Annotated in this window: 47 protein-coding genes, 1 tRNA gene and 1 riboswitch (1 of these 49 running past the window's edge); of the genes, 14 read left to right on the forward strand and 34 right to left on the reverse strand. The window is 62.1% G+C overall.

The window, feature by feature from the left end:
• Nucleotides 1–502: 502 nt before the first annotated feature.
• Together ACUN9V_RS17745 and ACUN9V_RS17750 are read right to left on the reverse strand one after the other, a co-directional pair.
• Nucleotides 503–1,036, reverse strand: a complete 534-nt coding sequence (locus ACUN9V_RS17745; protein WP_075560760.1) for a gamma carbonic anhydrase family protein — start codon at nt 1,034–1,036, stop codon at nt 503–505.
• Nucleotides 1,037–1,115: 79 nt separating this feature from the next.
• Nucleotides 1,116–2,456 carry a sodium-dependent transporter gene (locus ACUN9V_RS17750; protein WP_445512335.1) on the reverse strand — a complete coding sequence of 447 codons (1,341 nt, stop codon included), beginning with the start codon at nt 2,454–2,456 and terminating at the stop codon, nt 1,116–1,118.
• Nucleotides 2,457–2,679: 223 nt separating this feature from the next.
• Here ACUN9V_RS17750 and prlC point away from each other — a divergent pair, with 223 nt between their 5' ends.
• Nucleotides 2,680–4,731 carry an oligopeptidase A gene (gene prlC, locus ACUN9V_RS17755; RefSeq protein ID WP_445512336.1) on the forward strand — a complete coding sequence of 684 codons (2,052 nt, stop codon included), beginning with the start codon at nt 2,680–2,682 and terminating at the stop codon, nt 4,729–4,731.
• A 59-nt stretch (nt 4,732–4,790) separates the two neighbouring features.
• Nucleotides 4,791–5,048, forward strand: a complete 258-nt coding sequence (locus ACUN9V_RS17760; RefSeq protein ID WP_075560731.1) for a YheV family putative zinc ribbon protein — start codon at nt 4,791–4,793, stop codon at nt 5,046–5,048.
• 31 nt (nt 5,049–5,079) lie between these two features.
• Here the strand turns inward: ACUN9V_RS17760 and ACUN9V_RS17765 are convergent, their stop codons facing one another.
• The 5 genes from ACUN9V_RS17765 to ACUN9V_RS17785 all read right to left on the reverse strand — a co-directional run bounded on the left by ACUN9V_RS17765 (nt 5,080) and on the right by ACUN9V_RS17785 (nt 9,529).
• Complete coding sequence (locus ACUN9V_RS17765) at nt 5,080–5,742, reverse strand: haloacid dehalogenase type II (protein ID WP_445512337.1); 663 nt, start codon at nt 5,740–5,742, stop codon at nt 5,080–5,082.
• Between the two features lie 84 nt (nt 5,743–5,826).
• The gene (locus tag ACUN9V_RS17770) at nt 5,827–6,498 is read right to left on the reverse strand and encodes a metal-dependent hydrolase (protein WP_445512338.1); all 672 of its coding nucleotides are present in this window, start codon (nt 6,496–6,498) and stop codon (nt 5,827–5,829) included.
• 169 nt (nt 6,499–6,667) lie between these two features.
• The gene (gene sodC / locus ACUN9V_RS17775) at nt 6,668–7,201 is read right to left on the reverse strand and encodes a superoxide dismutase [Cu-Zn] SodC (RefSeq protein WP_445512339.1); all 534 of its coding nucleotides are present in this window, start codon (nt 7,199–7,201) and stop codon (nt 6,668–6,670) included.
• 183 nt (nt 7,202–7,384) lie between these two features.
• Nucleotides 7,385–8,221, reverse strand: coding sequence for a methylenetetrahydrofolate reductase [NAD(P)H] (metF, locus tag ACUN9V_RS17780; RefSeq protein WP_445512340.1), 837 nt, complete (start codon nt 8,219–8,221; stop codon nt 7,385–7,387).
• A gap of 324 nt (nt 8,222–8,545) precedes the next feature.
• Entirely contained in the window at nt 8,546–9,529 is a 984-nt protein-coding gene (locus ACUN9V_RS17785; RefSeq protein WP_445512341.1) for a cation diffusion facilitator family transporter, read from the reverse strand.
• A 221-nt stretch (nt 9,530–9,750) separates the two neighbouring features.
• Between ACUN9V_RS17785 and ACUN9V_RS17790 the strand changes: the two genes are divergently transcribed.
• Nucleotides 9,751–10,296: a ferritin-like domain-containing protein gene (locus ACUN9V_RS17790; RefSeq protein ID WP_445512342.1), complete on the forward strand. Its 546-nt coding sequence runs from the start codon at nt 9,751–9,753 to the stop codon at nt 10,294–10,296.
• 824 nt (nt 10,297–11,120) lie between these two features.
• Here the strand turns inward: ACUN9V_RS17790 and ACUN9V_RS17795 are convergent.
• The 15 genes from ACUN9V_RS17795 to ACUN9V_RS17865 all read right to left on the reverse strand — a co-directional run bounded on the left by ACUN9V_RS17795 (nt 11,121) and on the right by ACUN9V_RS17865 (nt 32,126).
• A tRNA-Sec gene (locus tag ACUN9V_RS17795) sits at nt 11,121–11,216 on the reverse strand.
• A gap of 30 nt (nt 11,217–11,246) precedes the next feature.
• Nucleotides 11,247–13,217, reverse strand: coding sequence for a selenocysteine-specific translation elongation factor (selB, locus tag ACUN9V_RS17800; RefSeq protein ID WP_445512343.1), 1,971 nt, complete (start codon nt 13,215–13,217; stop codon nt 11,247–11,249).
• Nucleotides 13,214–14,680, reverse strand: coding sequence for an L-seryl-tRNA(Sec) selenium transferase (selA, locus tag ACUN9V_RS17805; protein WP_445512344.1), 1,467 nt, complete (start codon nt 14,678–14,680; stop codon nt 13,214–13,216). Before selA ends, selB begins: the two co-directional genes overlap by 4 nt.
• A 125-nt stretch (nt 14,681–14,805) precedes the next feature.
• Nucleotides 14,806–15,819, reverse strand: a complete 1,014-nt coding sequence (gene fdhE, locus ACUN9V_RS17810) for a formate dehydrogenase accessory protein FdhE (RefSeq protein WP_445512345.1) — start codon at nt 15,817–15,819, stop codon at nt 14,806–14,808.
• Nucleotides 15,803–16,450, reverse strand: coding sequence for a formate dehydrogenase subunit gamma (locus ACUN9V_RS17815; protein WP_075560723.1), 648 nt, complete (start codon nt 16,448–16,450; stop codon nt 15,803–15,805). The genes fdhE and ACUN9V_RS17815 overlap by 17 nt, the downstream gene beginning before the upstream one ends.
• Nucleotides 16,447–17,427 carry a formate dehydrogenase subunit beta gene (gene fdxH / locus ACUN9V_RS17820; RefSeq protein ID WP_083627618.1) on the reverse strand — a complete coding sequence of 327 codons (981 nt, stop codon included), beginning with the start codon at nt 17,425–17,427 and terminating at the stop codon, nt 16,447–16,449. Before fdxH ends, ACUN9V_RS17815 begins: the two co-directional genes overlap by 4 nt.
• A gap of 10 nt (nt 17,428–17,437) precedes the next feature.
• A complete protein-coding gene (gene fdnG / locus ACUN9V_RS17825) occupies nt 17,438–20,512 on the reverse strand; it encodes a formate dehydrogenase-N subunit alpha (protein ID WP_280951135.1) in 3,075 nt (1,024 codons plus the stop codon).
• A 253-nt stretch (nt 20,513–20,765) separates the two neighbouring features.
• Nucleotides 20,766–22,955 (reverse strand): TRAP transporter permease, encoded by a 2,190-nt coding sequence (locus ACUN9V_RS17830; RefSeq protein WP_445512346.1) that lies wholly within the window; start codon nt 22,953–22,955, stop codon nt 20,766–20,768.
• A 24-nt stretch (nt 22,956–22,979) separates the two neighbouring features.
• A complete protein-coding gene (locus ACUN9V_RS17835) occupies nt 22,980–23,477 on the reverse strand; it encodes a DUF1850 domain-containing protein (RefSeq protein ID WP_445512347.1) in 498 nt (165 codons plus the stop codon).
• A 63-nt stretch (nt 23,478–23,540) separates the two neighbouring features.
• Nucleotides 23,541–24,902, reverse strand: a complete 1,362-nt coding sequence (locus ACUN9V_RS17840; protein ID WP_445512348.1) for a TAXI family TRAP transporter solute-binding subunit — start codon at nt 24,900–24,902, stop codon at nt 23,541–23,543.
• 125 nt (nt 24,903–25,027) lie between these two features.
• On the reverse strand, nt 25,028–26,275 hold the full coding sequence (locus ACUN9V_RS17845; protein ID WP_075560719.1) for a cation:proton antiporter: 1,248 nt from the start codon (nt 26,273–26,275) through the stop codon (nt 25,028–25,030).
• A gap of 306 nt (nt 26,276–26,581) precedes the next feature.
• A complete protein-coding gene (gene metK, locus ACUN9V_RS17850; RefSeq protein ID WP_075560718.1) occupies nt 26,582–27,802 on the reverse strand; it encodes a methionine adenosyltransferase in 1,221 nt (406 codons plus the stop codon).
• A 207-nt stretch (nt 27,803–28,009) separates the two neighbouring features.
• Nucleotides 28,010–28,813 carry a class I fructose-bisphosphate aldolase gene (locus ACUN9V_RS17855; protein WP_445512349.1) on the reverse strand — a complete coding sequence of 268 codons (804 nt, stop codon included), beginning with the start codon at nt 28,811–28,813 and terminating at the stop codon, nt 28,010–28,012.
• The gene (locus tag ACUN9V_RS17860) at nt 28,810–30,567 is read right to left on the reverse strand and encodes a glycerol-3-phosphate dehydrogenase/oxidase (protein ID WP_445512350.1); all 1,758 of its coding nucleotides are present in this window, start codon (nt 30,565–30,567) and stop codon (nt 28,810–28,812) included. Before ACUN9V_RS17860 ends, ACUN9V_RS17855 begins: the two co-directional genes overlap by 4 nt.
• The gene (locus tag ACUN9V_RS17865) at nt 30,564–32,126 is read right to left on the reverse strand and encodes an FGGY-family carbohydrate kinase (protein WP_445512351.1); all 1,563 of its coding nucleotides are present in this window, start codon (nt 32,124–32,126) and stop codon (nt 30,564–30,566) included. The genes ACUN9V_RS17860 and ACUN9V_RS17865 overlap by 4 nt, the downstream gene beginning before the upstream one ends.
• Nucleotides 32,127–32,390: 264 nt before the next feature.
• Here ACUN9V_RS17865 and ACUN9V_RS17870 point away from each other — a divergent pair, with 264 nt between their 5' ends.
• Together ACUN9V_RS17870 and ACUN9V_RS17875 are read left to right on the forward strand one after the other, a co-directional pair.
• The gene (locus tag ACUN9V_RS17870; RefSeq protein ID WP_445512352.1) at nt 32,391–33,497 is read left to right on the forward strand and encodes an alcohol dehydrogenase catalytic domain-containing protein; all 1,107 of its coding nucleotides are present in this window, start codon (nt 32,391–32,393) and stop codon (nt 33,495–33,497) included.
• On the forward strand, nt 33,494–34,300 hold the full coding sequence (locus tag ACUN9V_RS17875; RefSeq protein WP_445512353.1) for a DeoR/GlpR family DNA-binding transcription regulator: 807 nt from the start codon (nt 33,494–33,496) through the stop codon (nt 34,298–34,300). Before ACUN9V_RS17870 ends, ACUN9V_RS17875 begins: the two co-directional genes overlap by 4 nt.
• 82 nt (nt 34,301–34,382) lie before the next feature.
• Here ACUN9V_RS17875 and ACUN9V_RS17880 read toward each other — a convergent pair whose 3' ends face one another.
• The 6 genes from ACUN9V_RS17880 to rpiB form a co-directional block, all read right to left on the reverse strand.
• The gene (locus ACUN9V_RS17880; protein WP_075560712.1) at nt 34,383–35,339 is read right to left on the reverse strand and encodes a D-ribose ABC transporter substrate-binding protein; all 957 of its coding nucleotides are present in this window, start codon (nt 35,337–35,339) and stop codon (nt 34,383–34,385) included.
• Between the two features lie 77 nt (nt 35,340–35,416).
• On the reverse strand, nt 35,417–36,586 hold the full coding sequence (locus ACUN9V_RS17885) for an ABC transporter permease (RefSeq protein WP_075560711.1): 1,170 nt from the start codon (nt 36,584–36,586) through the stop codon (nt 35,417–35,419).
• Nucleotides 36,587–36,625: 39 nt separating this feature from the next.
• Nucleotides 36,626–38,182 (reverse strand): sugar ABC transporter ATP-binding protein, encoded by a 1,557-nt coding sequence (locus ACUN9V_RS17890; protein ID WP_075560756.1) that lies wholly within the window; start codon nt 38,180–38,182, stop codon nt 36,626–36,628.
• On the reverse strand, nt 38,182–38,832 hold the full coding sequence (locus ACUN9V_RS17895; protein ID WP_445512354.1) for a DUF2291 family protein: 651 nt from the start codon (nt 38,830–38,832) through the stop codon (nt 38,182–38,184). The genes ACUN9V_RS17890 and ACUN9V_RS17895 overlap by 1 nt, the downstream gene beginning before the upstream one ends.
• 31 nt (nt 38,833–38,863) lie before the next feature.
• Nucleotides 38,864–39,976 (reverse strand): MDR/zinc-dependent alcohol dehydrogenase-like family protein, encoded by a 1,113-nt coding sequence (locus ACUN9V_RS17900; RefSeq protein ID WP_439286999.1) that lies wholly within the window; start codon nt 39,974–39,976, stop codon nt 38,864–38,866.
• A 293-nt stretch (nt 39,977–40,269) separates the two neighbouring features.
• A complete protein-coding gene (rpiB, locus tag ACUN9V_RS17905) occupies nt 40,270–40,731 on the reverse strand; it encodes a ribose 5-phosphate isomerase B (protein ID WP_445512355.1) in 462 nt (153 codons plus the stop codon).
• 362 nt (nt 40,732–41,093) lie between these two features.
• On the opposite strand from rpiB, the gene ACUN9V_RS17910 reads away from it, so the two are divergent.
• The 3 genes from ACUN9V_RS17910 (at nt 41,094) to tkt (ending at nt 45,915) form a co-directional block, all read left to right on the forward strand.
• Nucleotides 41,094–42,818 carry a dihydroxyacetone kinase family protein gene (locus ACUN9V_RS17910; protein ID WP_445512356.1) on the forward strand — a complete coding sequence of 575 codons (1,725 nt, stop codon included), beginning with the start codon at nt 41,094–41,096 and terminating at the stop codon, nt 42,816–42,818.
• A 122-nt stretch (nt 42,819–42,940) separates the two neighbouring features.
• Nucleotides 42,941–43,708 carry a triose-phosphate isomerase family protein gene (locus ACUN9V_RS17915; RefSeq protein ID WP_075560706.1) on the forward strand — a complete coding sequence of 256 codons (768 nt, stop codon included), beginning with the start codon at nt 42,941–42,943 and terminating at the stop codon, nt 43,706–43,708.
• Between the two features lie 212 nt (nt 43,709–43,920).
• Nucleotides 43,921–45,915, forward strand: coding sequence for a transketolase (gene tkt, locus ACUN9V_RS17920; RefSeq protein ID WP_110692976.1), 1,995 nt, complete (start codon nt 43,921–43,923; stop codon nt 45,913–45,915).
• Between the two features lie 88 nt (nt 45,916–46,003).
• Here tkt and ACUN9V_RS17925 read toward each other — a convergent pair whose 3' ends face one another.
• Nucleotides 46,004–46,990, reverse strand: a complete 987-nt coding sequence (locus ACUN9V_RS17925) for a sugar-binding transcriptional regulator (RefSeq protein ID WP_439287006.1) — start codon at nt 46,988–46,990, stop codon at nt 46,004–46,006.
• Between the two features lie 153 nt (nt 46,991–47,143).
• Nucleotides 47,144–47,308, forward strand: a riboswitch (FMN riboswitch).
• Nucleotides 47,309–47,461: 153 nt separating this feature from the next.
• Here ACUN9V_RS17925 and ACUN9V_RS17930 point away from each other — a divergent pair.
• Nucleotides 47,462–47,959, forward strand: coding sequence for a 6,7-dimethyl-8-ribityllumazine synthase (locus tag ACUN9V_RS17930; protein WP_445512357.1), 498 nt, complete (start codon nt 47,462–47,464; stop codon nt 47,957–47,959).
• Between the two features lie 71 nt (nt 47,960–48,030).
• On the opposite strand, the gene ACUN9V_RS17935 is transcribed toward ACUN9V_RS17930, so the two are convergent.
• The 4 genes from ACUN9V_RS17935 to ACUN9V_RS17950 all read right to left on the reverse strand — a co-directional run bounded on the left by ACUN9V_RS17935 (nt 48,031) and on the right by ACUN9V_RS17950 (nt 52,539).
• On the reverse strand, nt 48,031–49,533 hold the full coding sequence (locus tag ACUN9V_RS17935; RefSeq protein WP_075560703.1) for a tripartite tricarboxylate transporter permease: 1,503 nt from the start codon (nt 49,531–49,533) through the stop codon (nt 48,031–48,033).
• 32 nt (nt 49,534–49,565) lie between these two features.
• Nucleotides 49,566–50,009, reverse strand: coding sequence for a tripartite tricarboxylate transporter TctB family protein (locus ACUN9V_RS17940; RefSeq protein ID WP_445512358.1), 444 nt, complete (start codon nt 50,007–50,009; stop codon nt 49,566–49,568).
• Between the two features lie 97 nt (nt 50,010–50,106).
• Nucleotides 50,107–51,159, reverse strand: a complete 1,053-nt coding sequence (locus ACUN9V_RS17945; protein WP_445512359.1) for an ABC transporter substrate-binding protein — start codon at nt 51,157–51,159, stop codon at nt 50,107–50,109.
• Nucleotides 51,160–51,486: 327 nt separating this feature from the next.
• Nucleotides 51,487–52,539, reverse strand: coding sequence for a class I fructose-bisphosphate aldolase (locus ACUN9V_RS17950; protein ID WP_445512360.1), 1,053 nt, complete (start codon nt 52,537–52,539; stop codon nt 51,487–51,489).
• A 579-nt stretch (nt 52,540–53,118) separates the two neighbouring features.
• Between ACUN9V_RS17950 and ACUN9V_RS17955 the strand changes: the two genes are divergently transcribed.
• From ACUN9V_RS17955 to ACUN9V_RS17965, 3 genes are all read left to right on the forward strand, one after another.
• The gene (locus tag ACUN9V_RS17955) at nt 53,119–53,499 is read left to right on the forward strand and encodes a CidA/LrgA family protein (protein ID WP_445512361.1); all 381 of its coding nucleotides are present in this window, start codon (nt 53,119–53,121) and stop codon (nt 53,497–53,499) included.
• Nucleotides 53,492–54,220, forward strand: coding sequence for an LrgB family protein (locus ACUN9V_RS17960; RefSeq protein WP_445512362.1), 729 nt, complete (start codon nt 53,492–53,494; stop codon nt 54,218–54,220). Before ACUN9V_RS17955 ends, ACUN9V_RS17960 begins: the two co-directional genes overlap by 8 nt.
• Nucleotides 54,221–54,342: 122 nt before the next feature.
• Nucleotides 54,343–55,101: an alpha/beta fold hydrolase gene (locus ACUN9V_RS17965; RefSeq protein WP_445512363.1), complete on the forward strand. Its 759-nt coding sequence runs from the start codon at nt 54,343–54,345 to the stop codon at nt 55,099–55,101.
• 95 nt (nt 55,102–55,196) lie between these two features.
• Here ACUN9V_RS17965 and ACUN9V_RS17970 read toward each other — a convergent pair whose 3' ends face one another.
• Complete coding sequence (locus ACUN9V_RS17970; RefSeq protein WP_445512364.1) at nt 55,197–56,162, reverse strand: aconitase X; 966 nt, start codon at nt 56,160–56,162, stop codon at nt 55,197–55,199.
• Nucleotides 56,163–56,436: 274 nt separating this feature from the next.
• Here ACUN9V_RS17970 and ACUN9V_RS17975 point away from each other — a divergent pair, with 274 nt between their 5' ends.
• Both ACUN9V_RS17975 and ACUN9V_RS17980 read left to right on the forward strand, forming a co-directional pair.
• Nucleotides 56,437–57,501: a type I glyceraldehyde-3-phosphate dehydrogenase gene (locus ACUN9V_RS17975; RefSeq protein ID WP_445512365.1), complete on the forward strand. Its 1,065-nt coding sequence runs from the start codon at nt 56,437–56,439 to the stop codon at nt 57,499–57,501.
• On the forward strand, nt 57,498–57,671 hold the 5' end (the start) of the coding sequence (locus tag ACUN9V_RS17980) for a phosphoglycerate kinase (RefSeq protein WP_445512366.1). It continues 1,005 nt past the right edge of the window; the window shows 174 of its 1,179 coding nt (coding positions 1–174); it begins with the start codon at nt 57,498–57,500; the stop codon falls past the right edge of the window. The genes ACUN9V_RS17975 and ACUN9V_RS17980 overlap by 4 nt, the downstream gene beginning before the upstream one ends.

Genomic DNA, 57,671 nt, shown 5'->3' on the forward strand with positions numbered 1-57,671 from the left:
AGCGGACCAAACTTGGTTCAAGGTCAAACGAATCTTGACGAGTCGCTTGCCTCGATATGTCGTGACTGGCTGTCACGCGAGAACAAGCGCCCACATCAATTACCTGATCGATTGTTAAAGAGCGTCCTTACTTGAAGCGCTTTGCTTCTGCCGTCAAACCCAAGTGCTTGTCAGCGCTTGTTTTCTGGGCCGCCGTAAGGAGTGGCGTATTTTAAGGATCTGGGTGAGGATGTCAACGTCTTTCTTGTCGAATCCTGCCTGGCACCGTTGCTGCTTAGCGGTGCCGATCCTTGAAGAACTGGGAAGCAATCTTACCGACTTCGCCGCCTTGCGTCAACCGATTTATTCAATCAAATCAAACGCTTGGAATTCTTCTCGCTGTCTCCGAAAACCTCTCTCGGTGGCAGCGGATGCGTACTTTACGGACCCGCCGCCGAGTTGGCAAGCCCCTGAGTCGAAAAAAGTGAAATCGATGGGAGGAGCCTGTCGCGATACATCCCCATCACTCGCCGGACAGGTGTTGATCCTTCAGCTTGACGTAGTTACCCGCGGTATAGCTGAAGAATTCGCGCTCGGCGGCCTTGAGTTCACGCAGCGGCTTGGCGGGATTACCCGCATAGACATAACCGCTTTCCAGCACCTTGCCCGGCGGTACCATGGCGCCAGCGGCAATGATCACTTCTTCCTCGACTACGACACCGTCCAGCACCACGGCGCCCATTCCGATCAGCACTCGGTTGCCGATCCTGCAGCCATGCAGCGTGGCCTGATGGCCAATCGTGACTTCGTCCCCGATCACCAGCGGATGGCCGCCGGGGTTAAAGTCGCTGGCGTGAGTGCAGTGCAGCACGCAGCCATCCTGCACGCTGGTCCGCGCGCCGATACGAATGCGATGAACGTCGCCGCGAATGACCGCCATCGGCCATACCGAGCAATCATCGCCAAGCGCAACGTCTCCCAGCACCACACTGGTGTCATCGATGAACACTCGCTCACCGAGACTGGGCGTGACGCCCTGAAAAGTTCGAACGGCCATCATGGCTACTCCTGTCGCCGGGTTATTCAGTGTGCCGGGAGCTCTCCAGGATTCTGGAAGCCACCCCAAAGCGCGTTGCCTACATCAGGCTCGTCATCAACACGACCACGGTCAGCGGAATCGAGACGTAACGTACCAGCCCTCGCCAGAGACGAAATCCGCCGGGGCTGATACCCATCGCCGCCACGGCAGCTTCCCGGGACATCCGCCACGCCGCGAAGATGGCGATCAGCAAGCCCCCGATCGGCAGAAAGATGTCCGGCGGAATGGTCGACACCAGTGTGAAGAAGTTCATCTCCCCGACCCAATGCACCTCCGACAGCGTCGAGAACGACAATACCGACAACAACCCTACCAGCCATACCAGTGATCCAATCAGAATAGCAGCCCGGCTCCGTCGCCACCCGGCCCCCACCAGCATCGACACCATCGGCTCGGCCAGGTTGATCGACGAGGTCCATGTCGCGACGAGCAGCAGCAGGAAGAATGCCCCCAGCCATATCTGGCCGCCCGGCAGTTCGCTGAAGGCGATCGGCAAGGTGACGAACATCAGCCCCGGCCCCTCGCTGGGATCGAGACCATGAGTGAACACGACCGAAAAGATGGCGATACCGGACAACAGCGCCACGGCGATATCGAGCAGCGCCACGGCGAATACCGCCTTCGGCAGGCTCTGCTCGTCGGGCATATAGGCACCGTAAGCCATCAGCGCACAGGCACCCACCGCCAATGTGAAAAAGGCATGCCCCATGGCACTGAGCACCACGCTCCAGGTGATCGCGGCAACGTTGGGGGTGAACAACCAGTGCAAGGCCGGGCCGAAACCGGGCGTCGTGATGGCGTAACCGCCGAGAACGATCAGGACGCCGTATAACAGCGGCATCATCACGTTGTTGAGCTTCTCGATGCCGTTGGCGACACCGGCTGCCACCACCGACATCGTCAACAGCATGAACAGGGTGTGATTGAAGGTCATACGCAGCGGGTCGGCCAGGAAAGCATCGAAACTCGCGCCGATCTCCTGCGGCGAGCGACCCACGAAGCTGCCGTTAACCGCACTCACCAGATACTCGATCGACCAGCCGGAGACGACCGAATAGAACGACAGGATGAAGAACACGGTGATCGCCCCGAAGAGCCCCAGCCATTTCCAGTGGCGGCTGACATCGGCTTCTTCCGCCAGGAACGCCAGCGCCTGCATCGGGCTGCGGCGGCCGGCGCGCCCGATCATGATCTCCGCCATCATCATCGGCAGCCCCAGCAGCAGCACGAACACGATATAGAGAAGCAGAAACGCCGACCCGCCGTTCTCGCCGGTCATGTACGGAAAACGCCAGATATTGCCCAGACCGACGGCTGCACCGGTAACCGCCAGAATAAAAGCTCGGCGGGACTGCCAGCGCTCCAGAGTTTCACTCATTAGTGAGGACCTTTATCGAACGGGTTGCGGCCGCCGGCGACAAGCGAATTGCCAGGTGCGCGGCTGGCGCGAAAGCGCGGAGAGCCTATCAGGCCGCTGGCGAGGGGCCAATCGAGCGAAGCCTCCCCCGCTGAATCGTTGAAACCGGGATGGCGATCCGGATTGAAACCGGCTTCGGCTCCCCCCATATAGCAAGGCATCGATTTCTTCGTCCGAGGTGACCATGTCGAATAATCCGCTGCTCGAGCATCATACCCTGCCGCCATTCGAAGCGATTCGTGCCGAACACGTCGTTCCGGCCATCGAAAAAATCATTGCCGACAACCGGCAGGCCATCGAGACGCTCGCCCAGCAGCAGGATGTGAGCTGGCAGTCGCTGGCCGCGCCGCTGGAAGCACTCGACGACCGCCTTTCCCAAGCCTGGTCACCGGTTTCCCACCTCAATTCGACGATGAACAGCGATGCGCTGCGCGACGCCTATCAGCATTGTCTCGCCATGCTCTCCGAGTACAGCACCTGGGTCGGTCAGAACACTGCGCTATTCCAGGCTTTCGAGCGACTCCACCAGAGCGACGAATTCAGCGCACTCGATGCGGCGCAGCGCAAGGCAATCGATAATACCCTACGCAACTTCCGTCTGGCGGGCGTCGATCTGCCGGCCGCCGAAAAGAAACGCTATGGGCAGATCCAGGCGCGCCTGTCGGAACTGGGCAACACCTTCTCCAATCAGCTACTCGATGCCACGCAGTCCTGGCACCGCGACTTCGATGATGCCGAACGTCTGACCGGCTTGCCGGAAAGCGCGCTGGAGATGCTGAAGGCCAACGCCGAAGCCAAGGGTGTTTCCGGTTATCGCATCACTCTGGACGTTCCCAGTTTTCTGCCGGTCATGACGTTTGCCGAGGATCGCGAGCTGCGTCGCGAGGTCTACACCGCCTACGTGACGCGCGCCTCCGATCAGGGCCCCAAAGCGGGCGAAAACGACAACGCACCCGTGATCGAGGAGACGCTGGCACTGCGCCAGGAGCTGGCGAAGCTGCTCGGCTTCGACACCTACGCCGACTATTCGCTGGATACCAAGATGGCCGAAAGCCCCGAGCAAGTGCTGGGCTTCCTCGACGATCTCGCCGAACGCGCCCATCCTCAGGCGCAGCAGGAGTTCAACGAACTCGAAGCCTATGCCAAGGAGACGCTCGGTCTCGACGCCCTGAAGCCATGGGACACCGCTTTTGCCAGCGAGAAGCTGCGTCAGGCACGCTACGATATTTCACAGGAACAGCTGCGCCCCTATTTTCCGGCGCCGCGAGCCGTCGAAGGACTGTTCAGCGTCACTGACAAGCTTTACGGGATCCGCATGGCGGAAAACCCGGAAGCGCCAAGCTACCACCCCGATGTCCGCTACTTCGACGTGCTCGACGGCGACCGGCCGATTGCCGGCTTCTACCTCGATCTGTACGCCCGGGAGGGCAAGCGAGGCGGGGCCTGGATGGATGTCTGCCGAACGCGTCTCCAGCGCGAAGACGGCGAACTGCAACTGCCGGTCGCCTATCTGACGTGCAACTTCACCCCACCGGTCGCCGGCAAACCGGCCCTGCTGACTCACGATGAAGTGCTGACACTGTTCCACGAATTCGGCCACGGTCTGCACCACATGCTGACCCGACAGACGGTCGCGGACGTCTCCGGCATCAGCGGTGTCGCCTGGGACGCCGTCGAATTGCCGAGTCAATTCATGGAAAATTTCTGCTGGGAACGCGAGGGTCTCGACCTGATCGCCGGCCATGTCGACACGGGCGAGAAGCTGCCCGACGAACTACTGGACAAACTGCAGGCCGCACGAAATTTCCAGTCGGCGATGCAGATGATGCGCCAGCTGGAGTTCTCGCTGTTCGATTTCCGGCTGCATCACGAATATCGCGAGCCCAGTTCCGCCGACATACAGGCGTTGCTCGACGACGTTCGCGCCAAGGCCTCAGTCGTTCCCACGGTCGATTTCAATCGTTTCCAGAACGGATTTGCCCACATCTTCGCCGGGGGCTATGCCGCCGGCTACTACAGCTACAAATGGGCCGAGGTGCTCTCCGCGGATGCCTACAGCGCCTTCGAGGAAGCCGGGATTTTCGATGCCGAGACGGGTCGTCGTTTCCGCGAAACGGTTCTCGAACAGGGCGGATCGCAGGAAGCGGCAGAGCTGTTCCAGGCCTTCCGAGGCCGCGAGCCGAGCATCGACCCCTTGTTGCGCCATTCCGGCATCGAACCGCGCCGCGTCGCTTAGACACCCGATGCCTCGAGCGGATGCCCACCGGCATCCGCTCATCAATTTTGAGGTAACTCATGCCCCAGACACCCAAGCGTTTCATCGCCGGCGCGATCTGCCCGCGCTGTTCCGCCATGGACCGCATCCGCTCGTGGGAACAGAACGGCATCCGCTATCGCGATTGCGTGAGCTGCGACTTCTTCGAACAGCTGCCGATCGAGGACGATACGATTCCCGAAGTGCCCACCCGGGTCAATCAGCCTCGGGAACGCCAACGACCGGCCAGCGAGGAGATCACGCCGGTACGCATTCTCGATCCCAAGAAGCCGCACTGATCGTGGTATTCATCGTGGCATTCAGCCCGCGTCAGGCAGAGACGACTCGCTCGACCAGTTGAACAAGATGGTCGTCCTGCCAATCCGGCACGCCCTCGATCTTCGGATCCATCGCCTTGCCTGGCCGCGCGATGAAACCGGTGCGCAGGCCGGCGGCATGGGCACCGACGAGATCCCAGCTGTGGGCGGCAATCATCACCATCTCGCGGGAATCCACCGCCCAGTGGTCTGCCGCGTGCTGATAGGGCTCCGGCGACGGTTTGTATCGTTCGACGCTCTCCACGCTGAGAATGGCATCGAAGTAGTCGGTCAATCCGGCATGCGCCAGCTGCTGGTGGGCGGCCTTCAGCGCGCTGTTGGTCAGAGCGGTCAGCGTGTGCCCCTGATCACGTAGTGTCGCCAGCGCCGTCGCGGCATCGCCGTGGGCGGGCATCGTGAGAATACCCTCGATCAACGCCTGCTCGTCGGCGGTCGAGATCGAGACGTCATGTTTGGCCCCGAGCTGGCGCAAGGCGCTCTTTGCCAGCTCGGCGAAGGGCTCGAAACGACCGATCAGGTTGGTCGTCATCCACGCCTCCTGGAGCGTCAGAAACCACTCCGGGCGATGCCCGTCCTGACCGAACCAGCGGCGGAACAGGGGATCGAGTGAACTCGTGTCGAGCAGCGTTTCATTGACGTCGAATACCAGATGCATCAAGACCTCCGGGTCACTGGAGAGAACGTTTCAAAGGCGGAAAGGGCTTCAGTGTAGAGTCCCGTTACGGATCGCGCCCGCCGCTCAGTGCCAGAGTGCCAGGCCCTGAGCAACCACCTGGCGTAGCGCCGTTAACGAGGGCAACCAGCTGAGCAGGTGCGCCGACACCAGCGCCAGCATCAACGCGCTGCCCGGCGCTCGCCAGCTGAAGAGCTTGAGCGCCGTGCCGAACGAGCGTTTGAACCGCGCCCCGGTGAGATCGACGCTGTAGCATTCGTCCAGCGTCAGATGGGTGACGAATCCCAGCGTCAACGCCAGTCCGTGGATCCAGGCCAACCGCTCCGACTGCCCCAGGACGGAAAAGCTGATCGCCGCCGTCGAGAGACCGCTGACGATCGCCGCCAGCAACGAGTGCCAGAGCCCGCGATGGACGGTAAAGCGAGAAAACAGGGCGCCGGCCAGATAGCGCATGCCGAAGTAGGCGCCCCCGCAGGCAGCGAAAAGATAGGCCGGGGTGACCCGATGCTGGAGAATCAGCACCGCCACGATGACGGCGACGACCGCCAGAATATTGAAGATCAGGCGAATGGCCTGGGACTGGTCCGCATCGATGTCCGGCAGAATCCCGCCGAATGCCACGAGCAGGGCCACCGCCAACGCTTGCCAACCGTTCCACTGCCCTGCCTGCCAACCGGCCTGGGCAACCGCTGCTCCCCCGACGCTCGCCACGCCGAAGTGAGTTCGAAAATTGGCCATCGGCCCGAGCGCCCCATAACTGGATAAATAAACAGATTATGGCGCGATAGCCGTTCTTAAAACAATAGCTTACGAATAATGAATCCGAGTGCCGGCTTGGCTCGAGCTAAAAACGGCCCTGCCGATGACAGAGCCGTCCTGGAACACACGAATCTTGCGGGTAGACGTATCAGCTGCCTTCGATAACCCCACAGGCTACGCGGCTGCCGCCGCCGCCAAGCTTGGGTTGGTCGGAGTAGTTATCGCCCCCTTCATGGATCATGAAGGCATGACCGCTCAAGTCAGACTCCTTCAGCCGGGGAGCCAAGACTGGCGTGGTGGCATTGCCGTCCTCGTCGACCATCAGCGCGGGAAGATCGCCGAGGTGGCCTTCATCACTGTAAGGCCCTTGGTGAGTGCCGGTTTCTTCTGGATCGAAATGGCCTCCAGCCGCGCCGGCCGGCGTCACCTCACCGTCACTCTTGCTCGTCTCGCAGCTGGCGTTCTGATGAAGGTGGAATCCGTGAATTCCGGCATTCAGATCGGAGAGATCCGGGGTCAGCAACAAGCCGTGATCGGTATCTTCGGCCATTACGGTGCCAACGCTATCACCGACACCGTCCTTGGAAACCGAATGCATCTCCACGCGGGTCTGCGCCTGGGCTGCAGCGCTCATGGTCATTGCCAGACTGGCGCCGAGCGCCAATAGTGTCTTCTGTCGCATCTCGTTCTCCTGTCCGTGGTGAATCTCGCTGCAAAATAGACTGTCGGCAAGATCCTGCTCAACGCCGATTCCGGCGCTGGCTCCTTTCAACCTAGCCAATAGCCGCCATGAACGCGAACGGGCCAGCGCCTGGAGCGCTGACCCGTTTTCTTTGCCTATCGAGCCCCGCGAGCGGGGACCGGGTCAGGACAGATTGTCGAGCACCCTCAGGGTAGGAGCCGACTGATTGAGCGTGTAGAAATGCAGCCCCGGCGCGCCGCCATCCAGCAGCCGCTGGCAGAGATTAGAGACCACATCGGTGCCGAAATCCTGGATGCTCTCACTATCGTCGCCATAGGACTCGAGCTGTTTGCGAATCCAGCGCGGAATATCGGCGCCGCAAGCATCGGAAAACCGGGCCAGCTTGGTGTAATTGGTGATCGGCATGATGCCCGGCACGATCGGCGTCTCGATCCCCATCCCACGCACACGATCCACGAAATGAAAGTAGGCGTCGGCGGTAAAGAAGTACTGCGTGATCGCCAGATCGGCCCCCGCCCTCGCCTTGCGGGCGAAGTTTTCCAGATCCCGCTCGAAACTCGGCGCCTGAGGGTGGGCTTCCGGGTAGGCTGCCACGGCGATCTCGAAATGGTCGCCGGTTTCGGCTCGGATGAACTCAACGAGCTCGTTGGCGTAGCGCAGCTCGCCGGCACCGCCCATACCCGACGGCAGATCACCGCGCAGCGCTACCAGGCTATCGATCCCCTCTTCACGGTAGGTCTGCAGCAGCTCTCGCAGCGCACTCTTCTCGCTGCCGATACAGGAGAGATGCGGTGCCGTGTTCACGCCGCTGCGCCGAACCTTATTGACGGTGTCGAAAGTGCGCGCCTGGGTGGAACCCCCAGCGCCGTAGGTGACGGAAAAAAAGCGCGGGCTGCGTGCGGCCAGCGCGTCACGCACGCCACCGAGTTTCTCTCGCCCCACATCGGTGTTGGGAGGGAAGAATTCGAAGCTGATGCCCAGCGATGGCTGCGTGCTCATGAGCGATACTCTTTTCGATACTAGCCGGTTTCGATACTAGCCGGCGTGGCGCTACGCCGGCCGAGTGCGCCGTCCCCGATCGGACCCTGCCGGCAACGACCACCAGTGATGAATTGAAGACTGAATAACGTCGATTTTGCCTGCACCGGCCGGCGACAGCCAATGAAACTTTCCCGGCCGATCATGAGTCCCGGTCACCCTGGGGCCGCGGGCGCCCTCTCGCGATCGCTCATTTACGGGTGTGTGGCCATTCACAGGTATATGGCCATTCACAGATATATGGCCACTCACAGGTGCACGATCATTCACAGGTACACGGCCAATTCAGGGATGCACGACCATGCCGTGATTGCACTCCCCGCCGGTCAGGCAGTCCCGCGTTTCGACTTGCAGTGTCGCATGCTGAATGCCGAATCGCGTCTGCAGCACGTCGTAGGCGCGTTCGATCACGCTGTCGTGCAGTTCCGGTGCCTCGATGACCAGATGGACGCTGAGCAGGGGATCCTGCGGGGTCAGCCCCCAGACGTGAATGTCATGCAGGCCCTTGACGCCTTCGACACCGAGCAGAGCGTCACGGATCTGCGCAATATCGACCCCCTCCGGCGTGCCCTCCAGCAGCGTATGAGACGAGCGCCGCAGGATCTTCCACGCCGCGCGCAGGATCAGCGCTGCCGCGAGCATCGACAGCAGCGGATCGATCGGCATCCAGCCGGTGAGCATGATCACGATGGAGGCGACGATCGCCGCCACGGAACCCAATAGGTCGCCGATGACATGAAGGACGGCACCGCGCAGGTTGAGATTTTCCTGATCGCCACCGTGCAGAATCTTGAAGACCACGAGATTGATGAGCAGGCCGAGCACCGCAATGACCAGCATCGGTCCGGCCAACACCTCCGTCGGTTGCGTGAAGCGCTCGATTGCCGCAATCAGGATCCATACCGAAATCGCCACCAGCGTCAGACCGTTGACGAAAGCCGCGAGCACCTGGAAGCGCTGATAGCCGAAGGTACGCAACTTGTCGGGCGCCCTGTCGCCGATATAGAAAGCGAACAGCGCCAGACCCAGCGAGAAGCTATCGCTGAACATGTGCCCGGCGTCGGCCAGCAGCGCCAGGGAGCCGGAGATCCAGCCTCCGATCACCTCGGCCAGCATGAAGCCCGCGGTCAGGATCATCGCCAGCTTGACGCGTTTGGCACTATCCGCGGTCACGGTAGGCGCATGGTCGTGCGAGTGACCGTGGTCAGGGTGAGAGTGATCGTGTTCATGCGAGTGATCATGATGTCGAGAATGATCGTGGTCGGTCATGAGACCTGTCCTGCCTGGAATGTGCTCGAATCTTAGCCCAAGACACCGACGCTATTGTATTACACGGCCCCGCCATCGATATCTCTGGGCCAACTCGCGGCTATCGACTACGTTGAGATCACGACAGTGAAGCGCCGCGGCATCATGTCGATGTTGCGCGGTCTTCTTGGCGCTGCACTTATTGTCATCGCTGCACTTACTTGTCATCACGGAGGAGAAGCATGAGCGAACAGACATTCTTGACCGATATTCAGACAATTCGCGAACGTGCGCGCCAGCACATCGAGAATGGTGCGGTCACCGAAGGTTATACCGCCGATCGCGAAACGGTCATCAAGATCCTCAACGAAGCCCTGGCCACCGAGATTGTCTGCGTGCTGCGCTACAAGCGTCATTATTACATGGCAGACGGGCTCAGTTCGAGCATCGCCAAGGACGAGTTTCTAGAGCATGCCCAGGAAGAGCAGCAGCACGCCGACCAGCTGGCCGAACGGATCACCCAGTTGGGCGGTGCTCCCAACTTCTCACCGGAGGGGCTGCTGAGTCGCTCGCACTCCGAGTACGCTGAAGGAGAAACGCTGGAGGAGATGATCAAGGAAGATCTGATCGCCGAGCGCATCGCCATCGACAGTTACCGCGAGATCATCAACTACCTTGGCGACAAGGACCCGACATCGCGTCGGGTGATGGAAGATATTCTTGCCCAGGAAGAAGAGCATGCCGACGATATGGCGTCACTGCTCGAAGGCGTCAGAACCAGGACCTAGCGTCGATGCCATTCCGGCCCTCCAGCAAGCAATTCACACCCCGCAATGGCGGGGTGTCTCACCGGCTTTCGTCGAAGCGCGACGATCAACCCCCGCGGCCCGGGCGCTGGCGCCAAAGGTCCCAAGCGATACCGGATGCAATCCCGATGCCGATTCCCCAGCCCCATTCGGCCGTTGCCGCCCATACGGCGACACCGACCACAATCCCTATCAACGAACCCTGCATGTCAGTCTCACTCGCGTGATGTCCTGTGACGATGTCAACCTAAGCGTCATTGATGCTACCCGTCATCACGCCCGCATGGCCTCGCCAGACAGGCGAGACGACCCACCAGGTGCTCACGAGGATGATCACGGCGAGGGGACACCCGGTCAAGATGTGCAGAAAGAATGCGCGAAGAGAATACGAAAGACGCTCGTCACCAATGTCAACTACGTCAACTACAGCTAAAAGACCGGATTCGACAGCAACGACTTGCAGGGCGAGACGAAAAAGTCGGGGGAGAAAGCGAGAGGAAGTACAGTAATGAACGCCCACTCCCGCATTCCTTTGCGATGAGAGCCACTTGGCTAAGTGGGCAACTCAAGAATGGACCGTAAACAGCTGTCATCCAAGGTAGTTTTCGTACTTTCCCAATCGATTTTGCTAATGGCAAAACTTAAGTGTTCTTAATCATAAGCTTATAAGTGACTGACGATTCAATAAAAGATGTAACTTTTTGCAATACTTTCAAATCCCACCGGTTGACCGACATCATGCTTGTGCGAGCGTCTCGATCACTGGCAAATCAGATACGCGGCGAACGTCAACTTCTGCCCGGATATGGCGGAAGAGAGTGGGAGTCGAACCCACCAGGGACCGCTGGCAGCCCCTCCAGGAGTTGAAGTCCTGTCGCCCCACCGGGGAACGATTCTCTTCCAGGGCTTCGACTCGTGAAAGTCGAACTCCATCAGTCGAATAGCATATCGCCTCGGATCACCTTGTGACTATCTCCGATTCGCCGGGTGAAGCCCACACGATCGAAAAACTCGAGTATCGCGACGGCCAATTTCCGCCCGCAGCCGATATCGTCACGGAAATTCGAGGCAGTCGCACCGACCGACGAACAGGCATCGAGCTCGCGAACCCGGTCAGCCAGTTCGGCCACGTGAAATGCCAGAAAGAAATGATCGTGGCGCAACTGATAGACCTCCCCCAGCAGTGCCGCGTTATGCAGCAGCCCTCGCGTTTCGCGCTCATCCCACGCGAGCCGTTGCGCAATATCGCGCACCCGCGGCGGCTCGAACGGGGAGGCTGCCAGCTGGGGGCGCACGAGCTCCCAACGCGCCAGATCCGCTTCCGCCATTGTGGCGCGGTGCGTCGTCAGCGCCACGAAAGGGCCGTGTTGCACGATCGCTCCCAGAGCGATCCATCGTTCCAGCAACGGTCGAAATAGATCGGGCGGCAGGCGCGGCGCACTCATTCGACGCAGCCGGTCGATCTCCGCCCCTCGCATGGCGGGCTCCTGATCGTGGATGGCCGTCAGGCAGTTCAGGACCTGGTCGTACAGCGACATCAATGCCGATTCCGGGAAAGCGAAGCGGGTGGCGCGATTCGCGATCACCTGCCATCCGCTACGTTGCGCGGAGGCCTGCAGTGTCTCCGGCGGCAGGTCGAGATTGGCCGCCAGCGCATCGAGATCGATACCCTCTCCATCATCGATATTCGCCCACAGCTCGTCGATCGACGGCGCTTCCGAGGCGCCGGGCAGAATCGATCGCAGCGCACTCAGCCGGCGAAGGCGCGCGGCCTTGCGGGCGCCTCGACGCGGCGGCGCGACATCCAGTACCCGGGCGCCGGCCAGCGTATGGCGAGCACCCTGATCTCGAACGACCACGATATCGCCATGGACCGTCTGAAGCGGCGAATCCAGCACCAGTTGCGCCAGCATCGTGCCATTCGCAGCCAACACCTCGCCCTCCAGCAGCGACAACCGCCCGGTGACATGCGCGCTCACATGATGCAGATGAACCGGCATCCAGTGGGTGAGTGGTGGCGTCTCGGGCAATGCCTTGAGCGTGACGTCCAGGCGGACGCGATTCTCCACATGGGAGCGCTCGGCGACGACCCAGTCACCACGTTCCAGCCGACCACGTTCGATATCGGCCCCGCTGAGATTGATGGCACAGCGATCGCCACGCTTTGCGGTTTCCACATCGCGATTCTGACAGCGCAGGCCACGTACGCGAGCCGTCAGACCCGCCGGTAGCAATTTTACCCTTTCGCCGCTCGACAGCTGGCCACTGCGTACCGTGCCCGTCACCACCACGCCGGCTCCTTGCTTGACGAAGACCCGGTCGACAGCCAGCCGGAAACGACTCGAACCGACAGGCGCCATCGCATCGGACGAATCAGCGCCGCCTTGGGAAAGGTCGCCCGCTGTCGTCCACAGCACATGTCGGAGAGCGTCTATCCCCTCTCCCGTCGTGTTGGAGAGCGGAAAGATCGGTGCCCCGGAAAACGGCGTTGCGGCCAACCACGCCCGCAGTTCCTGCGTTACCTGTGTTACGCGTGCAGGCTCGACGCGATCGGTCTTGGTCAGCGCGACCCACGCCCGAGTCACCCCCAGCAGCTCCAGAATCCGCGCATGCTCGACCGTCTGCGGCATGATGCCGTCATCGGCAGCGACCACCAGCAGCATGGCTTGAATGCCGGCAGCGCCGGACAGCATATTGGCGATGAAGCGCTCGTGACCGGGCACATCGATGAACCCCAGCGTCACGTCACCGTATTGTGGTGGCGGGTCGGGATAGGCGTAGCCCGCTTCGATGGTCAGTCCGCGTGCCTGCTCCTCCTTCAAGCGGTCGGTGGCGATCCCGGTCAGGCCCTGGATCAACGCCGTCTTGCCATGATCGACGTGACCCGCGGTGCCGACGATCATGGCATGCCATCCCACAGGGCCGGGATGTCGTCGAGCTGTGCCACGAATCGACGCTCGTCTGCCTCATCATGCAGACAGCGCAGATCCAGCCACACTGCCCCATCGTGCACCCGCCCGATCACCGGCCGCGGCAGCGCACGAAGTACATGCTCGAGACGGGATAGCTCACGACTTCCTCTGCCTCGGAGCACCAACGCGCGGCTGTCGAGCCGATCCACTGGCAGCGAGCCACTGCCCAGCTGGCTGCGACAATCCCGGCAGCCGACGTCGGCGATGCCGTCGAACGCGGCCTGCATCGGCGGCAACAGGCGCTCCGCCTGCTCGGCAATCGCATCGACACTGCGGGACAGCATCAGCAGAGTGGGGAGGGATCGTGACGGCGCGTCACTGTCCCGGTAGCATCGGAGCGTCGCTTCCAGTGCCGCCAGCGTCAGCTTGTCACAGCGCAAGGCTCGCTTGAGCGGATGCGTCTTCAAGCGATCGATCAGTTCGCGCTTGCCGACCACGATGCCCGCCTGCGGGCCGCCGAGCAGCTTGTCGCCACTGAACGTGACCAGATCGGCACCTGCCGCTATCGCCTCCGCCGGCTGTGACTCGTGCGGCAGGCCCAGCGCTCGAAAATCGGTCAATGCGCCGCTGCCCAGGTCGATCATGAACGGGATGCCGTGGTCGTGGGCGATCGTGGCGAGTTCGTGCTCAGGCACGCTGCGGGTGAATCCGGTAATCGCATAGTTGGACGTGTGTGCCTTGACGATCAGCCCGCTGTCGTCACCGAGCGCCTGGCGAAAATCCCGAGCATGGGTGCGATTGGTGGCGCCGACCTCGACCAGCCGGCAACCGGCGGCGGACATGACGTCGGGGATCCGAAAAGCACCGCCGATTTCGATCATTTCCCCGCGAGAGATCACCGCCTCGCGCCCGGCGGCGAGCGCGGTGAGTGCCAGCAGCACCGCGGCGGCGTTGTTGTTGACCACCGTCGCAGCTTCGGCCCCGGTCAACTCGATCAGCAGGTCTTCCACCAGGCGGTCGCGATCGCCGCGTCGACCCTTTTCCAGATCGTATTCCAGAGCGATGGGATGGCGCGCGGCCTGGACCACCGCCTCGATGGCCGCCTCGGAAAGCGGCGAGCGCCCCAAGTTGGTGTGTATGACCGTGCCGGTGAGATTGAAGACCGGGCGGGTATCGGGCCGGGCCAAAAGCTCGAGTCGAACGATGATTGCTGCGATCAGGCCGCTCTCTTCTGGCCGTTTTGCACCATCGACCGCGTCTTGAACACTGCCTCCAGTCGCCGAGCCCGCGCTCAAGCGCTGGCGATATTGCGCGAGCGTGTCGCGAATGGCACGTATCAGCAGGCGGTCGCCATGTCGCTGCCGCCATGGCTGCAGTTCGGCATGCTCGAGCAGCGTCGTCACCCCCGGTAGCCGGCGGCGAAGATCCGTCGATGAAGCGATCGTATCGGACATGTGTAACTCGAGGTCGCTGGCTGAGAGCTCGATTTAAGCGTCGAAGGGACTGCAAGACAAGAGCCCGTAAAACAAGAGACCCCGAGGCGTCGAAAGCCCCGGGGTCCGAAAGAACAACGGAAATCTCAGGAAGAAGCCGGCTCGCCCAGCACCAGCAGCGGATTGAAAGCGCGCCGCGCCAGATCACGATCGGCGATCATCATGTCGAGCGCCAGGCTGGCGAGGTCGTCGGCCAGCGGATCGGCATCCGCCTCCCACTCGCGGTTGACCCGTTTCAGATAGCTGTGACAGTGATCACAGGTTTCCGCCTGGACCGGCAGCACCCGCTCGCCCTGCCCGTCCTCCAGGCTGACATAGTCGAGCGTCCGACTATCGCCGCACTGAACGCACTTGGCCCGTTCGGCGTACCACTCGCTGGCGCACAGGCCGCACTGCAGGTAGCGCACCCGGGAACGCGCCATGCCGATCTGGATCAGACTGCCGACGGCGGGAGCGCCACAACACGGACACAGATTATCCCCCAGACCCGCCGGTCTGGGCGGCGTGGCGGGCAGAAGCCGCGCCTGACGCGTCCACGCCACCTGCAGCGCCGCCCCCATCAGCGGCGCCATCGCGCGCTGCTCGAGTGCCAACGGCTGGCCTTCGAGCACGGCGCGAGCCAAGCCCGCCCGATCCGCGTACGGCAGCTCGCGCAGGGCCTCGAACCAGACGCGCTGAGGGGTTTCGACACGTGTATCGAGCGCGTCCAGCAGCGCCTCGAGGTCGGCCGGCCAAGACATGTCCCGCCACAAACCGTCGACCGACAGCGGCGGAATGCCATGGGTCATCGCCAGTTCCGCCCCGCCGATCAAGGAGGGCCGCGGCTGTTGCAGGACACGATGCTGGGCTTCGACGATCATCGCCATGAATTGCAGATAAGCCGCCATCGCCGGCACGCGCTCGCCTAGCTTGTTCAAGCGCTGGGCGCGCTCGGCAAACAGCTTGCGTGGCGGCAGTCCAACCACCGGCGGCGCACCCGGCGAAGGCGGTGTCTGACCGAAGGCGTGTTGACCCGTCGCACGCGCCTGGCTGTGATGATCAGAGCTCTCGCTCTCCGGGCTGTGGTCATCAGGACCGTCGTTATCAGGGCTGTCGCTCACGGCGCTGCGCCTCCTCTTGTTCGCGGGCCCACAGGCCGTGATGATGACGCGCCCAGGCGCGGGTTACCCAGCCCCGTGTCATCGCACGGATAGAGCCCTTGACCCAAATGGCGGCGTAGACGTGAACCACGATGGTGACGATGGCCACGAACGCCGACACGGCATGGAGCAGACTGGCGAAGCGGATCAACGGGATCGGGAAGAAGCCGGCAAACCACGGCCGCCACATGATCACGCCGCTGATCAGCAGCAGCGCGATCGACACCACCAGCGCCCAATAGACCAGCTTCTGGCCCGGGTTGTACTTGCCGATGGGCGGCAACTTCTCATCGCGGTTGTCGAGAACGTCATCGATCTGGCGCATCCACTGGACGTCGTTCTCGCCAAGCAGGTTGCGCCGCACGTGGCGCACCGCCATGGCGTAGAAAAGCAGCACCAGCGCCACCCCGAGAAACGGATGCAGGATCCGCGCCCAGACCGGCCCGCCCAGCGTATGACTGAGGAAGAAGAAGGCGGGATGGAAGAATGCCAGCCCGGAAAGCGCCAACAGCACGAAGACCATGGCCATGGTCCAGTGATTGGCACGATCCAGCGGCGAATAACGAATCAGACGATCGCGTGGCATCTTCATCGATTCTCTCCCGGCGGACGACCGCCCGCGCTGTTGTCCCAATCAGGGGCGTGCCGGGGCGGCTGCCGAGTCGCATCGTAACCGAGCGATTCCGGCGGCGTATCGTCGTACCCCCTCGGATCCTCTTCGGGCTCCTCCTTGGGCCCCTTGGTCATGTAGTGGATAACCCCGGCGAATGCGGTGATACCGATGATCGCCGACATGAAGGGCTTGGTCGCGCCCTTCCATGCCCCGACCAACGGCGAGATCCGCGGGTCCTTGGGCAGACCGGCGTAACGATTGGGATCGTTGGCGTGGTGCAGCACATACATGACGTGCGTGCCGCCGACCCCGGCCGGATCGTAGACCCCCGCGTCCCGGAAGCCGAGTTCCTTGAGATCGCCTACCCGCTTTTCCGCCCGAGCCAGCATGTCCGTCTTGGTGCCGAACTCGATGCAGTTGGTCGGGCAAGTCTTGACGCAGGCCGGCTCCATACCGGCATTGACCCGATCGGAACACAGCGTGCACTTGTAGGACTTCTGATCCTTCGGCGAGATTCGCGGAATATCGAACGGGCACCCGGTAATGCAGTAGCCGCAGCCGATGCAGTGGTTGGAGTCGAAATCGACGATGCCGTTGGCGTACTGCACGATCGCGCCGGGCGCCGGGCAGGCCGTCAGACAACCCGGCTCGGCGCAGTGCATGCAGCCATCTTTGCGGATCAGCCACTCGAGGTTGCCCTCCTGCGATTCGTACTCACTGAAACGCATGACCGTCCACGAATTGGCGGTCAGATCGGTGGGGTTGTCGTAGGTGCCGTGGCACTCGCCGACGTCGTCGCGCAGATCGTTCCACTCCATGCACGCCACCTGACACGCCTTGCAGCCGATGCACTTGGAGACATCGATCAGCTTGGCCACTTCCTCGACGTGACCCCGGACCTGGGGGGGCGCCGTGGTCGTGGCGGAGCGGGCGATGATGTTCTGAGAATTATCCATTTTTCGCTCCTCAAGCCTTCTCGACGCGGACGGTGAACGACTTGTATTCCGGCGTCTGGGTGTTGGCATCGCCGACGAACGGCGTCAACGCATTGACCAGGTAGCCCTTCTTGGCCACCCCGGTGAATCCCCAGTGCAGCGGAATCCCCACGTGATGAACCTGCTGGTCGCCGATCATCATCGGTCGCAGGCGCTTGGTCACCACCGCCACGGCCTTGATGAAGCCGCGCTTGGACGACACCTTCACCCAGTCGCCGGCGGCGATGCCGATCTCGTTGGCCAGCGCTTCGCCGATCTCGACGAACTGTTGCGGCTGCACGATGGCGTTGAGCTCGGCATGCTTGGTCCAGAAGTGGAAGTGCTCGGTGAGGCGATAGGTCGTCGCCGCATGCGGGAACTCCTCCGGCGTGCCCAGGTCCTCGCGATCCGCGTCGAAGATGCGCGCCGCCGGATTGTTGCGCGCCTTTTTCTTGCCGGGGTGCAACAGGTTCTGGGGCACCGGAGACTCGAACGGCTCGTAGTGCTCGGGGAACGGGCCGTCGACCATGCTCTGACCGGCAAACAGGTGACCGACGCCCTCCGGTTGCATGATGAACGGCATCTGTCCCTGCGATGGGGCCGAGTTGGTCGGGAAATCGGGCACGTCGGCGCCGACCCAGGCGCCCTGCTCGCTATCCCACCAGACGAACGCCTTGTCGGGCCCCCAGGGCCGGCCTTCCACGTCCGCGCTGGCGCGGTTGTAAAGAATCCGCCGGTTCATCGGCCAGGCCCAGGCCCAGCCCAGCGTGTTGCCGGTGCCGTAGGGATCGGAGTTGTCGCGGTTCGCCATCTGGTTGCCGGCTTCGGTCCAGCAGCCGGAAAATATCCAGCAGCCCGACGCCGTCTTGCCGTCGCTGGTCAGCTCGGCAAAGCCGGCCAGCTGCTCGCCGGCGCGACGCGTCACGTTACCCTGCTCGTCGGTGAGATCCTCGAGCGCACGCCCGTTGAATTCGCGTGCCAGCTCGTCCGCCTTGGGATCGGCCGGAATCCGGTAATCCCAAGTCAGGTTGAGAATTGGATCGGCAAAAACGCCGCCCTCATCCTGATAGAGCTGCTTCAGCTTGAGGAACAGCTCGCCCATGATCCGGGTATCCGGACGCGAATCCCCCGGCGGCGGTGCCGCGGCCCAGTGCCACTGCAGCCAGCGGGCGCTGTTGACGATCGAGCCCTCGTCCTCGGCGAAGCAGCAGGTCGGCAGCCGGAAGACTTCGGTGTCGATCTGGCTGGAGTCGACATCGTTGTACTCGCCGTAGTTTTTCCAGAATTCGCTGGTCTCGGTGTTGAGCGGGTCCATCACCACCAGATACTTCAGCGACGAGAGCGCCTTGGTGACCTTGGACCGATTGGGGAACGAGGCCAGCGGGTTGAAGCCCTGACAGAAGTAGCCATTGAGCTCGCCCTTGGACATGCGTTCGAACGTATCGAGGATGTCGTAGAGCGGCCTTTCGAGCTTGGGCAGCCAGTCGAAACACCAGTTGTTGCCTTCATTGGCGGCGTCGCCGTACCAGGACTTCATCAGGCTGACGTGGAATTTCTCGTAGTTCTTCCAATAGGAGACCTGGCCTTCCACGGTCGGCTGCTTGGTGCGCTTGTCGATATAGGCGTCGTAATCCTGCTCCTTGGCATTGGCCAAGGTCATGTAGCCCGGCAGCAGCTGCGACAGCAGACCCAGATCGGTCAGCCCCTGGATATTGGAATGCCCTCGCAACGCGTTCACGCCACCGCCCGGCATGCCCATATTGCCCAGCAGCAGCTGAACCATTGCCGCCGTACGAATGATCTGCGAGCCGATGGAGTGCTGCGTCCAGCCCAGCGCATAGAGAATGGTCATGGTCTTGTCGGGCACCGCCATCGCCGCGATCTTCTTCCAGATGCGCTGGATGGCATCCAGTGGAATACCGGTGATGCTTGAGACCATGTCAGGGGTATATCGCGCGAAGTGCTCGCGCAGCAGCTGATAGACGCAGCGCGGATCCTGCAGCGACTCGTCGCGGCGAACGAAGCCATCCTCGCCCATCTCGTACATCCACGACTCTTTCTCATAGCTACGGGTCTGCTCGTCGTAACCCGAGAACAGGCCATCCTCGAAGCCGTAGTCCTCGCGCACGATCAGCGCCGCATCGGTGTAGTTCAGCACGTACTCGCGCTGGATCTGATCGGTCTCGATCAGATAGCTGATCAAACCGCCCAAGAAGGCGATATCGGTCCCCGTGCGGATGAACGCCTTGTCCTGCGCCACGGCACCGGTACGGGTGAAGCGCGGGTCGATCGTGATCAACTCGGCTTTATTGTGTTCGATGGCCTCTGTCACCCAGCGGAAGCCCACGGGGTGCGCTTCGGCGGAGTTGCCGCCCATCGACAGAATCAGATTGGCATTGCGGATGTCGACCCAGTGATTGGTCATGGCACCGCGACCGAATGAAGGGGCAAGACCTGCCACCGTCGGTCCGTGTCAGACGCGTGCCTGGTTGTCGAACGCCACCATGCCGAGATTGCGCACCACCTTGTGGGTGATATAGCCGGATTCGTTGGAAGAACCCGACGCCGCCAGGAAGCCGGTCGTCGTCCAGTGGTTGACCGTCTCGCCCTGCGCGGTGCGCTGGACGAAATTGGCGTCCCGATCGTCCTTCATATGGCGAGCGATACGGTTCAGCGCGTCGTCCCAGGTGATACGCGTCCACTCGCTGGAACCCGCTTCACGAACCTGCGGATACTCGAGACGGCCCTTGCTGTGGACGAAATCGAGCAGGCCGGCGCCTTTCGGACATAGCGAGCCGCGAGACACCGGGTGGTCCGGGTCGCCCTCGATATGGAATACGTTCTGTTCGACGTTCTTGGAACCATCGCCCTTGCTGTAAATCAGGATGCCGCAACCTACGGAGCAGTAGGTGCAGGTGTTACGAGTCTCTTTGGCGTGGGTCAGTTTGAACTGGCGAATCGAGGCCTCGGCGGGTTCGGGGGCGAAGCCCATCATTGCCAGGCTCGAACTCGCCAACCCCGCCCCGCCCAGTTTGAAAAACTGGCGCCGAGTGACGTTGATCGACATATGCCTTCCTCATCGGTCGTTGACCAGCACCTCTACTAATGAATGGGTGCATTACATTACTTATAGCAAATCCTGTTCGCGAATGCTCGTGCCCACGCTTAGCCAATCGTCTCCCATCCCTGGGGGCGTTCCGATCGAGGAATACCAACAGAAACGCCCGCTCTCCTGGTCGGAAAGCGGGCGTAACAGCGGGTCAAGACAACGGGCGTCGTGGCGACGCCCAACAGTGCGAAGCTATATCGTCCGGGAGATTTTATGTCGTCCGGGCGGGTCTGATTTCCGGTTTCGCCTTGGCCAGCAGGAACAGCACCACGGTAATCACCGCTCCCACGATGTCGCTGGCAATGCCGGGGAAGATCAGCGCCAGGGCGCCGACCGCGGCCAGAATGCGCCAGAAGGCGTTGAGCGGACGCCGCAGATAGCCCTCGACCGCCACCGCCAGCAGCAGCACACCGACCACGCCGGTGACGATCACCCACAGCGTGTTCCACAGCGTCGCATCGATCATCAGCATGCTGTGCGCGAACACGAACATGTAGGGCACCACGAAACCGGCGATCGCCAGCTTCATCGCCTGGAAGCCGGTGGCATTGGGCGACCCGCCGCTGATCCCGGCACCGGCGTACGCCGCCAGCGCCACCGGCGGCGTCAGGTTGGCGAACAGCCCGAAGTAGAACACGAACATGTGTGCCACGAAGATCGCGGTCTCGTTGCTGCCGGCCAGCTCACGGAACATCGGCAGATTCAGCAGAATCGGCGCAGCCATGGTGCTGGTGATGATGTAGGTCGGAATACTGGGCAGCCCCATGCCCAGCACGATCGACGCGATCATGGTCAGGAACAGGGTGACCAGCAGCTGGATCATCGGAATCGGAATCTGCTGACCCAACGTCACCACCGCATCGGCGGCCTCCAGCGCCACCCCGGTCAGCGTGGCGATCCCGACGATGATCCCCACCGCGCCACAGGCCACGGCCACCGGAATCGCATTGCGTATCCCGTCATGCATGGCATCGCGGCAATCGCCGATGTCCATCTTTTCGGCGATCATGCCGAGCCTGGCACGCAGCGCATTGATCGCCACCGGAATCACGATGATCGCGAACAGCATCCAGCGGCTGGCCGGGAAGTTGGGCAGCGCGTGGCCGCCAATCAGCGCCCGCAGCTGCGGTTCGAAGATCAACAGCGCCAGAATCACGCTGAGTCCGATCGCGACACGGCGTGTGCCGCAGATCAGTACGGTCGCGGCGATCGACCAGAATGCGGCGAAGAACGGCGCCCGCCCTTCGAACAACAGCCACAGCAGCACCGCCATGGGTATCAGCAGGTGGCCGCGCTTGAGCATGACCTCCTTGAGCGGCGTCAGCTGCGAACGGGGAATGCCTTCGAGGCCGTTGCGCATGGCGCGCAGATGCACCTGAAACAGCACGCCGAGATAATAGAGCAGTGCCGGAATGATCCCGGCCAGGATCACCTGGGTATAAGGTACCGCCAGCACCTCGGCCATGATGAACGCCGCCGCGCCCATGATCGGCGGCAGAATCTGTCCGCCGACACTGGCCGCAGCCTCGACCGCCCCGGCGAAGTTCGCCTTGTAGCCGGTCCTCTTCATCAGCGGAATGGTGAAGGCCCCCGTCGTCACCACGTTGGCGATCGCCGAACCGTTGATCGATCCCAGAAACCCGCTGGCGATCACCGCCACCTTGGCCGGGCCGCCACGAGTATGCCCGGCGATCGCCAGCGCCAGATCGTTGAACAGCTGACCCAATCCCGATTTGCCGAGGAAGGCACCGAACAGGATGAACAGGACGATATAGCTCGCCGAGACGCCGATCGCCGTACCCAGCAGTCCCTCGGTGATATATACCAGGTGCGAGACGATCTGCTTGCAGGTGGCCAGAAGGATCGCCTCGTTCACCTGCGGGTAGAACGAGAGCTTGGCGTAGAAACCGTAGATCAGAAACAGCGTGGCCAGAATGGTGAGCCCCCAGCCGGTGACGCGACGAGTGGCATCCAGCACCAGCAGAATCGCCGCGAAGCCGACCACCATGTCGACATTGTTGATGCGTCCTGCCGAGGCGATGACGCGATCCGACACCACCAGCATGTAGACGCCGATGCCGAACGCGATCAGTGCGACCAGCGCATCGCCCCACGGCACGCGATCCCTCGCTCCTTTCCGGGTCAACGGATAGAGGATGAACGCCAGCCCCAGCAGGGTGTAGAGGTGGATGCTGCGCTGGGCGACATCGACCAGCGGCCCCGAAAACGAAGTGTAGAGATGGAACAGCGCCAGCAGTACCGACACCGCGGTAACAAACTGGATCACCGAACGCGGCAACCTGTCTCTTACCAGGCTTTCGCGATCGAATTTCTCCAGCGCCTCCTTGACCGCCGGATCTTCTGAGCCGTCGGCGGAGATCGTGTTCTTCTGTTCGGGCATATGTCTTCCTCGCCAAGCGGGGATCTATGACAACCAGGGTCGCACCAGTGCCGGCAAGACTTGCCACAGCGGCACCCTGAGGATGGAAAAGGTCAGTATTCTGGGAGGATCCCCACGCGCCAAGGGGACGGTGTGGCCCGCATAGATCAAGCGGTAGTGTTCTTCTACCGCCGCCTGTACCGCCAACGGATCGACCACTCTGTCGATGCCGGTCATCACCACCCAGCCATCCTCGAGATGGGTTTCGGTGCCCGCGTGCGAGGGGACGCCGGCACCGAAAGTCTTGAAGCGCGTTCCGGTGATCTCGATGGCATCATCCTCGGTCACCGCAAACCACTCTTCCCAATCTTCTTTCTCGACCGAATGCATCCAGCGCAGCGTGAAAGTCGTTCCCTGCCACCCCGGAAAGGCGAATCGCCACTGTGGCCCGTCACGAATGACCAACCAGGGCAGCGGATACGCAGCGGTGGCGACCACCAGGATCACCACCGCTACGGCACTCAGCCAGATTTTACGTGTCATGGCCGGTGGTCATGACCATTCATCAAGGCCGTGATCCGGATTGACTGGCCACGACCCTCCCACTCAGGACTGCGGATCCTTGTCCTGAGCGTTATCACCGCCACTGGTGTCGCTTCCTTCGGTAGGCTGGGCGTTGTCTTCAGGCGTCTCGGCGCTGGTCTGCTTGGCTGGCTCGGCCTCCGCACCATCGGCTTCGGTCGTCGCCGCCTGCTCGTTGGCCGGCATGGAAGCCGTATCTTCCGACAGATCGCTGTCATCACCCGCATTGGTGACATCGCCGCCATCAGTGGCCGTGCTCTCGGAAGACGACAGTGTTCCGTAGAATGTTTCGGCACCCGGGTGGATCGGCACGACCAGGTTCTTGTCCATGGTGGCGGGATCGAACTGCTTGAGCGCGCCGACGGAGACGTTGCCGGATTCCAGATAGTCGTGGAACCGCTTGGCCAGATCCTCGGCCACATCGTCACGCATGGAAGACGGCACGATCATGATGTTGCGAATCGCCACCGTATCGATGGCATCACCCAGGTCATAGCGTTCTGGCGCGCCGGCCGGAATTTCGTAGTTTTCGTAATACGGATACTTTTCCAGCAGCTTGGAGGCGACCTCGCCCTCGACCGGCACGAAGGTCACATCGGTGCTCTGCATCAATCCGGTAATGCTGGAGTTTGGCACACCAGAGGTGAAGAAGGCGGCATCGAGGTTGCCATTGCTCATTTCGGTCACGCTATCGGCGTAGCCGGTATGGCTGACCTGAGCGAGATCGTCGTAGCTCAGGCCGGCGGATTCCAGCACCTTGGCGGCGCTCTGCTCGACCCCGGAGCCCACCTTACCAACGCCGACGCGCTTGCCTTTCAGATCGGCAATGCTGTGGATGTCGCTATCGCCCGTGGCGACGACCTGCACCACGTTGGGGTACATGCCGGCGATGGCTTCGATATCGGCCGGCTGACCATCGAACTGGTTCTGGCCCTTGACGGCGTCATAGGCGACGTCGCTCATCACGATAGCCACCTGATTCAAGCCATCGTTGATATTGTTGATGTTCTGCACCGAGGCGCCGGTGGAAACGACCTGCACGCCGTCGACCAGATCGCTCTTCTCGAACACGCTCTTCAGCGCCCCGCCGATCGGGTAGTAACTGCCGCCGGTGCCGCCGGTACCGAAGATCAGGTTGACCGGATCACTGCCGCCTTCACCATTACCTTGACTGGCGCTCTCGTCACTACTCTGGCTGTCGGCAGACCCGGAAGAGGCGGTCTGCTGTGAATCGGAGCTGCCGCTGGAGGATTGGGACTCCTGCTGAGACGATGACTGCTCCTGAGTCTCGCTCTTCGCCTGATCGTCGCCGTCGTCACCGCAACCCGCCAGCAGTGCCCCGGAAAGGCCCAGCGCCGCGACCAGCATTCCTGTGCGTAACATCATGGTTCACCCCGTCATTGAAACGTCATCGACCCAGCTGATCGACGAAAAAGAAACCGTACAGTGGCTCAAGAGTAAGGAACGCCCGGCGGCGATACCATGCCTGAACCGCCGCATACCACTAAAGTCTAAGAATTTTTGGCATCCTGGGATAACACGTGTCGAACCACGCCGCCGATGGTCAGCCCCTGAACCAGGATCGAGAACAGCACGATGATGTAGGTCACCATCACGATGGTATTTCGATAATCGCTCTCGGGCAGGCCCAGCGCCAATGCCACCGAGATGCCGCCCCGTAGCCCGCCCCAGGTCAGCACACGCGTGGTGCCGGGACGAAAGTGTACCCACCGGTTCAATACGGCGATGGGCAGACCGATGGTGAGCAGGCGCGTCACCAGAATGACGACGATCACCGGCCCCGCGACGATCAAGTACGACCATTCGAACGGGATCAGCAGCAATTCGAGGCCGATCAGTACGAACAGCACGGCGTTGAGAATCTCGTCGATCAGCTCCCAGAAGCCGTCGACGTAGCGACGGGTGGTATCCGACATGGCATGCTCGCGGCCGCGGTTGCCGATGAACAGCCCGGCGATGACCATCGAGATCGGCCCCGAGACGTGAAGATGCGTTGCCAGCGTGTAACCGCCCAGGACCAGCGCCAGACTGACCAGCACTTCGATCTGATACTGATCGATGCTCTTCATCATCCAGTAGGCGACATATCCCATCACCAGCCCCAGCAGGATGCCGCCACCCGCCTCTTCCAGGAACAGCGTCGCGGAGTGCATGACCGTCAGCGCTTCGGTGGCGGTCGCCGCGCCCAGCAGCATGGTGAACACCACCACGGCTACACCGTCGTTGAACAGCGACTCGCCGACGATCTTGATCTCCATGTCATCGGGCGCACCCGCACTGCGCATGATGCCGAGCACCGCGATGGGGTCGGTCGGCGCGATCAGCGCCCCGAAGACCAGGCAATAAAGATAGGGGACATCAATATGAAAGGTGCGAAAGAGCCACCAGGCGGCGCTGCCGACCGCCAGCGTCGAGATCACCACACCGATGGTGGCGAGAAAACCGATCGAGTAGCGATAGCGCTTGAGCTTGTGGAAATCGACGTGCAAGGCACCGGCGAACAGCAGAAACGACAGCATGCCGTCCATCAGCAAGGCGTTGAAGTTTATCTGCCCCAGCCAGGTTTCGGCCCAGTCGGTAATGGCATCGAACCCGACATGACTCAGGACGATCAACAGCACCGACGCCACCAGCGAGATGAACATCACGCCGATCGTCGCCGGCAGCTTGATGAATCGATAGTTGAACCACGCGAACAGCGCGGTGATCGTGATGAAGACTGCTGCGATTTCCAGCATGGAATCCTTTCCCGTTGCCAGCCCTGGCGGATGGTCGATGTACTCGCGGCGGCGTCATTAACGGCTGCTACGTCATAAACGGCTACTACGTCATCAATGGCTGCTACGCCATTAACGATAGTGGCTCGGGCCGTCGATCACCACGATCGGTGATCTACCCGGTCGCCAGCAGATTCGGAAAACGGTAGCCCTGGTAAGACAAGCTCGAAAAAAAGCGGACCCGGGTCGGGTCCGCTATTGCCTCTCTACAGGTCGGACTTCAACGCCCGGTTCCAAACCGGCCGGGCGTATCAGCCACTGCGGCTTTTACAGACCGGCAGCAGCCTTCAAGTCTTCCGCCCTGTCCGTCTTTTCCCACGGGAACGCGGTGAAGGTCTCTGTCTGGGTTTCGCCGTTGACGTCGGTCCAGGTGTAGCTCGATTCGAACGGCTCGCGGCCGAAGTGACCGTAGGCGGCGGTCAGCTGATACATCGGGTGGAGCAGGTCGAGCATCCGCGTGATCGCATGAGGGCGCAGATCGAAGTGATCGCGCACCAGCTCGATGATCTTGGCTTCGCTGATCCTGGCGGTGCCGAAGGTGTTGATCGAGACCGAGGTCGGCTCGGCGACGCCGATGGCGTAGGAGACCTGAATCTCGCACTTGTCGGCGAGCCCGGCGGCGACGATGTTCTTGGCCACATAGCGTCCGGCATAGGCGGCGCTGCGATCGACCTTGGACGGGTCCTTGCCCGAGAACGCCCCGCCGCCGTGGCGTGCCATGCCACCGTAGGTGTCGACGATGATCTTGCGTCCGGTCAGGCCGCAATCGCCCACCGGGCCACCGATCACGAACTTGCCGGTAGGGTTGATGTGAAAACGCGTCTTGTCGTGAATCCACTCCGCCGGGAGGACATCACGGATGATCAGATCTTCCACCGCCTTGCGCAGATCTTCCTGGGAGATGTCCGGATCGTGCTGGGTCGACAGCACCACAGCGTCGACGCCATTGGGCTTGCCGTCGTCGTCATAGCTGAAGGTGATCTGGCTCTTGGCGTCCGGGCGCAGCCACGAGAGCGTGCCGTTCTTGCGCAGCTCGGCCTGACGTTCGACCAGCCTATGCGAGTAGTGGATCGGCGCCGGCATCAACGAGTCGGTCTCGTTGGTGGCGTAGCCGAACATCAGACCCTGATCGCCGGCGCCCTGATCTTCGGGCTTGCTGCGATCGACGCCCTGGGCGATATCGACGCTCTGCTTGCCGATCAGGTTGATCACGCCGCAGGTTTCACCATCGAAACCGACTTCCGAAGAGGTGTAGCCGATATCCATGATCACCTTGCGCACCAGGTCTTCCAGATCGACCCAGGCGGTGGTGGAAATTTCACCGGCAACGATGGCAACGCCGGTCTTGACCAGCGTTTCGCAGGCCACGCGAGCCTGCTTGTCGCGCGCGATGATGGCGTCGAGGACAGCATCGGAGATCTGGTCGGCAATCTTGTCCGGATGACCTTCGGACACGGATTCGGAGGTAAACAGAGAGTATTCGCTCATGGCGTACGGAGATCCCTTCGTTCACTGGCTGCGGCCCGCCAATGCGACCCGCGAAACAAAAAAACACAGCGCCGCCGGTCGGAAGGACGGTTGAAACGACGCACCACATCGCTGTTCCGAACGCGCCGGGACAGGGTACGAAAGTCTACACACAGAATCGCTAGCTGCCTATTCTTTGCCACCTAAGCCCCCGATTGACCAGCACTATCAGACACGGGTCATACCGTGCACCGTATCGATCAGTCGCTCGATACCCGCCGTCGCGTTCTCGCGCTGCCAGGCGTTACGCCCGAAGATCACCCCGCGCGCACCATTGTCCAGGGCATCGCGGGTAAAGCGCGCCAACGCCTCGTCGTCGTTCATCGCCGCCCCGCCCAGCACCAGCACGGGAACCGGACAACTCTGCACCAGGGTCCGCATGTCCTCGGGATCATCGGTATATTGCGCCTTGATCAGATCGGCACCCAGCTCGGCGGCGATTCTCGCGACTCGCGCGATCCGTTCGGCGTCGAGACGACCCTCCTCGCGGCTCCCCCACACCACCGCTTCGACGATCAGCGGCAACCCGATCGCTTCACACTGACGCGCGGCTTCCGCCACCGCCTCGAGGTTGTCGGCCTCCCGCCTGGGATCGTCGTAACCGGATATCAGGCACATCACCACCGCGTCCGCCCCCATCGCCTGGGCCTGGGCGGGCGTGGCGATCATACGGTGATACTCCTCCCCGGCGAGCATGAAGTCGCCCACCATGGGGTAGTCGATTCGCAGCACCACCCTGGGCGCCCGACTGTCGGCGAACAGGTCCCCGCAGGACTTGAGCACGCCCGGCGACAGCAGTACCGCCTCCGGCCTGGCCGCGACGATGGCCTCGCAGGTCCGACGCGCATCGATCGCGTGCGCGACCGGCCCCGCCAGCAGTGTCCGATCGAACGCCACCATGCAGCTCAACTGCGTGTCGCGGCGGAACAATCGCCCGGTCCGCAACCCACTGGAAGAAAAGACGGTCGTCATGGCGAGTTCTCCTGAAAAGACGACTCTGCCGGTGTCAGCGAGACGCCGTGTGCGTGCATGGCGACGTCTCTAGCCCGTTCGATTTCACTGCCTCGGCGCGCGTCCGACCATCCCAGCGCAGCACCGCAGAGCGCGGCCACCTCGTCGATCACTGCGCCGTCCAGCTGGCCGGAGAGCGCGATCGGCAAGCGCCGGAACAGCACATCGGCCAGATGTTCGACGCGCTCGAAGCGGCAGACGAAATCGATCTCTCCTTCACGATAGTCGACCAGCGAATCCAGCGGGCGCTGACGAGAGAGGCCATCGACATCGATCCGTTCACAGTGACGTGCCACCGCGTCGCCACGTGTTCCATAGCGCGCCAGCAGTACGATCGCGCGGCCACGATCTCCATCACAGAGTTCGGTGACACGGGCCAGCCACATCTCGCGTGCCGCCGCATCCCGGGGGTAATCCTTCCCCCCGCCGATCGCCAGCTGGCGGGTATCGAGCTCGCGACGCCGGCCCAGTCTGGCGAGCACGTCGTCGGCGACCTCCTCGGCGAACCCTCGAAAGGTGGTCCATTTGCCGCCGATCAGCGACAGCACCGGCCAGTCGTGGATGCGGTCCTCGACGATGGCGTGATCGCGGCTGATCTGCCCCGGATCGGCGGCGTCGCTGCGTGGCAGCGGACGCACCCCGCTATAGCGATAGCGGACCTGTTCGGGGCCGATCGGCACGTCGGGGAACAGATAGCGCACCGCCTCGAGCATGTAGTCGCGCTCGTCGTCGTCGCAGACGGCCTGATCGGGATCGGTACAGCGAATATCGGTGGCGCCGACCAGCACGTGACTCATGAACGGATAGATCAGGCAGATGCGCCCGTCCGGGGTGCCGAAGTAGATCATACGGCCGTCGAGTTGATCGCGAACCTGCGGCACGTCGACGATCAGATGCCCGCCCTTGGTGCCACCGATATGCCGAGTCTCGAGACCCAACTGACGGTTAATCTCGTCGATCCAGGCGCCGCCGGCGTTAACGATGATCTGCGGTCGCACCGTGAAAGCGCTGCCCTCTTCATCCTCGAAATTCACCGTTCCCCTGTCGGCGCCGCTTAGATCGACGTGGTTGAGTGCCATCGCCCCGCGATGGGTTCGGCAGCCGTCGTCGATCAGCTCGAACCCGAGGCGCTCGGCCTGACTGATCGCCGCGTCGTAATAGGTGTGCAGCGCGCGAACGTCGCGACGGATATCCGGCAGCGACTGATGCACCCTGCGGCCCAGCGTCAGCGAGTGACGCGGCATGCTGCGAAAATGACGCCCGAAGAAGTCATAAAGCGTCAGCCCCAGCTCACTGATCAGAATGCCACGGTCATCGATCTTCGCCGGACGACGAAAGAAACGCTGAATCGACGGCCAGATCCCGCCGAACCAGCTGTGCGTCGGCATCGCGGTGCGCAGCGGATGCACCACGTGGGGCGCATTGCGCAGCAGCAGATTGCGCTCGCGGGTCGACTGCGCCACCAGCCGGAACTCGCCGGTCTCCAGATACTTGAGGCCACCGTGGATCAGCCGCGACGGCGCGGCGCTGGCGCCGGCACAGAAGTCCTGCTTGTCGACGATCAGGACATCGACCCCCTGCAGCGCCAGGTCGCGAAACAGGCCGGCACCGTTGATGCCGGCACCGATGATCAGTACCGACACCGAGGGATCGGCACGCAGACGTTCCAGCGTTTGCCGACGACTCAACGGTGGTGGATTCAAGGGTTGCGTCATCGGGTGGCTCCCGGTTGCGGCATGGATTCGCTCGAGCTAGCGGACGAATTCGAAGACGTGGCCTCGGCGTCGAGCATCGTCCACAGCGATCGCATCCCCTCGACCAGCCGCTGATAGCGCTCGAAGCCCTGCTGACATTCGGCCTGGCGCTCTTGATCCGGCAGGTAACGATGGCCGACCTCGCAGAGCCGAGTCGCTGACTCGATCGAGGGAAAGACTTCGGCGGCCACGCCCGCGCAGATCGCGGCGCCCCAGGCGGCAGCCTCGTGAATCCGCGACGTCTCCAGCGGCCGCCCCAGCGAATCGGCGAACAGCTGGGCCAGCCGCGGCGAGTGACTGCCGCCGCCGGTGATACGCACGCGGTCGATATTGAATGTCGACGCCAGCGCATCGACATGAACGCGGTGGTTGAATACCACGCCTTCCAGAATGGCGCGCAGCACGTGGCCCCGATCGTGCCAGCCCTGGAGGCCGAACAGCCCGGCGCTGGCGGGTTCGTCGTAGGGCGAGCCGTAAAGGAACGGGTGATAGACCAGTCGTGACGAGCTGCGGAATGCAGCGTCGAGCGCCGCCTCCATGTCGGCGAGAAAGGCGCCGGTGCCGCCATCGCCGGGCCGGCCCCATTGGCGATGGAACCATTCGAGATTGCTCGAGGAAGCCGGCGAGATCGCCATGTTGAGCCACTGACCCGCACGCAGACCGTTGCGCGTCGCCCAGCGCGGATCGGGCTTGGGTGCGTCGGAGAAGACCTCGTTGATACTGAAGGTGCCGGCCGCGATGGTCAGCGTATCCGACGCGATATTACCCAGGCCCACCGCACTGGCCGTGACGTCGTGCAGCCCCGTCGCCACCGGCGTGCCCGCCGTCAGCCCGGTGGTGCGGGCGGCCGCCTTGCACACGCGCCCGGCAATCTCGTCGGACAGGCGAACGTCCGGCAGCGCCTCGAACATGGATTCGATACCCAGCATCGATAGCGCCTCTCGGCTATAGCGTTGGGTATTGACGTCGGTATAACCGGTGCTGGCTTCGGTGAAATCGGTGGCGAGCTCGCCGGTCAGCTTGAATCGTAACCAGTCCTTGCAGGTCAGCACGTGCCCGAGCGCCGCAAACCGTTCGGGCTGATATTGCTGCATCCACGCCAGCAACGTCACCGGCGAGAACGCGAAAGGCATCTGACCGATACGGGCCAGCGCCTCCTCGCGCACCCCCTCGCGGCACCAGCGCTCGACGATACCTGCGGCGCGGCTATCCAGGGAGGTAATGGCATGACCGAGCGGCCGGCCTTCCCGATCGAGCGGATAGAGCCCGTCGCCATGGCCGGTGACACCTACTGCCAAAATATCGCCGCCATTCAGCTCGGCGTTCGTCAGCGCGGCGCGTATCGCCTGGACGGCGCTGGACCAGGCCGCCGTCATGTCGCGCTCGACCCAGTGCGCCTTGGGATGTTCGAGTCGAGAATCCTCCCGTCCGATCCCCACGACGGTGCCCTGGAGATCGAAGATCACCGCCTTGGTGGAGCTGGAACCGCCATCGAGCCCCAGCAGATAACCGCGCGACATGACTGTCTCCTGTTGACGGCGCTGCCCCTGACGCGACCAGCACCTCGCACGGTCATTTCTAACACTTTATTGAGATAAAACGACGTTAGACGTTGGTGTTAAAGATCGCGCAGATACCAATCTATTCTTTCACTTTCAATGAACTAAAAACGCATCACTAAAAGCAGATACCTGCCGCGACCAAAGTCATACGGCGAATCGTCACTTTTTGATGTTATGTCTGAAGGGATCATTTACGCCCTCGACATCACCGGAGCACGCCCGATGCCCGACTCTCACCTTTCTCTACCCAAGGACATGCAGGCCGTGGTCTGCCGCGGACCCGGCGACTATCGCCTCGAGCGCGTGCCGACGCCTTGCCCCGGCCTTAACGAGCTGGTGCTCAGGATTCAGGCCTGCGGCATCTGCTCGAGCGATCTCAAATGTCGCGACGGCGCCGCGATGTACTGGGGTGACGGCGATCGCTTCACGCCTTTCGTCAAGCCGCCGATGATCGTCGGCCACGAGTTCGCCGGCGAGGTGGTCGCCCTCGGCGAAGGCGCCGCCGAACACTTCAACGTCGAGCTGGGCATGCGCGTGGTGCCGGAGCAGATTCTGCCCTGTCGACAGTGCTTTTATTGCCAGCGCGGCCACTACTGGATGTGCGAGGTGCACAACATCTTCGGCTTTCAGGGCGGCGTCGCCAACGGCGGCATGGCGGAATACCTGCGCGTGCCGGCCAACGCGGTGCTGCATCGGGTGGACCCGCGCCTGAGCCTCGAGGACGCCGCCTTTCTCGAGCCGCTGGCCTGCGGCATTCATGCCATCAATCGCGCCGACATCCAGTTCGACGACACCGTGGTGATCGCCGGCGGCGGACCGATCGGCCTGGCGATGGTGCAGCTCGCCAGACTCAAGACCCCCAGACAGCTGATCCTGGTCGACACCCATGACGAGCGTCTGGCACTGGCTCGCGACTATGGCGCCGATCATGGCTTCAACCCCCATCGCGACGATATCGCCGGGGAGATACGCGTCTTGACCGGCGGCTACGGCTGCGAGGTCTATATCGACGCCACCGGCTCGTCGAGCGGGGTGATCCAGGGCCTGGAATCGCTGCGCAAGCTGGGCCGTTTCGTCGAATTCAGCGTATTCAAGGAGCCCACCAGCGTCGACTGGTCGACGATCGGCGACCGCAAGGAGCTGGATATCCGTGGCTCTCACCTGTCGCCGCACACCTACCCGGTGGCGATCGACCTGCTGGCCCGCGGGCTGGTGACGACACGCGGCATCGTCACCCATCACGTGCCGCTGGCCGATTTCGAACGCGGCTTCGAGATCGCCGCCCAGCGTGATTCGATCAAGGTCGTGCTGACGACGGGAGGGTCATGACCTCGCTCGAAACCGTGCCGCCTCGACCCACGACGAGGGGCGCAACAGCACGTCGCCAGGCGATGCTGGATTACATCATTCAGGCCGGCTCGGCCCAGGTCGACGAGCTGGCCGCGCGCTTCGCCGTCAGCCGCATGACGGTGCACCGAGACCTCGATGCGCTTTCCGAACAGGGCATGGTCAACAAACAGCACGGCGGCGTCACCACTCGCTCTTCCAGCGTATTCGAGAGCAATTTCGCGTTGCGCTCGCACATCGCCACTCGAGAAAAGCAGGCGCTGGCGCGCGCGGCGCTGGAGGAGATCGCGCCGGGCGAAGCGGTGATGCTCGATGACTCCACTACCGCCAGCGAGCTGGCCTCGCTGCTACCAGCACTCGAGCCGCTCACCGTCATTGCCAATGGGCTGGAAAGCATCGATCGGCTCAAATACTCCAGCGGCATCAAGCTGATAACGCTAGGCGGCGACTATCAACCGCGCTTCAACGCGACCTTCGGCCTGCTCTGCGAGCAGACCCTCGCCAATCTGCGCGCCAATGTCGCGATCCTGTCTGCCTCGGCGATCCTGGGTACCACCGCCTATGTGCAGGATCCTGCCGTGACCCAGATCAAGCACGCCCAGATGGCGGCCGCCGAACGCCGAATCCTGCTGGTGCATAGCGCCAAGTTCGGCCGCAGCGCGCTGCACCGACTGGCCGATCTTGTGGAATTCGACCTGGTGTTGATCGATGAAGGCCTAGCCGCCGAGCATCGCCGCGAGCTGGACGACGCCGGCATCCGCTACCGCTTGATCAGGATTTTGTAGCGAAGCCCACGAACGGAATCGCCGCGAGCCAGAGGCCCGCGGCGATGTCGTCTCAACAGAACCTGACCTGTTCAGCAGAGCATCACTGCTCCAGCACGAACGGCGACGTGTACTTGTCGACATTGTCCGGGGTGATCAGCAGGCAATCATAGAGCTTCTTCTCGCCGTCGATCCCGGTTTCTCCGGTGTTGATGAACTTGTCAGCCATGCGCACGGCGTCTTCGGAGAAGATCGCCACCGGCTGCAGCACGGTATACGCCAGTTCGCCGGCCTTGATCGCATCGACCGCATCGGGCGAGCCGTCGAAGCCGCCGACGACGATACCATCCAGCTTGCCGGCTTCCTTGAGGGCGGAGATCGCGCCCAGTGCCATCTCGTCGTTGCCGCTCATCACGCCCTGGATATCCGGGTGCGCCTGCAGCAGACTCTGCATCTTGTTGTTGCCCTGAGTCCGATCCCAGTTGGCGACATCCTCACCGACCTTCTTGAGATCCGGATACTGGCTCAATACGGTTTCATAGCCGTTGGAACGCGTCGCGGCGTTGTTGTCCGACGGTGCACCTTTCAGCTCGACGTAGTTGGCCGAATCGCCGACCGTCTGGACCCACTGCTGCGCGCCCATTGCCGCGCCCTGGGCATTGTTGGAAACCAGCTGCGCCTTGGCCAGCCCCTGTTCGTTGATTTCGGCATTGACCAGGAACACCGGAATGCCGGCGTTGACGGCCTTGCGCACCGCCCCGACGGATCCATCGGCGTTGGCCGGATCGAGAATGATCGCCTTGGCCTGATTGGTGATCGCGGTATCGATCTGGCGGCTTTCGGTATTGGTGTCCCCTTTATGGGCGCTGACATTGGCCTCGTAACCCAACTCTTCCGCGGTTTCACGGGCGATCTTGCCCTCCGTGAACCAGTAAGGGTTGGAGGTGTCGTTGACGATGATCGAGATCAGCCCCTTGTCCTGCGCCATGGCAGTGCCGGCGAGTAGTGGCGCACTCACGGCGAGGGCGGCGATCAGCAGGCGTTTTCCTGTCTTGAACATGATGAATCACCCTTCTGTTGCGGTTGTGTTTGTATAGCTGGTGTTGCTCTGGCTCACATTGATTGGAATCGCATCGATCAATGCTGTGTTGCCGGCTTGCCGGCGGTACTTTCCGCCTCGCTCGTCACGCGTGCGGCGTCGGCGTTCGAGGACGGAGAAGAAGGATTGGCGGGCGCCCCGGGATTCGGCGATCCCGGCTCGGAAACCTTGTCGACGCGCTTCTTGCGCCCGCTGTACTGAATGCTGTTGAGCAGAACCGCCAGCACGATCACCGCACCGGTGAACACGGTCTGCCAGTAGGAAGAGACGCCGATGATGACGAGACCGTCGGAAAGAAAGCCGATCACGAAAGCGCCGAGCAGCGTGCCGCGCACGTTACCGCGGCCGCCGGTCAGCGCCGCGCCGCCGATGACCACGCCGGCAATGGCCGTCAGTTCGTAGGTGGTGCCGGCGGTCGGACCGGCGGAAGTCAGCTGGGACGACAGCACCAGGCCGGCGATGGCCGCGCAGATGCCGGAGAGCACGTAGACCGAGACCTGCACTCGCTTGACCGGCACACCGGAGAGTTCGGCCGCCCGTGCGTTACCCCCGGTGGAGTAGACCCAACGCCCGAAAGGCGTACGGGATAGCGCCAGCAGCGCAACGATCGCCACTACCGCCAGGATCAATACCCCCACCGGCACGCCGAACAGGCGATTGAAACCCAACCAGTCGAAACCGGTATTGCCGAGCTCCGCGCTGCCGCCGAGGTTGTTGTAGGTCAAACCGTCGGTCATCAGCAGCGCCACGCCGCGAGCGACATAAAGCAGCCCCAGCGTCGCGACGAAGGCTGGCACCTTGAAGTAGGCGATCAGCACCCCGTTGATGGCGCCAATGAACGCGCCGACCGCGCAGGTCAGGATGACCACCACCCACACCGGCGGATAGAGCGTGACGCCGAACATGTCGAAGCTCACGCCCTGCATCAGAAAGCCCGCGACCACCCCGCACAGCCCCAGCGTCGAGCCCACCGACAGATCGATACCGCCGGTGAGAATGACCAGCAGCATGCCGATCGACAGCAGCCCGAAGATCGCCACGTGGGAGGACATGGTCAGGAAGTTGCTGGTCGAGAAATAGACCGGCGACAGCGACGAGAAAATGATGATGATCGCGATCAGGGCGAAAAAGGCTCGCCCTTCGAGCAGCAGGCGCCCCAGATCGAAGCCACCCCGTTGGCGCTCTGCCGCTTGGCTGTGTTTGGACATATCAAAACTCCGTTCGAGAAAAGGCGCTAACGTGTTCTTTCAGGCGACCACCGCCTCGCCGGAGGCCGCCATGATCTGTTCCTTGGAAGCGTCGGCGCCGAATTCGGCGGCGATACGCCCACGACTCATCACCACGATCCGGTGGGCAATGCTCAGACATTCGCCGACTTCGGAAGTAGAGAAGACCACCGCAAGCCCCTTTTTGGCCGCCCCTTCTGCCAGCAGCTTGAACACCTCGGCCTTGGCACCAATGTCGATGCCGCGACTCGGTTCATCGAGCACCACCACGCGCGGATGCGTCGCCAGCATCTTGCCGATGACCACCTTTTGCTGGTTGCCACCGGAGAGCGAGCCGATCTCGGCACTGGGGCCGTCGGTCTTGATATGGACGTTGGCGATCGACTCGTCGACCACACCGCGCTCGCGGTTTCCCGACGTCAGCAGCCAGCGAGTGAACGCCTTGATGCTTGCCAGCGACAGGTTCTCGCCCACCGACATGGTCTGCACCAGGCCATCGCGCTGGCGATCTTCCGGCACCAGCACCAGCCCCTTGGCGATGCGCTCGGCGATGCTCAGGTGCGAGACGTCCTCGCCTTCCAGCACCACTCGCCCGCCGCTCAGCGGCACGCGACCGGCGACGCACTCGAGCAGCTCGGTTCGCCCGGCGCCCATCAACCCGTAAATGCAGACGATCTCTCCGGCACGGACGTCCAGCGACAGATGATCGACCACCGAGCGATCCGGCACGGCGGTGTCGGCGATGCTGACGTCGTCGAGCGACAGCGCTATCTCGCCCAGGGCATGACCGGTCGGCGGCGAGCCGAGATCGAAGTTCTCGCCAACCATGTTGCGCACGATCCACTCCAGATCGATGTCCGCCCGTCTGGCATAGGCGGTCATCACGCCGTCACGCAGCACCACCGCGTGCTCGGTGATGAGCAGCGCCTCTTCCAGGTGGTGGGAGATATAGACGATCGATACCCCACGGCTCTTGAGGTCGCGAATCACCCGAAACAGGACCTCTACCTCGGTCGCCGACAGCGCCGAGGTCGGCTCGTCCATGATCAGGATGCGGGAATTCACCGATAGCGCACGGGCAATTTCGACGATCTGCTGCTGGCCCAGGCGCAGATCCTCCACTGGCGTCAGCGGATCGATCGGCTCGTCGAGTTCTTCCATCAAGGCGCGGGTCTGACGGGCTTCCTCGGCATAGTCGATGCCCATTGCCCCCTTGATCTCGCGCCCCATGAAGATGTTGTCACGAACGCTGAGATTGGGCGCCAGACTCAGCTCCTGATGGATGATCGAGATCCCCAGGCGCTGCGCATCGGTCGTCGAGGAAAAGCGCACCGGCTCGCCCTCCAGCAGAATCTCGCCGGAGGTCGGCTGCATCACGCCGGAGAGGATTTTCATCAACGTCGACTTGCCGGCGCCATTTTCGCCGAACAGCGTGGTCACCTGACCCCGGTAGACGTCGAAGTTGACCGTTTTGAGCGCCTGCACGCTGCCGAACGACTTGGCGACATCCCGCGCCGACAGCACGATGTCGTCGGCGGGTTCGCTTACAGGCGCGGGCTGGATGGGAGATGAAGGCATCATTCCACCTCCAGACTGACGGGTGTCACCAGCCAGTTCTTGGGATTGATCAGCTTGAACACCCCGGTCACGCTGACGCTCTTGCCGTCGAGGTTGGCCGTGTCCACATCCGCCAGTACAGCCTGTTTCATAGCATCGTTGATCGACGCGCCCGCATTCTGATACTCGATCTGGTTGGTGAACTCGCCGAACGATATATCGCCGGTAGCATCGCGCAGGTCGGTGCCGTTGATCGCCGGGCCGGTCTGCACGCGAATGGTGATGTCGTCTGACACGCCGTCCACGCTGACCGGATAGATGCCGGAACGAGCTTCGCCGAAAGTGCCGGTGAACGTGACCGGCACCACCGGTCCGAAACCTTCGCCAACGCCATATTTCTGCCCCGCCGCGGTGGAGTCATCGAGAACGGCCGACGCCAGCTCACTGGCCTCGACCGCACGCTCCTCGACGCTGGCCTGGATGTCGGGGAAATGCTCGCCACCGTAGGTGTCCGCCGAGAAGCCACCCTCGAGCGCCGCTTCCGAGCCGATCTCGACCACCTTGGTATCCCAGGCCATTACGGCCAGCACTACGACCACGCAGGCACCGATGATCAGACGTCCCTTCAGCTTGTTCGGCGCCGCTGGCCGACTGGCAACTGCTGCACTCATGAAAAGCGTCCTCTTTTGCAAACCTGTCGGCTCAAGGGATCAGCACGATCTTCAAGGACTTCGAACCGCTCTTCATCAGCTCGAACCCTTCCTCGTACTTCTCCAGCGGCAGCTTGTGGGTCACCACGCCGTCGGTGGGATAGTCGCCGTTGCGAATCCCCTCGATCACCAGCGGGTAGCAGTACGGACCCAGGTGCGATCCCAGCACGTCGAGTTCCTTGCGGTCGGAGATGATGCTCCAGTCGACGCTGACCGGATCCTTGAACACGCTGAACTCGACGAAGCGTCCCAGCTTGCGGATCATCGATAGCCCCTGCTCCACCGACTTGGGATGCCCGGTCGCCTCGATATAGACGTCGCAGCCGTAGCCGTCGGTCATCTCCTTGATGATCGAGACCACGTCGTCGCGCTTGGGGTTGAGGGTCAGATCGGCTCCGAACTTCTTGGCCAACTCCAGGCGATCGTCGAACAGGTCCAGCACGATCAATTTCTCGGCACCCGATTTCTTGGCCGCACCGACCATGCCCAGCCCCAGCGTACCGGCGCCGGAAAGCACCACCACATCGCCCAGCTCGATTCTGGCGCGCTGCACCGCATGCAGCGAGCAGGCGTAGGGCTCGATCAGGATCGCCTTCTCCAGCGGCAGTTCCTCGGGGACGTGATAATTGATCGCCTCCTTGGTGAACTTCATGTACTCGGCCATACCGCCGTTGACATTGTTCTGGAAGCCGTACAGGTCGTGCTTTTCGCACATCCAGTACTGACCCCGACCGCAGAAGCGACAGTTCCAGCACGGCACGATCTGTTCGGAGATCACGCGATCGCCAACTGCATAGCCTTCAACCTGAGCTCCGACCTTGACCACCCGCCCGATGAACTCGTGCCCCGGGATCATCGGCGCCTTGATATAGGCCGGCTGGGTCTCGTCACCCCAGAAGCTGGGCGCGCCATCGTAGGACTTGATGTCACCGGCGCAGATGCCACACCCCTCGACCTTGATCAGAATTTCCTTGTCATCGATCTCGGGAACCGGCACTTCCTCATAGCGATAATCGTTGGGCGCATAGGCGACCACCGCCTTCATCGTCCTGGGGATATCGCCAGCGGGAGTCGGCTGCGTGGATGTAACGGTAGATTCGCTCATGGGGCCTCCGGAAAACACATGATCAAACTTCGGTCATATGTTTTTAGCCTTATCTTGACCATGACATCAATAGCTCGCCTTCTAAGACTTTAGCCAAAGTTATTTTTTAATCATATAAAACAGTGATTTATTCTATGGTCTAAAAAGACATGAGACTAAAGTCATTGGTCAAAATTTGATCTAGGCAAAATAAAAATGGATTCAATCCAGTACAAAAAAGAACCGGTATCGATCATATGAACAACTTCAAAAAAAAGGCGCCACATCGGGCGCCCTGACTGCGGAAAGCCTCCTCAGCGATGATCCCGTTCGTAGGCCTCGATTCGATCCACCTTTGGCTGTGACCTACCGCCCTGCTCGAATTCGCTGCTGAGGAACGATTCGGCGATCGTCTTGGCCAGCTCGATACCGATGACGCGAGCGCCCATGGTGACGATCTGGGCATCGTTGCTCTTGCGCGCACGCTCGGCCGAGTAGGTGTCATGGGCCTGTGCGGCGCGGATACCCGGGACCTTGTTGGCGGAAATCGCCACGCCGATGCCCGTACCGCACATCAGAATGCCGCGATCGTAGTGACCCGCCGCAATCGCTTCCGCGACCTTGATCGCCACATCCGGATAGAGCACCGGCTTCGCGTCATGAGTTCCAAAGTCCTCGACCTCGTGCCCCAGGGATCTGACGTGCTCGATCATTGCCTGCTTCATTTCATAGGCCGCTTCATCACATCCCAGCGCCACTCGCCATTTCTGTGCCATTACTCACCCTCCCATGCCGTCAACGGCGTCGATTGCCGATGGGACATCATAGCGGCACGACGATCATATGAACAACACGCATCCATATGAGCAAATAGTAGTACTCCAAAAGAGAAAATCGTGCTCTTGGAAAGCGCCGAACGGCACTATTCAGGCCGACGCCGTGAATGAATTCGCTCCAGCCCACCGCTCACTTGTCCACCAAAGTCGCATATCGCGTGGGATTGCCGTCGCTATGATGATCGCTATCGCCGCGCAAAACCAAATGCGCACAACAAGATCATATTTTCATCAGGCGGTGGCGCCAGGACGATCCTGAGCCGCTCAGCCTGGCATTCACCCAGTTGCCGGGAGCGTCGGCCATGACACGTCTTTACAACGACCCTGTGAATTTCGTCGATGAAGCCACCGAAGGATTCGTCGCCGCGCATGCGCAGCGCGTCTGTCAGATCCCCGGGGGCGTCATCCGCAGCACTCGCAGCGAACCGGGAACCGTTGCCGTCGTCATCGGCGGCGGTTCGGGGCACTACCCCGCCTTCGCCGGTCTGGTAGGCCAAGGCCTGGCTCACGGCGCGGTCATGGGCAACCTGTTCGCCTCACCCTCGGCGCAGCAGGTCTACAACGTCTGCAAGGCCGCCAATAACGGTGCCGGCGTGCTGCTCAGCTTCGGCAATTACGCCGGTGACGTGCTGCATTTCGGTCAGGCGCGGGAACGCTTGATTCGCGAGGGTATTCCCTGCGAGATCGTCGCCGTCATCGACGACGTTTCCAGCGCCAGTCAGGATGAAATTCACAAGCGGCGCGGCATCGCCGGCGACTTGACCGTGTTCAAGATCGCGGCGGCGGCCGCGGAGGCGGGTTATTCGCTCGAAGAGGTCGTGCGCATCTCGCGCGCCGCCAATTTCCGCACGCGCTCGATGGGCGTGGCGTTCGATGGCTGTACCTTGCCGGGGGCGAAGGATGCCCTGTTTCATGTGCCATCGGGCAAGATGGCGGTCGGCCTCGGCATTCACGGCGAGCCGGGCATCAGCGAGCAGGACGTACCCACCGCCGACGCCCTGGCGGAACTGCTCGTCTCGCATCTCCTCGACGAGATCCCCGAGGGGATCGACAGTGCCAAGGGCGCCAGAGTGTCGGTGCTGCTCAACGGTCTGGGTTCGATCAAGTACGAAGAGCTGTTCGTGGTCTATCGCCGGGTTCACCAACTCCTTGGCGATGCGGGGCTCGAAATTGTCGAGCCGGAGGTCGGCGAGCTGGTGACCAGTCTCGACATGGCAGGCGCATCGTTGACGCTGTTCTGGCTCGACGACGAACTGGAGCGACTGTGGAAAGCCCCCGCGGACGCCCCGGCCTATCGCAAGGGCAGTCTCGAAGCGGCGCCGCCGATCGATACATCCCAGCTCGATATTCCCGACGCCGACGCCATTCCGCCGGCGAGCGAGTCATCGATCGCCGCGGCCCGCTGCCTGTATAGCGCCTTGAGCGCGACGCGCAAGATCATCGATCAGAACGTGGAAGAGCTCGGCCGTCTGGACGCCATCGCCGGCGACGGCGACCACGGCATCGGCATGCAGCGCGGCGTGGTGGCGGCCGAACTGGCAGCCGAGGACGCCGTCAGTCGCAACGCGGGCGCCGGTACGCTGCTACGCTTGGCGGCAGAGGCGTGGTCGGATCGCGCGGGCGGCACGTCCGGCGCCATCTGGGGCGTCATGCTCAACGCGCTGAGCGTGACGCTCGGCGATGACGACGAGCCGACACCGGCGCTTTATGCGCAGGGCATCACCAAGGCCAAGGACGACGTCATGGCGTTCGGCAAGGCCAAATTGGGCGACAAGACGCTGGTCGATGCGCTGGTACCGTTCAGTGAAACGCTCGAACGCGCCGTTGCCGAGGGAGAAACACTCCCGGCCGCCTGGGCCAAGGCCGTCGAGGCGGCTGACAATGCCGCCAAGGCCACGGCCGATCTGAAGCCCAAGCTGGGACGAGCTCGACCACTGGCGGAAAAGAGTCTGGGTACCTCGGACCCCGGTGCGGTATCGCTCTCGCTGATCGTCGCTGCCGTCCAGGCCGTCATCGATCAGCGCTGAACGTACCGGCCAGGCGCGAGCCGTCTGACCGCGAACTGTCCAGCCACGAACTGGATAGCCACGAACCGGGCGATGTCACCACCGGTTCGTGGTCAATCAAGAGCGAGTATCCCGAGAACGTCATGGCCAAACTCCCGATCACCTTGGGTATCAGTTTCAAGATGTATTTCGGCTACGCCCAGACAGTCAGTTGGTGTCGCCAGATCGCTGACAAGGTTGCCCCTCACCCGGCCATCCAGGATGGCCGGGTGTCGCTTTTCGTGCTGCCCAGCTTTCCTGCCCTGCCACCGGTGCTCGAGTGTTTTGCCGATACGCCCATCGGCGTCGGCGGCCAAAACCTGTATCAGTCGCCGCACGGTGCTTATACTGGAGAGGTGAGTGGTGCCATGCTGGCCGAAATGGGCTGTCGATATGTCGAGATCGGCCACGCCGAACGGCGGCGTCTGTTCGGAGAAGATGCCCACGTCGTCGCCGCCAAGACCCAGGTGGCACTGGCACACGGTTTGGTTCCGGTGCTGTGTATCGGCGAGGCCGATCATGGCGATCCGTTCGAGGCCATTGCCGACTGTCGCGAACAGATCGATTCGGCGCTGTCCTTGGCGACGCCGGCACAGCGCTCGCAGCCACTGGTGATTGCCTACGAACCGCACTGGGCGATCGGCGCGGCGGAGCCGGCATCACTTGCCCACATTGCAGCGGTCTGTCAGGGCTTGCGCGAACACCTGTCCCGGCATTCATCTGCTACGGTGATCTATGGCGGCAGCGCGGGCTCCGGTCTATTGACCCGGTTGGCAGGACAGGTCGACGGTTTGTTTCTGGGTCGATTTGCCCACGATCCGGCGGCCTTCGAGACCATCGTGAACGAAGCCGCGCTGCTCACATCAAACTAGTCAGTCGCGCTACACTTGAATCAGCTGCGCGGCACTGGTTCATTCAGCTGCGCGGCACTTGTCAGACGTGCAAAACAGGTCAGCGGTATGAGGCCGACCAGCCGCGCTACACTAGGTAGTCGTGTCAAACTGAGAGTCTAGTCGTGTCAAACTGAGAGCCAGATCGCGTCTCGCGCCATTATTTATCCAAGATCTAGGGGATTCGAAAGCCAATGCCATCTCGTCGCCAGCTAGCCAACGCCATCCGTGCGCTTTCCATGGACGCCGTACAGAAGGCCAACTCCGGCCATCCCGGTATGCCGATGGGCATGGCGGATATCGCGGAAGTGCTGTGGAACGATCATCTCAAGCACAACCCGGCCAATCCGGACTGGGAAGATCGCGACCGCTTCATTCTCTCCAACGGTCACGGCTCGATGCTGCACTACTCGCTGCTCCATCTGACCGGTTACGACCTGCCGATGAAGGAGCTCGAGAACTTCCGTCAGCTGGGTTCGAAGACCCCCGGTCACCCGGAACACGGCTACACACCCGGCATCGAGACCACCACCGGTCCGCTGGGTCAGGGCCTCGCCAACGGTGTCGGCATGGCCATCGCCGAGCGCACGCTGGCCGCGCAGTTCAACCGTGACGGTCACGAGATCGTCGACCACCGCGTCTGGGTATTCGCCGGCGACGGCTGCCTGATGGAAGGCATCAGCCACGAAGCCTGCTCGCTGGCCGGTACGCTTGGCCTCGGCAACCTGGTCGTGTTCTACGACGACAACGGCATCTCGATCGACGGCGAAGTCGAGGGCTGGTTCACCGACGATACCGGCAAGCGCTTCGAGGCCTACCACTGGCATGTGATCCGCGATGTCGACGGCCACGATGCCGAACAGATCAGTGCCGCCATCGAAGAAGCCAAGAGCGTCACCGACAAGCCCTCGCTGATCATCTGCAAGACCGTGATCGGCTTCGGCTCGCCCAACAAGGCCGGCAAGGAAGAGAGCCACGGTGCCGCGCTGGGTGAAGACGAAGTCGCCGCCGCGCGCAAACAGCTTGGCTGGGAATATCCGGCGTTCGAGATCCCGGACGAGTACTACCAGGCGTGGGACGCGCGCGACGAGGGCAAGAAGCGCGAAGCCGAGTACGACGAGAAACTGGCCGCCTACGAGAAGGCCCATCCGGAACTCGCCAAGGAGCTCAAGCGCCGCTACAACGGCGAGCTGCCGGCCAGCTTCGACGGCGATGCCCTGATCAAGGCAGCGCAGGAAAAGTCCGAGACCACCGCTTCCCGCAAGGCGTCGCTGGGCGTGCTCAACGAACTGGGGCCGGATCTGCCCGAACTGTTCGGCGGCAGTGCCGACCTGGCGCCGTCCAACCTGACGCTGTGGAAAGGCGCCAAGGCGATCACCAAGGACGACTTCAACGGCGGCTATCTGCACTATGGCGTGCGCGAATTCGGCATGGGCGCGATCGCCAACGGTATCGCCACCCATGGCGGCTTCATTCCCTATGACGCCACCTTCCTGGTGTTCATGGAGTACATGCACAACGCCGTGCGCATGTCGTCGCTGTCGCACACCCGGATCCTCCACGTCTTCACTCACGACTCCATCGGCCTGGGCGAAGACGGTCCCACGCACCAGCCGATCGAACAGCTGGCCGACCTGCGCAATCTGCCGGGCCTGGCCACCTGGCGCCCCTGCGATGCCACCGAAACCACGGCAGCCTGGGTCGAGGGTCTGAAGCGTGAAAAAGGTCCGACCGCGCTGATCTTCTCGCGTCAGGATCTGCCGGCACAGTCGCGTGACGAGGCTCAGTTGAAGAACATCCGTCGCGGTGGCTACGTGTTGAAGGATGCCGAAGGCGGCAAGCCGGAACTCATCCTGATCGCCACCGGTTCCGAAGTGGGCCTGGCAATGGACGCCGCCAAGGAACTCGAAGGCAAGGGCAAGAAGGTTCGCGTGGTTTCCATGCCGTGCACCAGCGCTTTCGACGAGCAGGATGATAGCTATCGCGAGTCCGTGCTGCCCAAAGCGGTCCGCTCGCGTCTGGCGGTGGAAGCGGCCATTCCGTCGACCTGGTACAAGTACGTCGGTCTCGACGGCGATGTCATCGGCATGACGACCTACGGCGAATCCGGCAAGGCCGGCGACCTGTTCAAGCACTTCGGCTTCACCGTCGACAACGTCGTCACGCGTGCCGAGAAGCTGCTGGGTTAATTTTCAGCGTCTGAAAGCTCGAAACGAAGCGCCCGGCCTGTTCGAATCGAATGGCCGGGCGTTTTTCGTTGCGGGGGTCATAAAACGTTCAATCGGGCTTGTCGTCGATTCGTGTCGCTTCGTCCAGACGCAGAATGGTGTGAGCGTTGGTGACGCTGGTCGCCAGCGTATCGATGACACCCGTGCGCAGCGCACCGAGAATGCCGGCCGCCTTGGTATTCTCGGCGGCGATGGCGATGACGTCGGGAATCCGCGCCAGGTCGGTGATCGTCAGGCCGATGACGCGGCCCTGCATCGGCGTCATCGACGGGCGGCCGTAGATGTCGATGAAGTCGTAGCCCATCATGTCGCCGACCGTGCCGGAGAGGCGTGCCTCGGCCGTCTCCTGGGGCGTGAACCAGCCCATCCGCACCATGTTGCTGTTTTCGCTGAGATCGCCGATGCCGATCAGGGCGAGATCGGCGCGCCGGGCACGGTCCAGCGTCTGGCGGATGGTCGGGTTTTCGTACATCGCGTCGCGCAGCTCGAGGTTCTGCACCAGCGCCGGCGCGTAGAGCGTCTCGCTGTCGCCGCCGAACTTGATCGCCAGCCGGCGACAGATGTGGTCGGGGTTCATGTACTCCCCCGCCCGCACCGAGCCGCCGATGGCGCAGACGAACGAGCACTGACGCTGACCCTGTTCGAACACGTTGTCCGCCACCGCACCCACGTTGCGGCCCATGCCGACGGCGACGATCGCCCCCTCGCTCAGCTGGCGGGAAAGATGATCGGCCACCAGGCTCGCCACGTTGGCGCGCTGGCCATCGGAATCGGCGTGATCGAGCGCGATCAAGGCGCGCTTGATCCCGAAACGTCGCTTGAGCGCCTGTTCGATTTCCGCGCTGACGGCGGGATGCTGACGCACCCTGACATCGACGATCCCCTCCGCCTGGGCGCGCTTGAGCAATCGCCCCGCCTTGACCCGAGAGATCCCCAGCCGATTGGCGATGACCTCCTGCGTTTCCCCCTCGGTGTAATAGAGGGTGGCAATTTCCGTCATCAGGGCAATATCGGCGTTCTCGTTGCGCTCGTTCATGCACGCTTCCATGATTTGAAAAAGATCGAGTCGGTTTGAAAAGGTCGAATTCGGCTCGGCTTGGCTGCCCAACGATACCACACGCGCCACCGACTCCGGCTTTCTCAGGAGCCAGGAACGGCGTAGACTATCGGCGGATTGCGGTTCGCCGCAGTCGGTTCTCAGGGCGGGGTGAAAGTCCCCACCGGCGGTAATGATGCGGCGTGAAAAGACGCCAGCATCTCAGCCCGCGAGCGCTTGATGGCGTCGCCATCAAGGTCAGCAGATTCGGTGAGATTCCGAAGCCGACGGTGATAGTCCGGATGAAAGAGAACGGTTCCCCTTGCTAGGATTTGAAAACCTAATGACGATCCGGCCGGTTCATCCGTCGCTATCGATGTTTCACCATTGATCGACGCTGTTACCCGCCAGCTCCGACCCCAAGCGGATCCGCAGCCCTGATTCTGGTTAACCAACGTTCAGGAAACGACCATGAATCAGTCCTATCCGCCGCAGCTCTCCTCCCAGACGCTGTCGCAACGCATCGCCTTCATCCGCGCCGACTGGCACGGAGATATCGTCGGTAACTGCCACACCGCCTTTCTGGAAACCGTCGCCGAACGCGGCTTTGCCGTCGATCAGGTCGATACCTTCACCGTGCCCGGCGTGTTTGAGATTCCGCTGCAGGCCAAGCTGCTGGCCAAGAGCGGTCGTTACGCCGCGATCGTCGCCTCCGGATTCGTCGTCGACGGCGGCATCTACCGTCATGACTTCGTTTCCACCGCCGTGATCGATGCGCTGATGGCGCTGCAGGTCGAGCAGGAAGTGCCGGTGCTCTCCGCGGTGCTGACGCCGCATCACTTCCACGAACACGAAGCGCACACCACCTTCTTCCAACAGCACTTCCTGACCAAGGGTCGCGAAGCCGCCGAGGCGTGCCTGACGACGATGGAAAATCTCAACCAGGTGCGCAAACTGAGCGCCGATTGAGTCTCTATCGTCCCGACGCAAAGCGCCCATGCCATCCTCGATGACATGGGCGCTTTTTCGTGACAGGAGCGTCAGCTTTCGACGGTCGGCTGCCGGCGATTGCGCACCCGCAGATAGATCGCGAATGCCACGGAGACCGCGATCAACACCCACAGGAACATCGCGATCGGGCTCTTGGTGAAGAAGATCGAGAGATTGCCGTAGGACTCGATGCTCTTGACGAAGTAGACCTCCGCCGACTTGCCCAGAATGAAGCCGATGATCAGCGGTACCGTCTCCAGCCCGATCTTGTGAGCGACCCAGCCGAAGATACCGAACAGCAGCAGTGTCCAGACATCGAACATGATCCCGTAGTTGATGGCGTAAGCGCCCACCACACACATCATGATGATCAGCGGGTAGAGGATGTACTTGGGTACCTCGATCACCTTGGCGATATGGCGGATCGCGAAGTACATGATCCCGAACATCATCACGTTGGCCGCCAGCAGCGCGATGATCATCAGATACCAGGTATCGATGTTGTTGCCGATGAACAGCGGCCCGACCTGAATACCCTGCAGCGTGAAGGCACCGATCAGGATCGCGGTGGTGGAATCCCCCGGGATGCCCAGCGAAAGCAATGGCACCAGTGCGCCACCGGTCAACGCGTTGTTGGACGATTCCGAAGAGACGATCCCCTGCGGCGCGCCCTTGCCCATCTGGGAAGAGTCCCGCGAGAAGTTCTTCTCCTGGCTGTAAGCCAGCACCGAAGCGGCGCTACCGCCGACCCCCGGCAGAATTCCGATGAAGGTACCGATGCTCGAGGAGCGCACCAGGTTGGTCAGTTGGCCCTTGAACACGCTGAACTTGAACTTGGCGCCGCCCTTGAGCGATATCGGCCCCTGGCCGGTCTCGTCCTTGAACCCTTTCTCGGCATCCAGCAGCACGGTGGTCAGACCGAAGATGCCGATCAGTACCGGCAGCAGCGAGAACCCATCGATCAGGTAGTACTGCATGAAATCGAACATCAACCGCGGCTCGCCATTACCGCCCTCGGTAATCGAGTAGGTGCCGATCAGGCTCAACCAGACGCCCAGCACGCCGCTGAAGATCCCCATCAGCATGTTGGAGCAGAGTGAAGCAATGACCGTCAACGCCAGCAGGATGATCAGGAACTTCTCGACATAGGAGAACTTGATCGCGAAGTCCGCCAGCACCGGGGCGAAGAAGAACAGTACCGCGGCGCTGAACAGCCCGCCGAAGACCGAGGCGACGATACCGATCTTGAGCGCGCGCTCGCCTTCGCCGCGCCTGGCCATCGGGTAGCCGTCGAACGTGGTGGTGATCGACGATGGCGTACCGGGAATGTTGATCAGTACCGCGGGCACCATGCCGCCCGAGATACCGCCGACGTAGAGCCCCAGCAGCAGCGCGATGCCGTTCTGGAGCCCGAAGGCGTAGGTCAGTGGCAGACACACGGCCACCGCCATGGTGGCGGTCATGCCGGGGATCGCGCCAAAAATGATGCCGATCAACGTTCCCGCGGCGATCAGCCCGAAGAACATCGGCGTGAGATGAGACAGGATATCCATGAGACGAGTCTCCGACGGACAGGGCTAAGAAATCAGGGCAAGGTGATGCGGAACAGCTGCGCCAGCACGTACCACGCCAGCGTCGGCGCAATCAGCGCGTTCAGCACGAGAATGACGAACAGGCGCTGCGTCAGATGATCGACGTACAGCAGCGACAACAGAAACACGAACGCCACCGACATGATCAGGAAGCTGTAGCCGGTGTTGGGAAACACGTCGCTCAGCACGCTCATCAGATAGAAGTAGGCCGCCGTCAGGGCCAGCGTGCCGAAGAAACGTTTGTGATCGAACTCGCCCTCGCGCCCGGCCAGTACGCGGCCCGCGCGCTTGAGCCCCGGTACCAGCAAGCGATAGCGGGTGACCACGATCATCGCCAGCAGGATGACCAGGATCCAGGTGATGATACGGGGGAAAAAGAGATGCGATTGGTCGAAGTCGATAGTCACATCGAGCATCGACAGCCATTGGCTTTCCATGGAAAGCGGCTCCTGCGCCGGGTCATCGCCGGCAGTCTCAGTGGTGGAAACGAAGTCGTGCCGGTCGACGACCCTGGTCGACCGGCACGCGGCAGGATCAGCCTTTCAGATTGCTGATGATGGTCTTGTACTCGTCGTTCTTCTCTTTCAGGTAGCTAGCGGCTTCTTCGGAAGGCTTGTAATCAGGCACGAAGAACGAACGTTTCAGCTGATCCTTGAACTCGTCGTCCTTGTAGACCTCAGCGAGCGCATTATCGATGCACTTGATGGCAGCGGGGTCCATATCCTTGTTGTAGAGAAGGAAAAATTCCTTATCGAAAGTGAAGTCCTCGTCTTCACTCATCGGCACGCTGGACTTCGGCGTCACGTACTGCAGCAACTGCTCCCGCGTGGTGCCACCCATGCCTTCTTCGTTGGTCTCGGCGATGGTCTTTTCCCGCGCCGTGATCCAGACGAAGCGCATGGCTTTCTGGTCGTCCTCGGGCAGCTGGGTGTACTGCTCGTTGGCCTGGACCGAGCCGTTGATCACATCCACCGCACCGTCGAACAGCAGCTGGTTCTTGTCGGCCTGAGAGCCGGTGTTGACCGCAACGAGGTTGCTCTCCTTGCCCGGATACTTCGCGCGCACAGCGTTCTTCATTGCCGTCAGGCCGATCTCGGACACGCCGCCCGGCTGGATGGCGACCTTCACTTTCTTGCCTTCACCCGCCGCTTCGATGATGTCGCTCATCGACTGATAGGGTGAATTCTTGGGTACCAGGTAGGCATTACCCGGATTGATCGCCACCGTCGGCCCCACGACGAACTTGTCGAAGATGTTCGGATAGCCGTTCACGCCGTAGAGGTTGCCCAGGTAGGCGCCATCGTGAAAGATCATGATCGTGTTGCCGTGGCGACTACGCTCCAACGCCTGGAAGCCGGGCATGACGCCGACGGCGTCGACCTTGGCGTTGATATCGAGCTGGTCGGCTAGCTTGTCGACCACCATGCTGGAGGCCTGATAGGTATCCCCGCCGGTCGACGTCGAACCGATCACCACCCGCAGGTTGCCCGGAATCGGGCAGTCGTCGGCGGCCTGGGCGGAGGCCGATACGCCGATGGCGGCGGTAGCCAGCACGGCCAGGCAGGTCTTGCTCAGAATCGCTTTCATGATGCGTCTCCCTCATACCGTTGTCTCACGGCCGGAGCACGAACCACTGCTCCGCTCTTCCGCAAGATTTAAATGACAGTCCGCAAGATCCAAATGACCGTTCGCAAGATCTCGATGACAGTCCGTAAGATCTAGATGATAGCGTTATCATCGAACACGTCTTGCAAGGTAGAGAAAGCGACTTTGTCAGACAATTCAACTTAAGTCGCCCGACCAAAGTTGCATCCAACGAGCTTTAGCAACTACCTGATATCGAGGCGAAAAAAAGCCCGGCCAAGGCCGGGCTCTTGCGACTGACAACCAACGTCTAACGTCGGACGGTCACGATCAAGCGATCGTCACGTCCTTGGAGAGATAGACGTCCTGAACCGCGTTGAGCAGTTCGATACCTTCCTTCAGCGGCTTCTGGAACGCCTTGCGCCCCGAAATCAGCCCCATGCCACCAGCGCGCTTGTTGATGACCGCCGTACGCACCGCCTCGCCCAGATCGGAATGGCCCTTGGCGCCGCCACCGGAGTTGATCAGCCCGGCGCGCCCCATGAACGAGTTGGCCACCTGATAGCGGGCCAGATCGATCGGATGATCGCTGGTCAGTTCGCTGTAGACCTTGTCGTGGGTATGGCCGAAACCGATCGCCTTGTAGCCGCCGTTGTTCTCCGGCAGCTTCTGCTTGACGATATCCGCCTTGATGGTCGCCGCCAGGTGCACCGCCTGGCTGGTGAGGTCGGAGGAGACGTGATAGTCGGTGCCGTCCTTCTTGAACTCCGGATTGCGCAGATACGACCACAGCACCGTGACCATGCCCAGCTCGTGCGCGCGCTCGAAGGCTTCGCTGACTTCCTGAATCTGCCGGCGGCTATCTTCTGAGCCGAAATAGATGGTGGCACCGACCGCGATGCAGCCCATGTTATGGGCCTGCTCGATCTGCGCGAACATCGTCTGTTCGTACATCGCCGGCAACGTCAGGCTCTCGTTGTGATTGAGCTTGAGCATCATCGGGATCTTGTGGGCATAGCGCCGCGCCACGGACGACAGCACGCCCAGGGTCGAACAGACGCAGTTGCAACCGCCCTGCAGCGCCAGCTCGACGATGTTCTTGGGATCGAAATACATCGGATTGGGCGCAAAAGAGGCCCCGGCCGAGTGCTCGATCCCCTGATCGACCGGCAGGATGCTGAGATAGCCGGTGCCACCGAGACGACCGGTATTGAACAGGGTCTGCAGGTTACGCATCACGTGCGGGCTGCGATCGTTGTCGGAGAACACACGATCGACGAAGTCGGGTCCCGGCAGGTACAGGTCCTCTTTCTTGAAACCCGTGCAGGTATAGCCGAGAAGGCTTTCCGCTTCCTTGCCCAGCAGCTTGGCGATATCGGTCATGTTGCTTTTCCTCTGTACTCAAGATGGGGCATGCGGGGCTCGACCTCGACCGCTTCCCGCCCACCAGCGATGGTTACCCGTTCTACCAAAGAGGGCAAACCGGTAATGGCTGCCCTGGCGTCGCTTTACCGCGTATCGTCACGAGAGGCTGGCATCAGCCTCAGGCATCACCAGCCCACCCGATCCGACCACGCGCTTGTCCGTTGCACAAATCCATCGAACAAATCCATTGAACAAGTTCATCGCACAAATTTATCGAACAAAATCCGCTGCCGTTTCATGCCGCGTCGCTCGGCTTCAGGCCTCCGCTCTCGCAGCAATCCTCGATCAGCGGCCATATCTGCGCCAAGAATAAGCGACAATGCGTCGCAGTTCACGCCCATGCACCATTTCTGCACTGCCTGTTCCCGTCGCCGGACGCCCTGGCGGGGCTTTGCTAGATTGTCACGTTTCGTATCCGGGCATCGGCTGAAAATCGTCATGGGAAAGTGTTGAGCGCCCGTCATGGGCAGATGTCGTCCAGAACCGCACGACGCATTTGGTATGATGCTCGTCTTTCAGCGATCCGAGATTTCTGCGATGTCCGTTCTGCGTGGTTTCCTGTGGCTGCTCGTCTTTCTGATGCTGGGCCAGGCCCTCGTGCGGCTGTTTTATATCCCCATGCCCAGCGGCGTGATCGGCATGCTGCTGCTGACGCTATGGTTCGGCTACCGCGGCGGGATGAATGCGGACGTCGTTCGAATCAGTCAGCCGCTGATCGCCATGCTGGCGCTACTGATCATGCCCGGTGTCGTCGAGATATTCTTTGTCGCCGATCAATTTGCCGATCAATGGACCGCAATTCTCACCGCGTTGATCGTCGGCACGCTGCTCAGCGTGTTGTCGAGTCTACTGCTGATGCGTCGCTACCTGCCCCAGAGTACCGCCGAGAGCGACTTGAGGAGCGCCGACCATGAGTGACTGGCTCGGACGACTTGCCCAGCTACCGCAGCAGTGGTTCGAGTCGCCCATCGCCGCCATCACGCTCACCCTTGGCGCCTATATCATCGGCATTCGCCTGTTCAAGCTGATGCGCAGGCCCAGCTGGTGCCCGCCGATGCTGATCGCGGCGATCATGATTGCCGTGGTCATCGCCCTGTTGCCGATCGGCGTGGAGGACTACAACCGGGGGGCTAGCTGGCTGATGCTGCTGCTGGGGCCTGCCACCGTCGCGCTGGCCGTGCCGCTCTATCAGCAGTTGCCGCAGATTCGCGCCCTGTGGAAGCCGATCCTAATGACGCTGCCGCTGTCGGCGACGCTGGCCGCCTGCTACGCGGTGATCATCGCCGCCGTCATGGGAGCGCCGGAGAACGTGCTCGCCTCGCTGGCGCCGAAATCGGTGACTTCCCCCATCGCGTTGAGCCTGGCCGAAGAACTCGGCGGCTCCAGGGCACTACTGATGGGTGCGCTACTGACCACGGGCGTGACGGCCATTTTTGGCGTGGAGTGGTTGAGCCGGATTCTGCAGATTCGCGACCCGAGACTGATCGGCCTGGCGCTGGGCATCAACGGCCATGCCCTGGGCACGGTCCGCGCCTTCGAGATCAATAGCGTCGCCGGCGCTTTCGCCTCCCTGGGCATGAGCCTGACCGGCGCCTTCACCGCCGTCGTGCTGCCCCTCGTCTGGCATCTCTTCTACTGAACGCCGCGACCGGTCGTCGTTTCGAATGGCGCCAAAGCCTGACAGCGGTCCAGATCCCGCTACGCTGTGAGCAGTTCGTCGAATGTTTCGACGTCTCAGTCAGATCCTCAAGGAGAGCCTCGATGACGATAGCCAGTGATAGCGGTCAGGGAGACCCGACGCTGGTGCTGATGCACTTTTTCGGCAGTTCCCATCATGAGTGGGAAGCGGTCCTGCCGCTTCTCGACGAGCGATACCGGGTCGTCACGCTGGACATGCCGGGATTCGGCCGCGCCAGCGAAGTGGCGGGATTCGACGTCGCCTCGATGACCCGACATGTCGAGCAGTGCATCGAAGCCGCCGGACTCGACAACGTCATCCTGGTCGGACACTCGTTTTCCGGTCGCATCGCCATGACCGTCGCCGCCGATCGGCCGGCGTGGCTGCGCGCGCTGGTCCTGATCGCACCCTCGCCGCCGGGGCCGCAGTCGATCGGCGACGAGGAGCATCGATTCCAGCTCGACTTCGATTTCAGCGAAGCCCAGGCTCGTCAGTTCATCGACGGCGCCAGCGAAGTCTCGCTCGCTCCCACGCTTTACCAGCAGGCGGTGGAGGACGCGATCAACGCCAACCCGGCGGCGTGGCGCGCCTGGCCGACGACGACCTACGCCGAGGATTGGCGCGAGGCCGTCGGCAAACTCCCCTACCCGGCCTGGGTGCTGGTCGGCGACAAGGATCCATCGCTGCCTCCCGACACTCAGCGCGCGGAAGTGATGCCGCACCTGCCCCAGGGCAAGCTCGAGGTGTTCCCCGGCTACGGCCATCTACTGCCGATGGAGATGCCGGAAACGCTGGCGGAACAGCTCAACGCGATCGCCGCCCAATGGAGCGCCAGCCGCTGAGCGACGAGAACGTGGCTGTGGAGAGCATGGCTGTTCAGAACATGGCCGTGGAGAACATGGCTATGGAGAACATGGCTATAGGGAACGTGGCGGGATCAGTGGACGAATGGCGCCGGCGCCCGCCCGGTCAACGCGACACATAGTGCGAGCGGCCATGGCAAAGGCGTGCGCTCCAGCACCGTCTCTGCGCTGGCAACGGGCGATGCACCGAGCTTCCGGCAAAGCTCGATGAGTCGTTCCGTCGCCTCCGTCGACGCAGCCAGCGAGTCGCCGGTCGTTTCCACTGACGGAACGGTCGTGTCGAGGCGCGTCTCGACAGCCGTCGGCACGCAGACATGCCCGCCCCACTCGACCAGACGCTCGGCAAAGACCAGTCCAGCCGCCCCCGTGTATAGGCAGCCATCGATGTGTACGCGAGTCACATCGAGCAGTTCGACTGCGCCCTGCAGTCGCGCCAGTCGCACCACGATGCGCATGGCGATCTGGGCTGCCGGGCCTGCGTCACCGGCAAGACAGCGCCGATCCGCCGGCGACAGGGCAAAGCCGTCATTCGCCGCCGTCGTTGGCGCTGGCTCGTGCCCGAGCGCCCCACCGGCCGTCACGCTGGCCAGGCCCGCCAGACGCGGGCCGCTGATCACCAGCTGCCGGCCACGATGGAGGGTGATGAGATGCGCCGACTGCGCCAGGGCAAAGCGCGCGGGGTCCAGCACGATGACCGGTACCGTCAGTGACAGTGCCTCTTCGGCGACGATGGCCGCCAGAACGCTGACCTCGTCGATCCGATCGAGCACGATCAACGCCGGCGCCTGTCCGGCATGAATCGCCTCCAACAGCATCACGCTGCCGGCAGTCCCGCCTCCATGGGGGATGACCAGCGCCCGCCCGGCGACACATTCGCCAGACAGCGGGTGCTGGCGATCGATCACCGCGCCCTGCCGCTCCACCCCGCCGCACATGCTCAGCGGCTCCGAACTCGCCATGACTACCCCACTGCCCTCGCCTTCGACCGGACATTCGGTGGCGGAGAGATGGAATGCCAGAGACTCGAGACGGCGCATCATGGCGATGTCGTCCGAACGTTTATCGACAAGACCGCGGGTGAAACAGAACGAACAGAAGGTACAGAAAGAACAGAAAGTGAAACAGAAAAGGCATTGGCATCAGCCATCGCGGAAGAGCCTCTGGCATGAGAGAGATCGTTTCAAGCTACGAGGCAGCCCCCGTTTCGTCCAGTGCTTTAGGCTGACATCCGCCTCATCCTCGGCTCATCGGGAACGGATGCGCTAAGATGGTCGACTTCGACACCGTCCTCAACGCTGGGTTACCCGATCGCCCATGACCTACCGCGTCGCCATCAACGGCTACGGCCGCATCGGCCAGAGCGTGCTGCGTGCGCTGATCGAACGGCCCGATATGCCGCTGGAGATCGTTGCCATCAACGAGCTCTCCGATCTCGAGACGATCGCCTATCTGACTCGCTACGACACGACTCACGGACGCTTCCCCGGCCGTGTCGAAGCGCGAGACGGCTGCCTGATCGTCAATGGCTGCGCCATTCGCGTGCTCAGCGCAGCCGAACCGGAAGCGCTACCGTGGGACGCGCTCGGCATCGATCTGCTGCTGGAGTGTTCCGGCAGTTTCAAGGATCGCGCCAGCGCCGAGCGCCACCTTCAGGCCGGCGCGCCACGGCTGCTGTTTTCCCAGCCGGCGGAAGCCGACGTCGATGCCACGATCGTCTATGGCGTCAATCAGGATGAGATCGCCAGCGACATGCGCATTGTCTCGGCGGCGTCGTGCACCACCAACTGTCTGGTGCCGATTCTCAACGTGCTGGAAGCCAGTTTCGGCGTCTCCCATGGCGTCACCACGACCATCCACTCGGCCATGAACGATCAGCCGGTGATCGACGCCTACCACAATAGCGACCTGCGCCTGACCCGTTCGGCCATGCACTCGATCATTCCGGTGGATTCCGGCCTGGCCCGCGGTATCGGCCGGCTGATGCCGCATCTGGCCGGGCGTTTCGAATGTCTCCACGTCCGCGTGCCGACCATCAACGTCTCGGCCATGGATCTGTCGATCTCGCTGGAGCGCGAAACCGATGCCGCCGCGGTCAACGCCTGCCTGGCCGCCGCCAGCCGCGAACGCTATCTGGGCCTGCTCGGCGTGACCTACGAGCCGATGGCCTCGGTCGACTTCAACCACGATCCGCGCTCGGGTATCGTGGATGCCACTCAGACACGCGTGGCCGGTGGCCGCCTGCTCAAGCTGCTGTGCTGGTTCGACAACGAATGGGGCTTCGCCAACCGGATGCTCGACGTCGCACACCACTGGCTCGGACTGTCATCTTCCATCTCCGAACCCGTCACTTCTCTTCAGCGTAAGGAAAGGATTTCATGACCGTACTCAAGATGTCTGAACTGGATCTCTCCGGAAAACGCGTCCTGATTCGAGAGGATCTCAACGTGCCCGTCAAGGGCGGCAAGGTCACCAGCGACGCCCGGATCCGCGCCTGTCTGCCGACCATCCAGGCCGCGCTCGATGCCGGCGCCAGCGTCATGCTGATGAGC

This window comes from Salinicola sp. V024 (genome assembly GCF_052645315.1).

Bases quoted from the DNA above. Each gene is read 5' to 3' on its own strand.
- ACUN9V_RS17745 (WP_075560760.1), bottom strand. From the start codon at position 1,036: ATGGCCGTTCGAACTTTTCAGGGCGTCACGCCCAGTCTCGGTGAGCGA.
- ACUN9V_RS17750 (WP_445512335.1), bottom strand. From the start codon at position 2,456: ATGAGTGAAACTCTGGAGCGCTGGCAGTCCCGCCGAGCTTTTATTCTG.
- prlC (WP_445512336.1), top strand. From the start codon at position 2,680: ATGTCGAATAATCCGCTGCTCGAGCATCATACCCTGCCGCCATTCGAA.
- ACUN9V_RS17760 (WP_075560731.1), top strand. From the start codon at position 4,791: ATGCCCCAGACACCCAAGCGTTTCATCGCCGGCGCGATCTGCCCGCGC.
- ACUN9V_RS17765 (WP_445512337.1), bottom strand. From the start codon at position 5,742: ATGCATCTGGTATTCGACGTCAATGAAACGCTGCTCGACACGAGTTCA.
- ACUN9V_RS17770 (WP_445512338.1), bottom strand. From the start codon at position 6,498: ATGGCCAATTTTCGAACTCACTTCGGCGTGGCGAGCGTCGGGGGAGCA.
- sodC (WP_445512339.1), bottom strand. From the start codon at position 7,201: ATGCGACAGAAGACACTATTGGCGCTCGGCGCCAGTCTGGCAATGACC.
- metF (WP_445512340.1), bottom strand. From the start codon at position 8,221: ATGAGCACGCAGCCATCGCTGGGCATCAGCTTCGAATTCTTCCCTCCC.
- ACUN9V_RS17785 (WP_445512341.1), bottom strand. From the start codon at position 9,529: ATGACCGACCACGATCATTCTCGACATCATGATCACTCGCATGAACAC.
- ACUN9V_RS17790 (WP_445512342.1), top strand. From the start codon at position 9,751: ATGAGCGAACAGACATTCTTGACCGATATTCAGACAATTCGCGAACGT.
- selB (WP_445512343.1), bottom strand. From the start codon at position 13,217: ATGATCGTCGGCACCGCGGGTCACGTCGATCATGGCAAGACGGCGTTG.
- selA (WP_445512344.1), bottom strand. From the start codon at position 14,680: ATGTCCGATACGATCGCTTCATCGACGGATCTTCGCCGCCGGCTACCG.
- ACUN9V_RS17815 (WP_075560723.1), bottom strand. From the start codon at position 16,450: ATGAAGATGCCACGCGATCGTCTGATTCGTTATTCGCCGCTGGATCGT.
- fdxH (WP_083627618.1), bottom strand. From the start codon at position 17,427: ATGGATAATTCTCAGAACATCATCGCCCGCTCCGCCACGACCACGGCG.
- ACUN9V_RS17830 (WP_445512346.1), bottom strand. From the start codon at position 22,955: ATGCCCGAACAGAAGAACACGATCTCCGCCGACGGCTCAGAAGATCCG.
- ACUN9V_RS17835 (WP_445512347.1), bottom strand. From the start codon at position 23,477: ATGACACGTAAAATCTGGCTGAGTGCCGTAGCGGTGGTGATCCTGGTG.
- ACUN9V_RS17840 (WP_445512348.1), bottom strand. From the start codon at position 24,902: ATGATGTTACGCACAGGAATGCTGGTCGCGGCGCTGGGCCTTTCCGGG.
- ACUN9V_RS17845 (WP_075560719.1), bottom strand. From the start codon at position 26,275: ATGCTGGAAATCGCAGCAGTCTTCATCACGATCACCGCGCTGTTCGCG.
- metK (WP_075560718.1), bottom strand. From the start codon at position 27,802: ATGAGCGAATACTCTCTGTTTACCTCCGAATCCGTGTCCGAAGGTCAT.
- ACUN9V_RS17855 (WP_445512349.1), bottom strand. From the start codon at position 28,813: ATGACGACCGTCTTTTCTTCCAGTGGGTTGCGGACCGGGCGATTGTTC.
- ACUN9V_RS17860 (WP_445512350.1), bottom strand. From the start codon at position 30,567: ATGACGCAACCCTTGAATCCACCACCGTTGAGTCGTCGGCAAACGCTG.
- ACUN9V_RS17865 (WP_445512351.1), bottom strand. From the start codon at position 32,126: ATGTCGCGCGGTTATCTGCTGGGGCTCGATGGCGGTTCCAGCTCCACC.
- ACUN9V_RS17870 (WP_445512352.1), top strand. From the start codon at position 32,391: ATGCCCGACTCTCACCTTTCTCTACCCAAGGACATGCAGGCCGTGGTC.
- ACUN9V_RS17875 (WP_445512353.1), top strand. From the start codon at position 33,494: ATGACCTCGCTCGAAACCGTGCCGCCTCGACCCACGACGAGGGGCGCA.
- ACUN9V_RS17880 (WP_075560712.1), bottom strand. From the start codon at position 35,339: ATGTTCAAGACAGGAAAACGCCTGCTGATCGCCGCCCTCGCCGTGAGT.
- ACUN9V_RS17885 (WP_075560711.1), bottom strand. From the start codon at position 36,586: ATGTCCAAACACAGCCAAGCGGCAGAGCGCCAACGGGGTGGCTTCGAT.
- ACUN9V_RS17890 (WP_075560756.1), bottom strand. From the start codon at position 38,182: ATGCCTTCATCTCCCATCCAGCCCGCGCCTGTAAGCGAACCCGCCGAC.
- ACUN9V_RS17895 (WP_445512354.1), bottom strand. From the start codon at position 38,832: ATGAGTGCAGCAGTTGCCAGTCGGCCAGCGGCGCCGAACAAGCTGAAG.
- ACUN9V_RS17900 (WP_439286999.1), bottom strand. From the start codon at position 39,976: ATGAGCGAATCTACCGTTACATCCACGCAGCCGACTCCCGCTGGCGAT.
- rpiB (WP_445512355.1), bottom strand. From the start codon at position 40,731: ATGGCACAGAAATGGCGAGTGGCGCTGGGATGTGATGAAGCGGCCTAT.
- ACUN9V_RS17910 (WP_445512356.1), top strand. From the start codon at position 41,094: ATGACACGTCTTTACAACGACCCTGTGAATTTCGTCGATGAAGCCACC.
- ACUN9V_RS17915 (WP_075560706.1), top strand. From the start codon at position 42,941: ATGGCCAAACTCCCGATCACCTTGGGTATCAGTTTCAAGATGTATTTC.
- tkt (WP_110692976.1), top strand. From the start codon at position 43,921: ATGCCATCTCGTCGCCAGCTAGCCAACGCCATCCGTGCGCTTTCCATG.
- ACUN9V_RS17925 (WP_439287006.1), bottom strand. From the start codon at position 46,990: ATGAACGAGCGCAACGAGAACGCCGATATTGCCCTGATGACGGAAATT.
- ACUN9V_RS17930 (WP_445512357.1), top strand. From the start codon at position 47,462: ATGAATCAGTCCTATCCGCCGCAGCTCTCCTCCCAGACGCTGTCGCAA.
- ACUN9V_RS17935 (WP_075560703.1), bottom strand. From the start codon at position 49,533: ATGGATATCCTGTCTCATCTCACGCCGATGTTCTTCGGGCTGATCGCC.
- ACUN9V_RS17940 (WP_445512358.1), bottom strand. From the start codon at position 50,009: ATGGAAAGCCAATGGCTGTCGATGCTCGATGTGACTATCGACTTCGAC.
- ACUN9V_RS17945 (WP_445512359.1), bottom strand. From the start codon at position 51,159: ATGAAAGCGATTCTGAGCAAGACCTGCCTGGCCGTGCTGGCTACCGCC.
- ACUN9V_RS17950 (WP_445512360.1), bottom strand. From the start codon at position 52,539: ATGACCGATATCGCCAAGCTGCTGGGCAAGGAAGCGGAAAGCCTTCTC.
- ACUN9V_RS17955 (WP_445512361.1), top strand. From the start codon at position 53,119: ATGTCCGTTCTGCGTGGTTTCCTGTGGCTGCTCGTCTTTCTGATGCTG.
- ACUN9V_RS17960 (WP_445512362.1), top strand. From the start codon at position 53,492: ATGAGTGACTGGCTCGGACGACTTGCCCAGCTACCGCAGCAGTGGTTC.
- ACUN9V_RS17965 (WP_445512363.1), top strand. From the start codon at position 54,343: ATGACGATAGCCAGTGATAGCGGTCAGGGAGACCCGACGCTGGTGCTG.
- ACUN9V_RS17970 (WP_445512364.1), bottom strand. From the start codon at position 56,162: ATGATGCGCCGTCTCGAGTCTCTGGCATTCCATCTCTCCGCCACCGAA.
- ACUN9V_RS17975 (WP_445512365.1), top strand. From the start codon at position 56,437: ATGACCTACCGCGTCGCCATCAACGGCTACGGCCGCATCGGCCAGAGC.